35 protein-coding genes and 1 tRNA gene (1 of these 36 running past the window's edge) are annotated in these 57671 nt (G+C 67.0%); 10 read left to right on the top strand and 26 right to left on the bottom strand.

All coding sequences use genetic code 11. The features are described 5' to 3' along the window. A protein-coding gene (locus tag AB3347_RS22770; RefSeq protein WP_369093998.1) for a DUF3828 domain-containing protein crosses the window boundary here: on the top strand, positions 1-147 show its 3' end. It extends 369 nt beyond the left edge of the window; only the last 147 of its 516 coding nucleotides appear in the window; the start codon falls outside the window, past its left edge; it ends in the stop codon at positions 145-147. Positions 148-325: 178 nt separating this feature from the next. Here AB3347_RS22770 and AB3347_RS22765 read toward each other — a convergent pair whose 3' ends face one another. From AB3347_RS22765 to AB3347_RS22755, 3 genes are all read right to left on the bottom strand, one after another. After that, positions 326-1192: an outer membrane beta-barrel protein gene (locus AB3347_RS22765; protein WP_369093997.1), complete on the bottom strand. Its 867-nt coding sequence runs from the start codon at positions 1190-1192 to the stop codon at positions 326-328. Further along, on the bottom strand, positions 1189-9375 hold the full coding sequence (locus AB3347_RS22760) for a glucoamylase family protein (protein WP_369093996.1): 8187 nt from the start codon (positions 9373-9375) through the stop codon (positions 1189-1191). Before AB3347_RS22760 ends, AB3347_RS22765 begins: the two co-directional genes overlap by 4 nt. 180 nt (positions 9376-9555) lie before the next feature. Beyond that, complete coding sequence (locus AB3347_RS22755) at positions 9556-11532, bottom strand: aminotransferase class V-fold PLP-dependent enzyme (RefSeq protein WP_369093995.1); 1977 nt, start codon at positions 11530-11532, stop codon at positions 9556-9558. 151 nt (positions 11533-11683) lie between these two features. Here AB3347_RS22755 and AB3347_RS22750 point away from each other — a divergent pair, with 151 nt between their 5' ends. From AB3347_RS22750 to AB3347_RS22740, 3 genes are all read left to right on the top strand, one after another. Then, the gene (locus AB3347_RS22750; RefSeq protein ID WP_369093994.1) at positions 11684-12169 is read left to right on the top strand and encodes an Lrp/AsnC family transcriptional regulator; all 486 of its coding nucleotides are present in this window, start codon (positions 11684-11686) and stop codon (positions 12167-12169) included. An 86-nt stretch (positions 12170-12255) separates the two neighbouring features. Further along, entirely contained in the window at positions 12256-13380 is a 1125-nt protein-coding gene (locus AB3347_RS22745; RefSeq protein WP_369093993.1) for a branched-chain amino acid ABC transporter substrate-binding protein, read from the top strand. Between the two features lie 16 nt (positions 13381-13396). Next, the gene (locus tag AB3347_RS22740; protein ID WP_369093992.1) at positions 13397-15202 is read left to right on the top strand and encodes a DUF885 family protein; all 1806 of its coding nucleotides are present in this window, start codon (positions 13397-13399) and stop codon (positions 15200-15202) included. Positions 15203-15262: 60 nt separating this feature from the next. On the opposite strand, the gene AB3347_RS22735 is transcribed toward AB3347_RS22740, so the two are convergent. The 3 genes from AB3347_RS22735 to AB3347_RS22725 form a co-directional block, all read right to left on the bottom strand. Next, a complete protein-coding gene (locus AB3347_RS22735) occupies positions 15263-16921 on the bottom strand; it encodes a response regulator (protein ID WP_369093991.1) in 1659 nt (552 codons plus the stop codon). After that, positions 16918-19827, bottom strand: coding sequence for a PAS domain S-box protein (locus tag AB3347_RS22730; RefSeq protein ID WP_369093990.1), 2910 nt, complete (start codon positions 19825-19827; stop codon positions 16918-16920). Before AB3347_RS22730 ends, AB3347_RS22735 begins: the two co-directional genes overlap by 4 nt. 96 nt (positions 19828-19923) lie before the next feature. Next, positions 19924-20304 (bottom strand): response regulator, encoded by a 381-nt coding sequence (locus AB3347_RS22725; RefSeq protein ID WP_369093989.1) that lies wholly within the window; start codon positions 20302-20304, stop codon positions 19924-19926. Between the two features lie 512 nt (positions 20305-20816). Here AB3347_RS22725 and AB3347_RS22720 point away from each other — a divergent pair. Both AB3347_RS22720 and AB3347_RS22715 read left to right on the top strand, forming a co-directional pair. Then, entirely contained in the window at positions 20817-21449 is a 633-nt protein-coding gene (locus AB3347_RS22720; RefSeq protein ID WP_369093988.1) for a response regulator, read from the top strand. Positions 21450-21611: 162 nt separating this feature from the next. Next, positions 21612-23210, top strand: coding sequence for a response regulator (locus AB3347_RS22715; protein ID WP_369093987.1), 1599 nt, complete (start codon positions 21612-21614; stop codon positions 23208-23210). A 7-nt stretch (positions 23211-23217) separates the two neighbouring features. On the opposite strand, the gene AB3347_RS22710 is transcribed toward AB3347_RS22715, so the two are convergent. Genes AB3347_RS22710 through AB3347_RS22695 form a run of 4 tightly spaced genes read right to left on the bottom strand, consistent with a single transcriptional unit; the run spans position 23218 to position 28086 of the window. Then, the gene (locus AB3347_RS22710) at positions 23218-24906 is read right to left on the bottom strand and encodes a M14 family zinc carboxypeptidase (RefSeq protein ID WP_369093986.1); all 1689 of its coding nucleotides are present in this window, start codon (positions 24904-24906) and stop codon (positions 23218-23220) included. 30 nt (positions 24907-24936) lie between these two features. Further along, entirely contained in the window at positions 24937-26436 is a 1500-nt protein-coding gene (locus AB3347_RS22705; RefSeq protein ID WP_369093985.1) for an ATP-binding protein, read from the bottom strand. After that, the gene (locus AB3347_RS22700) at positions 26433-27428 is read right to left on the bottom strand and encodes a hypothetical protein (protein WP_369093984.1); all 996 of its coding nucleotides are present in this window, start codon (positions 27426-27428) and stop codon (positions 26433-26435) included. The genes AB3347_RS22705 and AB3347_RS22700 overlap by 4 nt, the downstream gene beginning before the upstream one ends. 7 nt (positions 27429-27435) lie before the next feature. Beyond that, entirely contained in the window at positions 27436-28086 is a 651-nt protein-coding gene (locus AB3347_RS22695) for a response regulator (RefSeq protein WP_369093983.1), read from the bottom strand. 335 nt (positions 28087-28421) lie between these two features. Here AB3347_RS22695 and AB3347_RS22690 point away from each other — a divergent pair, with 335 nt between their 5' ends. The 3 genes from AB3347_RS22690 (at position 28422) to AB3347_RS22680 (ending at position 33216) form a co-directional block, all read left to right on the top strand. Next, positions 28422-29087 (top strand): energy transducer TonB, encoded by a 666-nt coding sequence (locus tag AB3347_RS22690; RefSeq protein ID WP_369093982.1) that lies wholly within the window; start codon positions 28422-28424, stop codon positions 29085-29087. A gap of 124 nt (positions 29088-29211) precedes the next feature. Further along, on the top strand, positions 29212-31509 hold the full coding sequence (locus tag AB3347_RS22685; protein ID WP_369093981.1) for a M28 family peptidase: 2298 nt from the start codon (positions 29212-29214) through the stop codon (positions 31507-31509). 66 nt (positions 31510-31575) lie between these two features. Next, the gene (locus AB3347_RS22680) at positions 31576-33216 is read left to right on the top strand and encodes a M28 family peptidase (protein ID WP_369093980.1); all 1641 of its coding nucleotides are present in this window, start codon (positions 31576-31578) and stop codon (positions 33214-33216) included. A gap of 49 nt (positions 33217-33265) precedes the next feature. Here the strand turns inward: AB3347_RS22680 and AB3347_RS22675 are convergent, their stop codons facing one another. Together AB3347_RS22675 and AB3347_RS22670 are read right to left on the bottom strand one after the other, a co-directional pair. Beyond that, the gene (locus tag AB3347_RS22675) at positions 33266-34774 is read right to left on the bottom strand and encodes an acetyl-CoA hydrolase/transferase family protein (RefSeq protein WP_369093979.1); all 1509 of its coding nucleotides are present in this window, start codon (positions 34772-34774) and stop codon (positions 33266-33268) included. Between the two features lie 40 nt (positions 34775-34814). Continuing rightward, complete coding sequence (locus AB3347_RS22670; RefSeq protein WP_369093978.1) at positions 34815-35768, bottom strand: bestrophin family protein; 954 nt, start codon at positions 35766-35768, stop codon at positions 34815-34817. Between the two features lie 126 nt (positions 35769-35894). On the opposite strand from AB3347_RS22670, the gene hpaR reads away from it, so the two are divergent. After that, a complete protein-coding gene (hpaR, locus tag AB3347_RS22665; RefSeq protein WP_369093977.1) occupies positions 35895-36383 on the top strand; it encodes a homoprotocatechuate degradation operon regulator HpaR in 489 nt (162 codons plus the stop codon). Between the two features lie 209 nt (positions 36384-36592). Here the strand turns inward: hpaR and sodC are convergent, their stop codons facing one another. The 14 genes from sodC to AB3347_RS22595 form a co-directional block, all read right to left on the bottom strand. After that, positions 36593-37114, bottom strand: a complete 522-nt coding sequence (gene sodC, locus AB3347_RS22660) for a superoxide dismutase [Cu-Zn] SodC (RefSeq protein ID WP_369093976.1) — start codon at positions 37112-37114, stop codon at positions 36593-36595. A gap of 98 nt (positions 37115-37212) precedes the next feature. Next, a complete protein-coding gene (locus tag AB3347_RS22655) occupies positions 37213-38202 on the bottom strand; it encodes a helix-turn-helix transcriptional regulator (protein WP_369093975.1) in 990 nt (329 codons plus the stop codon). A gap of 71 nt (positions 38203-38273) precedes the next feature. Further along, entirely contained in the window at positions 38274-40985 is a 2712-nt protein-coding gene (locus tag AB3347_RS22650) for an ATP-binding protein (RefSeq protein ID WP_369093974.1), read from the bottom strand. A 257-nt stretch (positions 40986-41242) separates the two neighbouring features. Beyond that, positions 41243-44242 carry a carboxypeptidase regulatory-like domain-containing protein gene (locus AB3347_RS22645; RefSeq protein ID WP_369093973.1) on the bottom strand — a complete coding sequence of 1000 codons (3000 nt, stop codon included), beginning with the start codon at positions 44240-44242 and terminating at the stop codon, positions 41243-41245. Positions 44243-44850: 608 nt separating this feature from the next. Beyond that, entirely contained in the window at positions 44851-49101 is a 4251-nt protein-coding gene (gene rpoC, locus AB3347_RS22640) for a DNA-directed RNA polymerase subunit beta' (protein ID WP_369093972.1), read from the bottom strand. A gap of 225 nt (positions 49102-49326) precedes the next feature. Continuing rightward, the gene (gene rpoB, locus AB3347_RS22635) at positions 49327-53436 is read right to left on the bottom strand and encodes a DNA-directed RNA polymerase subunit beta (protein WP_369093971.1); all 4110 of its coding nucleotides are present in this window, start codon (positions 53434-53436) and stop codon (positions 49327-49329) included. A 312-nt stretch (positions 53437-53748) separates the two neighbouring features. Continuing rightward, a complete protein-coding gene (rplL, locus tag AB3347_RS22630; RefSeq protein ID WP_027868024.1) occupies positions 53749-54126 on the bottom strand; it encodes a 50S ribosomal protein L7/L12 in 378 nt (125 codons plus the stop codon). Positions 54127-54195: 69 nt separating this feature from the next. After that, complete coding sequence (gene rplJ / locus AB3347_RS22625; protein WP_369093970.1) at positions 54196-54720, bottom strand: 50S ribosomal protein L10; 525 nt, start codon at positions 54718-54720, stop codon at positions 54196-54198. A 271-nt stretch (positions 54721-54991) separates the two neighbouring features. Beyond that, entirely contained in the window at positions 54992-55690 is a 699-nt protein-coding gene (rplA, locus tag AB3347_RS22620) for a 50S ribosomal protein L1 (RefSeq protein WP_369093969.1), read from the bottom strand. Then, entirely contained in the window at positions 55690-56121 is a 432-nt protein-coding gene (rplK, locus tag AB3347_RS22615) for a 50S ribosomal protein L11 (protein WP_020653552.1), read from the bottom strand. The genes rplA and rplK overlap by 1 nt, the downstream gene beginning before the upstream one ends. A 107-nt stretch (positions 56122-56228) precedes the next feature. Further along, the gene (gene nusG / locus AB3347_RS22610) at positions 56229-56852 is read right to left on the bottom strand and encodes a transcription termination/antitermination protein NusG (protein WP_369093968.1); all 624 of its coding nucleotides are present in this window, start codon (positions 56850-56852) and stop codon (positions 56229-56231) included. After that, entirely contained in the window at positions 56852-57241 is a 390-nt protein-coding gene (gene secE / locus AB3347_RS22605; protein ID WP_369093967.1) for a preprotein translocase subunit SecE, read from the bottom strand. The genes nusG and secE overlap by 1 nt, the downstream gene beginning before the upstream one ends. 36 nt (positions 57242-57277) lie before the next feature. Beyond that, a tRNA-Trp gene (locus AB3347_RS22600) sits at positions 57278-57353 on the bottom strand. Between the two features lie 103 nt (positions 57354-57456). Next, the coding region (locus AB3347_RS22595) for an elongation factor Tu (protein ID WP_369093966.1) at positions 57457-57671 on the bottom strand (215 nt) is incomplete at its 5' end.

The following is a 57671-nucleotide window of genomic DNA, read 5'->3' as shown; positions in this document are numbered from 1 at the left end:
GTTACTTTCAAGGACCCCACGAATGACGAGGCAACGAAGATCGAGTTCGTAGTTGCGCAAATAGCTGGAAAATGGAAAATTGCTGACATCATTTACAAGAGGGATGGATGGTCACTCAAGAAAGTTTTGTCGAATAAGATTCCGTAGTCGTGAGGAACGAAGTTGTACGCATATGCAGCCTCGCCCCCATGCTGGTTGCGTCAGAGCGCCATTGTGGGAGCGCCCGCCCTCAGAACATTGGCGATCGGAACCTGGAAGAGCTCGCGACCGCCAAGGGACCGGACCTGTAAGCCAGGACAGAATCCAGCCCGGCGACCGGAACTGATCAGAAATGGAAGTCCGCCCTTACCATCGGGGTACTGGCGCGCTGCCCTGCCCCGCCGGTGGTCTGGCGCGAATTGCCGAACTTGTTGTTCCAGAACTGGTAGCCGACGCCGACCCGGATCTTCTTCGGCGCGTAGCCGAAGCGCGGGCCGATGTCGACCATCAGGGCCATGTCGAGGTTGGTCTCGGCGCTGGTCGGGTTGCCGGTTTCGTCCAGGCCCTTGGCGGCGATGAAGTTCAGGAAGCCTTCGAAGGACCAGTGCTCGCTCACCGGGATGCCCCAGCTGGCGCCGAACATCGGGTGGGTGTCGTAGGTGTAGCGCCCGCGCACGTTCGAGATCGGCGGGAAGGCGCCGCTCGGCGCGTTCGATTCGCGCAGCCACAGGATGCTGGTGTTCAGGAAGCCCGGCACGTCCCACATCAGGGTGGGGCCTAGCACCAGCATGCGCTTGCGCGAGTTGTAGCCGACGTCTTCCTTGTGGTTGAGGTCGAAGCCGACCGTCAGGCCCATGCCCTTGACCTTGCCGAATCGGATTTCCTGGCCGCGCAGCGCGCCGATGTCGAGCGTGTGGCGGTACAGCAGGTAGGCTTCGCTTGCGCCGCTGCTGCTCCCCAGGGAGCGCGGGTCGGTGCTGTCGGATTTCAGTACGTCCAGGTTGAGGTAGTTGCTGCCGTACTTGTAGCCGCTGGCGTGGGTGAACGCCACGATGTGCTTCTTGATGTGCTCGGGGTTGAAGGGTTCGGCGAAGCGGGTGCCGTAGCGGTAGCTGACGGCGTTGTCGCTCCAGTCCATCGCCATGGCAGGCGCGGCGCAGCACAGCAAGATGGCGCAGGCTGCGCCGGTCCATCCTGTCGATCGTTTGTTCATGTTCTTGTCCCTGACTGGTTGTCGAGATGGCCGGCGAGCGCGTCCGCCGGCCTGCGTTCCACATAGTGTTCCACCCGGTGCTCGCGCCCGTCGTCGACGAGCTCGATGGTATTGCCCTGCTGTCCTGCCCCGTCGAGCACCAGCAGCTCGCCCACCGTGGCAGGCAGCACCGTGACCTGGTAGTCGGTCCGTCCATGGCGGTAGCGGAAGCGCAGGCTGTCCCAGCCGATGGGCAGGAGCGGCGCCAGCGCCAGGCGGTCGACCGCGCGCATGATACCGAGCAGCGCGTCGGTGAGCAACGCATAAATCCAGCCGGCCGCCGCGCCAGGGGGTGCAGGGTGCGCGCCGTCCATCATGAGGCAAGGCGCGGCGCCGCAGCGCACACCTGCTTCGCCGTCCCGGCGCAGCGGACTCAAGGAGCGGGCCAGTTCCCAGGCGCGGGTGCCGGCCCCGGCGCCGGCCAGGGCCAGCGCCACCCAGGCCGCGCTGCGCCCGTCGTGCATGGCGGCGCCATCGAGGGCCCCCAGCACCGCCCCCACCCGGTCCGGGTTGGCGCCGGCCATGGCGGCCCAGGCCTGGGTGGCGGGGTCGGGGCGGCTCATGCCATCGGCCCCGTAAGCGCTGCCGTCCCAGCCGTATTCTTCCGCCTGGGCCATGAGCGCCAGCGCGGCGCCGCGGCAGGTGGTGGCGAAGCCGAAATCGGCGCGGCGGTCGGCCACGTCGGCAAAGCGCTGCAGCACGGTGGCGAGCCGGAAGGCCAGGCCCACGTCCTCGCGCCGGGCGCCCGGTTCCTGTTCGTCCTCGTGCATGCGCGCATCCTGCAGCGGCAGGCCGTGCATGCCGAAGCGCAGGCAGCCGCGCAGGCCGTGCACGCAAACCTGGTACAGGTCGTCGTGCGCCAGGCGCGTGCCGCTCGACGGGCCGCCACCGGCCGGTTCGCGCAGGATGCCGTAGTCGCCGGTGGCGGCCACGTAGCGGCACAGCGCATAGGGCAGCCACAGGAAGTCGCCGACCGGCGCGCCGGCAACGCCGATGTCTTCGCGGGCCGCCCGCAGCAGCGCGGCGCGCAGGGTGGCCGGGCTGCCGTGCAGCGCGGCCATGGCGCCCTGCAGCTGCTCGGCCGGGGCGCCGCCCATGGCGCCGGCCACTGCCGTGTAGGGCAGCCAGCCGTTGGCGAACAGGTCGAACGCGGGCTCGGGCGTGGTCACGCGCACGGCGCCGAGCAAGCCGTCCCACCAGGCGTGCACCTGGCGCAGCGCGCGCGCCGCCGCCTTGGCGCCGCCGTGCTGCTGCACCGCGCGGCTGGCCGCCAGGTGGTCGGGGCCGGCCACGCCGAGCAGGAACACCAGTTCGGTCTCCATGCCCGGCTGCAGCTCCAGCACGGTTTGCAGGGCGGCGCAGGGGTCGAGGGCCGCGCCGAGCGTGCCGGCCAGGCCCTGTCGTTCCAGCGCGGCCGGGCGCGCCAGGCTGCGCTGGCGGCCGACGAATTCGCGCCGGTCGGCGGTGTAGGCGATCGGGGCGGACTGGGGCGCATCCAGGTGGAAGAAGCCGAGCTGCTCGGCGAAGCCGGCGCCGAAGGCGTTACGCGCCAGCAGCGCGCCGCTGGCCAGGTCGACGCTGGTCACCAGCTGCAGGCCGGGTGCGGCCTCGACCTCGTCCATCCACCATTGCACATAACCGGTCACGCTCAGGCGGCGCGGCGCGCTGGAGAGGTTGCGCAGCCGCAGCACGGCATACTTGAGCGGCGCATCGGGCGCCACGAAACAGCGCAGCTCGGAGCCGATGCCGTGCGCCTGGTGTTCGAACACGGTGTAGCCGAAGCCGTGGCGCGTGCGGTAGGGCTCGCCGGACGGCATCGGCCAGGGCGCCGGCGACCAGGCCGCGCCGCTGTCTTCGTCGCGCAGGTAGAAGGCTTCGCCCTGCGGCGCCGTCAGGCGCAGCTCGCGCCGCCCGCACCAGGTGCTGCCCGGGCCGTCGTGCGGCAGCAGCGCGCCGAACACGCCGTTCGCGAGCGGATGCAGCGGCGGCTGCCCGCCCTGGGCCGGCGAGGCGGCGCCGCTGCGGATCACCGCTTCGCGCCCATCCTGCGAGAAGCCGCCCATGCCATCGTCGTGCTGCAGGGCTTCCGCTTGCGCCGGCACGGCCTCCAGCGTCCATGCGGGCGGAGGCTCCTGCGCCACGAACGGCAGCGGCAGCGTGGCCTGGGGCGGCGCGGCGCGGCGCAGCTGGTCGGCCAGGCTGCCGCGCTCTTCGAGCAGCAGCACCCGCGCCGCCGCCAGCAGCAGGATGCGGTCTTCCTGCGGCAGTTCGGCCAGCAGGTGCACGTACATGCCGCGTGGCGCCTCCAGCGCTTCCGGCGCCAGCAGCAGCACCTGGTCGCGGATCTCGCGGTTCTCGCACAACACGACCAGGTCGGCATCCAGGCCGCGCGCCTGCCAGTAGGCATGCGCCTGCAGGACTTCGTGCGCCAGGCTGCTGTCCGGACCGGGCTGCAGCACCAGCAGCGGACGGCTGCCGTCCACGCCATAGGCGTGCAGGGCGGCGCGGCCGCGCACATTGCGTTCGATGATGCCGGGGTCGGCGCGCAGGCCCGGCCTGGGGTCGAGCAGGCAGGCGGCCAGGCGGTTGTAGCGCTGGGCCTGGGCGTCGCCCAGCCCGGCCGCACGCAGCGCGGCCTGGCCGTGCGTCCAGGCCGCCTCGATGGCCTGCTGCACCACCTGCGGATCGGCATGGCGCGCCGCCAGCTGGCGCGCGGCGGCCGGCGTGGCGGCGGCGCCCATGACCAGGTCGAGCGTGATTTCCTGCCGCGGCGCCAGCGTCAGGATGCGCCGGATCGCCAGCGCCGGCACGGCAGGCGCGGCTTCCAGCGGCGGCAGCGGCCCGGCCGGATCGGCGCAGGTGCTGCTGAACAGCGGCGCCTCCGCCGCGCCGCTGTTCAGCAGCGCCATCTGGCAGAACACCACCGGCGCGCCCGCCCCGAGCAGGCACAGGAGCGCCTGCGCAGCCTCGTCGGCGCGCACCGACACGCCCGGCGCCGTGGGCGCGTCCGGCGTGGCGGACTGCGCCGCCAGCAGCACGTGGCCGGTGATTTCCAGCGTGCGCGGCGCGTCATGGGTGTTGCGGATGCGGATGCGCCGCAGCTCGACGTCGTCCTCGGGCGCCACTGCCATCTCGGTGGCGATCGCCAGGCCGCGCTCCTCGCGCCGGAAGCTGGCGCGGCCCTCGGCGAAGACCGCCTCGTAGCGCGCCGGCTCGCCGGGCGCCGGCGCCAGCGTGGCCGACCACAGCTCGCCGGAGGATGGGTCGCGCAGCACGCAGGCCAGGCCGCCGCGCGCGCCGAGCGGATCGGGTTGCCAGCGGGTCAGCGGCACGCCGTTCCAGCGGCTACGGGCAGCGCCGTCGCTGTCCACCAGCACGTGGTAGCTGCCGTTGGACAGCAGCTGCACCTCCAGCGTGCCGGTGGCGGCGCCGGCGCGGTCGACCACCCGTCCCTGGGCCGGACCGGCGCGCTCCGCCGCATCCTGGTAGGCGGCCGGGGCCAGGGCGCCGCAGGCGGGCAGCGCCTCCTGCAGCAGCGGCTGCGCCGCGCGCAGTTCGGGGTCGCGGGCAAAGCGGCGCTGCATCGGCGCCTCGTGCAGCAGCTGCAGCAGGGCCAGCAGGCCCATCCCCTGGTGGCGGGCGCAAGCCAGGCGCAGCACCTGGCGCTGCTCGCCGTGCGGCAGCCGCGCCGGCGTATGGTCGACCGCATCGACGAAGCCGTAGTCGCCGCCCAGCCCTTCCTGCATCATGCGTTCCAGGTTGGCCAGCGCGGGCCCGGTGAGCACCGGCAGGGCCAGCAGCGCCGCGTAGGGCGCCGCCACCAGTTCGGCGTCGCTGCCGCGCCCGAGGCTGGCCGCGGGGACGCCGAAGCGCCGGAACTGGAAGCGCAGCTGGGCGTCGACCGCGTTGCAGGCCGATTCCGAAAAACCCCAGGGCATGGCGTGGCGCGCCCCATGGGCCGCCTGCGCGCGCACGGCTGCGCGGCCGGCATGCTCGAGCAGGGTCTCGCGCCAGGACGGCATCAGCAGCTGCGGCGCCAGGATGTCGGACAGCGCACCGCTGCGCGACAGCAGCAGCTGCTCGGCGCTGGCAATGCGCATCGGACGCCCGAGCGCCCACCAATGTTGCTGGCCGAGCTGGCCCTCGGCCACGGCCAGGTAGGCGGCCATGCGCGCTTCCGAGGCCAGCAGGTCGCAGCCGTCGGCGTCGAGGCGCCGCTCGCGCACCTGGTAGCCCGCCGCCAGCAGGCCGGTGCCGCGGTCGAGCAGCGCGCCGAAGTCCATGGCGCCGAAGCTGCGCGCCTGCCGCGCCAGCCGGCCGGCTTCGGCCAGCAGCCCTTGCGCATGCTGGCTGCCGTCGCGCACCATCCGCGCCAGCTGGTGCTGGGCGCCGTCCGGGGCGGCCAGCACCGCCAGTTCGCGCAGGGTCGGGATGCGGGTCAGCCTGGCGTCGAGCACGTATTCCTGCGCGGCGCGCATCCAGGGCGCCAGCGCCAGCAGGCCGTCCTGCAGCGCATGGCATTGCGCGGCCAGCTGCGCCACCCAGTCGTGCAGGGCGGGATCGGCCTGCTCCGGCAGGCCGGCCGCCAGCGCGTCGGCCGCTGCGCCGGCGTGCTGCAGGCATTCGGCCAGGCCCGGCAAGGTATGGGCGGCGCGGCAGCGTTGCGGATCGAGCGCGGCCCACACGGCCACCACCAGGGCGCGCACGTCGGACGACTGGTGCCGGGCCAGCTCGTCCACCACCTGCAGCGCTGCCCGGATGCCGTCCAGGTCTTGCGGTCCGGCGATCGGCGCATCGGGCAGTTCGTCCAGCCCGGCCGCCAGCACGCGCATGCCGAGCGCCATCCAGCCGCTGTCGGCGGTGGACACGACGGCCGGCTCGATCGGGGCCAGCGTGGCGTTGTCGTAGGCCGACAGGAAGTGGCCGTTCCAGCGTTCCAGCAGCGCCATCGAGGCCAGCGCGCCGTCCAGGCGGCGCAGCAGCTCGCCCGGTCCCAGGTAACCGAAGTCGCGCGCCGCCAGCGTGGACAGCAGGCAGATGGCGATGCCGGACGGCGTGCTGCGGGCGTCCGCCAGCGGATGCGGGTGCTCCTGCACGCTTTCCGGCGGCAGCCAGTTGTTGGCCGGGCCGGCATGGTCTTCGAAGAAGCGCCAGCTGCGGCGCGCCAGCCGCGCCAGCAGGGCCTGGCGCGCCGCCGACAGCCGCGGCGCCTGTGCACGGACCGGCAGGCTGGTCCACCAGGCCAGCAGCGGCGACAGGAACCACACCAGCAAGACCGGCGCGGCGGTAAACAGCGAATACGGATTGGCAAAGGTCAGCAGCAGCGCCGTCGCCACCGCCAGGCCCGGCGCGAACCACATGGTCAGCCAGTTGTTCTCCACCACGCGCGCGGGACGCGCCAGCGCCAGCGGACGCCACTCGAGCCGGCGCCGGCCCGAGACCCGGCTGCGCCACAGCGCGCGCACCAGCGCATCGAGCTGGTACCAGGCGGCATGCGGCAGGAAGCTGGTCGCCAGCGCGGCGCGCACCAGCGGCACGCGCGCACCGCGCGCCCAGCTGTCGAGGTGCTGGCGCCAGGGCGCGTCGTGGGGACGGTCCACCAGCGCCACCAGGCTTCCCAGCAGGGCCGGCAGGAAGAACACCGACAGCACGGCGGCGGTCCAGAAGGCGGGCGCCGTCAGCGCGCTCCAGCACAGCACCAGCAGCGCCAACAGCGCCGGCGCCGCCAGGCTGTCGCGCAGGGTATCGAACAGCCGCCAGCGGGCGGCGGGCGTCATCGGATTGGCTTCCTGGAGAGCGGCGCCGCGTGCGCCGCCGGCCGCCTTGATCCGCGGCCGCACCCAGCCTGCGGCCTGCCAGGCCGCGCGCAGCGCGCGGTGGCGGCGCAGCGCATGTTCGCCATGGCTGCCGGGAAGCGCTTCTTCGAGCCGGACCTCGCCGTCGGCGGCCGCATGCAGGCAGCCCTCCTCGACCGTTCCGGGCGCCGGCAGCGCGTCGTCCGGCAGGCGCCCGGCCAGCACCCGCTCGTAGGCGTCGATATCGTAGATGGCGGCCCAGCCGAAGCTGTCGCGGGTGTCGCAGGCGTGCCCGCCCAGGCGCGCGGCCCAGGTGCCGCGGCCCTCGCCCAACAGGCGCTGGTAGCGGCAGGCATGCGGGCCGGGCAGCGCGCCGCCGACATCCGGGCGCAGCATGGCATGGCCTTCGGCGACGCGGGTGCCGCCGGCGTCCAGGGCCGGCTGGTTGAGTGGGTGCGCCATGGCGCCGGCCAGCAGGCGCGCGGCGTCGCGCGGCAGGCCGGTGGCGGCATCCAGGGCGATCACGTAGCGCATCTCCGCCAGCCCGGCGGTATTGCCGGCGACGGCGGCGAAGCGTTCGCGCGCCACTCCGGCCAGCATGGCATTCAGGTCGGCCAGCTGGCCGCGGCGGCGCCCGCGCCCGATCCAGGCCTGCTCGCCCTCGTTCCAGACGCGCGGGCGCAGCAGCAGCACGAAGGGCTCGACGCGCCGGCGTTGCGTGACGGGCTGGCCGTCCTCGTCGAGCGCGGCGAAGGCGTGCTCGCGCGCATGGCGCCGGTTGAGGGCCTCGATGGCTTCCACCGCATGCGCCACCAGCGCCGCGTCGCCCGGCAGGTTTTCGGCCGGCGCATCGTGCAGGTCGGCGAGCAGGCAGAAACGCAACCGCGGATCGCGGTTCGCCAGGTAGCGCAGCTCCAGGTCGCGGCACAGGGCGTCGACCTGGGCGCGCTCGGCCAGGCGCGCCGACACGGCCACCAGGGTTTGCGCGTCGGCCGGAATGCCGTCGCCGAAATCCATGCGCGGCGTGCGCGCCGGCGGCGCCAGCCAGCCCGCCATCATGCCGGCCAGGGCGCGCGCCAGGCTGCTGCCGCCGAGCAGGGCGAGCACGCCGATGCAGAGCTGCAGCAGCAGCCCCGCGCCCTGCTGGCGCGCGCACAGCACGGCCGCCGCCGCAAACAGCAGGGCGAGCAGCGCCGATGCGGCGATGTCGGCCGCCAGCGGCGCATGGCGCAGGCGGCGCCTGAGCCGGGCCGCGAGACCGGAGCGCGGCTGCAGGCGCGCTTCCAGGGCCTGCAGGCCGGGGCCGGCCAGGTAGTAGCCGATGTGGCGGCGGCGCGTATCGAGGCCGCCTTCGGCCGGGGCCCGGTGCACGCCCGCCAGCGCCAGCGCCTCTTGCGCCACCTCGGCCTCGGGCCGGCCGCTGCGCCGGGCCAGCCGTTCAACCGCGTCGCGGTACAGGTCGCGGGTGGGGCCGTCCATGCGCGCATAGCTGCCGTCCGGGTCGGCGCGCAGCACGGGTTCGACGCTGCCGGCCTCCTCGGCCAGCGCGCGCCAGTCGATGCCGCCGAGCAGGCGCAGGCTGGCCAGGATGTTCGCCGCCAGGGTGCCGTCGGCCGCCATCGTGTCGCGCTCGCGCTGCACCTCCGGGCCGATGCCGGAGCCCTGGTCGAGCAGGCGCGCGTCGATCCAGGCCAGGGCCTGCGCCACCGCGCCGCCCTGCCCCTGCAGCCGGCGCGCCAGCTCGGCCACGAAGCTGCTGCCCAGCGGTTCCACTTGGCGCGCCAGGTCGGCCACCAGCAGGACCAGGTCGCCGGAGCGCTGGGCGGCGGTGTCGAGCATCCGGTCGGCCCAGCCGGCGGCGAGGATGCGTTCTTCGCAGGCGCGGGCGCTGCGCACGGCGATGTGGCGCAGGGCGTCGAGCAGGGCCACGCGCAGCGCCGCCGGGAACAGGCGCAGCTCGGCCAGCCGCAGCGGGTCTTCCTCCTGGCGGCCGGCCAGCAGGCGCGCCAGGGCGGCGCGTTCGATGCGCCCTTCGTCCAGGGCGGCGGCTTCGCGCGCCAGCACCAGGATGCGGGCGTCGCCGTGCGGCGCCTGCAGCGGCAGCACGCCGCGGTCGTGCAGCAGCTGGCCGCGCGCCTGGCGCAGCTGGGTGTCGAGCAGCGGGGTATGGTCGAGGATGGCCCCGGCGGCGGGCGGAAGCTCGCTGCCGCGCCGGCGTGCGCCGTCGAGCGCGTCGCAGGCGGCGTCGAGCGCGCCGTCCAGTTCGGCCAGCAGCGCCCGCAGGCCGGGGGCGCCGTCGGCAGCAGCACTTGCGCCGGATTCAGCCTTCGGGTTCTTCTTTTGCTTCAACAGGGACCTCGACACAGAGGCGCGCGCTGTCGACCGCCGGCGCGTCAAGCGCCCGAAGCAGGTCGATGGGAAGGGAAACGCAGGGCGCGCACGGCCACCGCCATGCTAGAAGAAGCCAGCGCTAGCCACTGTGCGGTGGCGTACACAGGCGCCAGATGCGCGCCCGTGTTGCCAGGATGCTCAGCCGGCCAGCGCCAGCCCGCCGGCAACGTGCCAGGCCTGTGCGTGGCCGAGGCGGCGCAGCAGGCGTGCGGCACGCGCGCTGCGGTTGCCGCTGCGGCAGACGAACACCAGCGGGCGCGGCTCGCGCAGCCATTGCGCGGCCTGGCCGGCCAGCTGCGACAGCGGCACGGGCTGCGCCATCCGCCCGCGCACTTGCGCGGCGCCGGCTGCATGCTCGTGCGGCTCGCGCACGTCGACCAGCAGGGCGTCCGGGTGAGCCGACAGGTAGGCGGCGGCCGAGGTCGCATCGAGGTCGATGCCCTCGTCCGGCAGCGGATCGGCGCCGGGACGCGACACGGCGGGTTCGCCGATGCGGTGGCAGCACAGGGCGCCCTCCAGGGCGGCGTCCGGCGCCGCTGCGCCGAACACGAAGCGCACCGCCTCCCCGGCCAGCACGCCGTTTTCGGGGCGGCCCAGCAGGTAGGCGTCGCCGGACCGCGCCAGCACGTCCTGGCCGAGCGCGAGCGCGTCGACCGTATCGACCGTTTCGCCGCCGCCCAGCCGTACCCGTTGCGCTCCGCCCGGCCAGCCCGGCGTGACGCCGACGATGCCGCCCAGGGCATCGGCGCCGCCGTGGCCGTGGCCGGTATCGAAGCAGGCCAGCAGGCGGGCGCCGCGCGCATGCAGGTCGGCGGCGATGCGCGGCGCCAGCGCCGCCGGCGGATCGATCGCGATAAAGTAAGCTCCCGCCTCGTCGGACAGCAGCCAGCCGCTGGCGCCGCCGGATTCGAGCTGCTGCAGTCGCGCCAGCGGCCGCGTTTGCGCCAGTGCGCGGCCGCAGTGCTGGATGCGCGCGCAGGCCGCGTCGACGAAGGCGTCGTCGGCCAGCGGGCCGAACGACAGGCGCACCGCCGATGCGCTGCGCTCGGGCGGCACGCCCATCGCATCCAGCACATAGCTCGGCGCCGCCTTGGCGGCCGAGCAGGCCGAGCCGGCGCTGACGCGCACGCCGGCGGCGTCGAACAGGTCGAGCATTTCCTTGCTGCTGACGCCCGGCACCGAGAAGTTCAGCGTGGTCGGCAGCGCATGCTCGAGCGGGACGTTGAACACCAGGCCCGGGAAAGCCTCGCGCAGGGCCGCGGCGATGCGCTCGCGGCTGGCGCGCAGCTGGGCGTGGGTGCGGAAGGTGCCGCCCTCTTCCAGCGCGCCGAGCACCGCCCCGAGGGCGGCGATGCCGGCCATGTTCTCGGTGCCGGAACGCTGCCCGGCTTCCTGGCCGCCGCCGCACATCAGGGGCGTATAGGGAGCGCCTTCGCGCACGTACAGCAGGCCGATCCCCTTCGGCGCATACAGCTTGTGGCCGGAGAAGGGCGCGTAGTCGATGCGGGTGGAGGCCAGGCCCAGCGGCAGCTTGCCGAGCGCCTGCACGCAGTCGACCATCCACAGCGCCGGGCTGCCCGACTCCGCCAGCACGCGCGCGATGCCGTCCAGGTCGGAGACGACCCCGGTTTCGTTGTTCGCCGCCATGGTGCAGACGAAGGCGGCGCGCGGCGCCAGCTCGCGCAGCAGGTCGAGCCGGTGGCGGCCGTCGGCGTCGACCGGCAGCATGCGCAGTTCCAGGTTGGTGCCCAGCAGGCGGTTCCAGTGCGTCAGGCTTTCCGGCACCGCCTTGTGTTCGGTGGCGCCGACCAGCAGCAACTCGCCGCAGGCTTCGCCGCGCCGGCGCCGCTCGCGCACCGCGCACAGCGCCGACAGCACGGCGGTCTGGATGCCTTCGGTGGCGCCGCTGGTGAACAATACCCGTCCGGCGCCGGCGCCCAGCACGCGGCGCGCGCGCGCCCGCGTCTCTTCCAGCAGGGTCTTGGCGCGCAGGCCGCAGGCATGGCTGCTGCTTGGGTTGCCGAAGCAGGCCTGCATGGCCGCCATGGCCGCCTCGGCGGCGGCCGGCAACACGGGCGACGTTGCATTGGCGTCAAGGTAAAGTTCGCTGTTCATCATCATTAATTACAAAAAGGTAATTACTTTGTTCGGATCGTGTTATTGTTGATGAGTATGTTACGGAGTCACTCCGGTGAAGACATCCCAATTTTTGCGCTTTATCGTGCATCAATAGCATATTCATTCTCGATATATCGATATAGTGAAAATGAACTCACTCGACAAGTTTGATTGCGCTATCCTTGCTGCATTGCAGGCAGATGCCACCCTGTCCATTTCCGGCCTCAGCGAAAAGGTCGGCTTGTCCAGTACCCCTTGCTGGAAACGCGTCAAGCGCCTCGAGGAAGAGGGCTATATCGAAAGCCGGGTCAGCATCGTCAACCGCGACAAGGTCGGCTTGCCGGTGACCGTGTTCGTCAGCGTGCGCACCAGCGAGCACGACGAAAAATGGCTGGCGCGCTTCGCTTCGGCCGTGGTGGCGCTGCCGGAAGTGCTCGAATTCCACCGCATGAGCGGCGACGTCGACTACCTGCTCAAGGTCGTCACCACCGACATCGCCGGCTACGACCGCTTCTACAAGAAGCTGATCAAGGCCGCGCGCCTCACCGGGGTCTCGTCGGCCTTCTCGATGGAGCAGATCAAGTGCACCACCGCCCTGCCGCTGGAGTTGATTTCGCACGGCTTGCCGGCCTGACCCTGCAGGTACATCCAGCGCGCTTAACCGGCGGCTGGTTTCATGTCATGATGGCGTCCGTTTCGAACATAACGGAGACCCAGGGAATGCCATCCAAACTGCACCTCGCGCCGCTCGCGCTGGCACTGTTCGCCATCCACGCCGACGCCGCCGAACAAGTCGTCAAGATCGGCGTCAGCGGCCCGCTGTCCGGTTCCAACGCCTTTGCCGGCAAGGACAACGAGAACGGCGTGCGCCTCGCCGTCGAAGAACTCAACGCCCAGAAGATCCAGGTCGGCGGCAATCTGCTGCGCTTCGAGCTGCAGTCCGAAGACGACCAGGGCGACCCGAAACAGGGCGTCAACGTGGCGCAGAAGTTTGCCGACGCCAAGGTGAAGTTCGTGCTCGGCCCCTACAACTCGGGCGTGGCGATTCCCGCTTCGCGCGTCTACAACGACAACGGCATCCTGATGTCGACCGTCGGCACCAATCCCAAGATCACCCAGTCCGGCTACCCGACCGTGTTCCGCATCGTCGCCAGCGACACCCAGGTGGGCGGCTCGGTGGCGGCCTATGCGGCCAAGGAACTGAAGGTGAAGAACGTCGGCGTGATCGACGACCGCACCGCCTTCGGCCAGGGCATCGCGATGGAATTCAAGCGCCAGGCGCAGGCCAACGGCATGAAGGTCGCGGGCCACGAATACACCACCGACAAGGCGACCGATTTCGCCGCCATCCTCACCGCCCTGAAAGCCAAGCGCGTGGACGCCGTGTTCTTCGGCGGCTATGCGCCGCAGGCCGCGCCGATGGCGCGCCAGATGAAGGCGCTCGGCCTGAACGTGCCGCTGCTGGGCGGCGACACCCTGTGCAGCCCCGAGATGGCCAAGCTCGGCGGCCCGGCGGTCGGCGAGAACGTGCGCTGCGCCCAGGCCGGCGCGATCGTCGCCAAGCAACCGGGCGGCCCGGCCTTCATCGACGCCTACAAGGCGCGCTTCAAGCGCGACCCGGACGTGTATGCGCCCTCGTTCTACGACCAGACCAAGTTCATCGCGCAAGCCATGCAGTCGGCCAACTCGGTCGATGCCGCCAAGGTGGGCGCGGCCATGCACGCGATCAGCTACCAGGGCGTGGTCGGCACCTACGGCTATGACCCGAAGGGCAACCTGAAGAAAACGACCGTCACCGTCTACACCTTCAAGAACGGCGCCTTGACCCCGCTCGCCAGCTACTGATTCACGAGGAAACACCATGAAAGCATGCTTCAAGCTTGCGGCCCTGGCCGCGGCTGCGCTGCTGGCCTGCGGGCCGGCCGCCGCCGCGCAGCTGGACACACCCAATCCCGCCTCCGCCGCCGCCACCCAGGAAAGCCGCCAGATCAATGCCCTGGCCGACGAATACTACGAAGCGCTGGCGCGCTTCGAGCCGGTGTGGGCCACCGAGAACGGCGACAGCCGCTTCAACGACAAGCTCGGCCTGTCGATCTCGCCGAAGCTGCGCGAGCAGCAGTTCGCCCTGTACCGCAGCTACCTGCAGCGCTTGTCCAGCATCCCGCGCGAGCGCCTGGGCGGACGCGACCAGACCAGCTACGACATCCTGAAATTCGAGCTGAACAGCGCGCTGCGCCTGGCCGCCTTCCCGGAACACCTGATCCCGATCGACCAGATGGTCAGCATGCCGGTGATCCTGGCGAACTACGCCGGCGGCCAGGGCGCCCAGCCGCTGGCGACCCCGCGCGACTACCGCGCCTACCTGAGCCGCCTGGCCCAGCTGGTGCCGCACATCGACCAGTCGATCGCCAACATGCGCGAAGGCGTCAAGCGCGGCGTGGTGCAGCCGCGCGAGCCGATGCAGTCCGCCCTGCCCCAGTTCAAGCAGCTGGTGGCGCAGAAAACCGAGGACAGCATCTTCTACACGCCGATCCGGAACATGCCGGCGAAGTTCACGGCAAGCGAGAAGCGCAGCCTGCAGCAGGCCTACCGCAAGACGATCGCCAACAAGCTCAATCCGGCGCTCAAGCGCCTGGCGACCTACCTCGAAAAGGATTACCTGCCGAAGACCCGCGCCAGCGCCGGCTGGACCGCCCTGCCGAACGGCGCCGCCTGGTACGCCGCGCGCGTGGCGGCGATGACCACGACCGACCTGACGCCGGAGCAGATCCACGAGATCGGCCTGAAGGAAGTGGCGCGCATCCAGGGCGAATACGCCGTGACCGGCCCGAAGATGGGCTACAACGGCCCCGCCGCCGGCCTGCCGCGCTGGGTGGCGGAGCAGCCGAAGTACAAGCCGTTTACGACGGACCAGCAGGTGATCGACGTCTTCCGAGAGCTCGACGCCAAGGTGCGCGCCAAGCTGCCGGCCCTGTTTACCTTGCGCCCGAAGGCGCCGCTCGACCTGCGCCTGGAGCCGGAACTCACGCGCGCCTCGGCCTCGGACCACTACACCCCGCCGGCCGCGGACGGCTCGCGCCCGGGCGTGTTCTGGTCGGTGGTGAACGACCCGAAGCAGTACGGCAGCACCGGCATGGTCACGCTCTACCTGCATGAGGGCCAGCCGGGCCACCACTTCCACATCGCGCTGGTGCAGGAACTGGGCCTGCCGAACTTCCGCAAGTTCGGCGGCAACAACGCCTTCACCGAAGGCTGGGCGCTGTATGCCGAGACCCTGGGCAAGGAGATGGGCCTGTTCGAGAAGCCGGAAGATTATTTCGGCCACCTGAACGACGAGATGCTGCGCGCCGCGCGCCTGGTGGTGGACACCGGCCTGCACGCCAAGGGCTGGAGCCGCGACCAGGCCATCAAGTATTTCCAGGACACGCTGGGCTACTCCGAGCACGAAGCGCGCGCGCAGATCGAGCGCTACATGGTGTGGCCGGGCCAGGCGCTCGGCTACAAGATCGGTTCGCTCAAGATCATGGAGCTGCGCAAGCGCGCGCAGGACGCGCTGGGCATTAAATTCAGCCTGCCGAAATTCCACGCCATCGTGCTGGGCGAAGGCACCCTGCCGCTGGCGGTGCTGGAGGCGAAAGTGGACAAGTGGATTGCCGAGACGAAGTGAAGGCTGCGTAGGCTGCGATCGAACCGGGGTGCACGCACCCCGTTTTTTTTGCGCGCTACCTTACCGGTAAGCCAGCCTGCGCCGGATGGCCACGATGCTTCCCCGGCCAGGCCGTCCGTAGATGTGAATGCTGGCACGGATGCTGGCGGCGCGCTCGCGCATGCCTTTCAGGCCGAGCGAGGCCGGATCGTGCAGGCGTGCCCGCGGGATGCCGCTGCCGTTGTCGCATATCCTGACGAGCAGGGAGGCGTTGCGCATCGCCACCTGGATGATGACCCGGGTGGCGCCGGCGTGGCGCAGGACGTTGGTCAGGGCTTCCTGGCACATCCGCAGCAGCTCCCCTGCCACGAAGGGGTGCTGCTCGACATAACCGGCCGGGTCATGCAGCACGGTGCAGTCGATCCCGGTGCGGCGCCGCAGCTCCGCGGCCTGCCAGCGCAGCGCCGCCACCAGCCCGCCTTCCTCGAGTTCGGGCGGCCGCAGCAGCGCAGCGATGTCCTGCACGGCAGCAATTGCCAGGTCAACGCTCGACAAGACCGCCTTCAGCTCTGCCGCCATCTCCGCTGCAGGCGGCAGCGTGTCCGGTTGCGCCACGCGATCCTGCAGCAGGCGCAGGTCGATCTTGGCCGCGGTGAGGATCTGGCCGAGCTGGTCGTGCACCTCGCGCGCCAGCATGCGCCGCTCGTCGTCGCGTACCCGCTGGACCGTGTCGAGCAGGGTGCGCAGTTCCTGTTGCGACTGGCGCAGGCGCAGCAGCTCGCCCTGGCGCCATACCGCATCGCGGCGCAGCCGCACCAGGCGGACGTTGGCCTCGATCCGCGCCACCAGGTCTTTCGCGCTGAACGGCTTGACCACGAAATCGTCGGCCCCTTCGCCCAGCGCCGCGACCCGCGCGGCCTCGTCGGCCTGGCCGGACAGCATGATGACCGGGACAGTGCTGAGCAGTTCGTTCCGGCGCATCATGCGCAACAGCTTGATGCCGTCCAGGTCCGGCATGACCTTGTCGATCAGGATCACGTCGGGCTGGATCGAGGTCGCCAGGTCGAAGCCTTCGCGCGCGCTTTGCGCCGCATAGAATGCGAAGCCGGCCCGTTCCAGGATGCGCCTGACGTGGGCCAGCAGGAGCTCCTCGTCGTCGATGAGCAGCACGCGGATCTTGCCGGCCCCGGCGCCGCCCTGACCCTGACCCTGACCCTGACCCTGGGCCGTCGCCACGTCGCGCACGAGCGCCTGGGAGAGCTCGTGCGCGGCCAGCTCCAGCAGCGCCGCAAGCGAGGGAACATGATCGGCCTGGCGCAGCATGAACAGCGCCAGGCCGCGCAGGCCTGGCGCACTGCCGCCGCCGAACGGCACCGCCGCCAGCGTGGACGGGCGCTCGCCGATCCAGGCCGGGCGCGCCGGCCCGATCTCGACGATGCGCGTTTCTCCGCCGTGGCCGGCCGGCCCGTCCGGCGCCAGGCCGCAGACCTGCCGCACATCGGGCGCGTGCGCCGGCGGCGGCTGGTGGCAGCCGGCGTGCAGCAGCAGGTCGAGGCTTGCGTCTTCCCGGACCAGGTAGACGGCCAGTGCCTCGACGTCGTCGCGCATCGACGCCAGCATCTCGTTGCCCAGTGCGGCAAGCTCGTTCGGCACGGCGAGGTGCTCGACCACGCTGGCGAACGCCAGCATCCTGCGGCTCACGAGCTCGTGTTCGCGCTTGCCCTCCGCCGCCGAGCTCATGGCGCTGCCCCGGCGCCGTCCAGCGCGTCCGACAGCGCCTGCGCGAGGACGGTCTTCCCATAGGGTTTGTTCAGGAACCGGACTTCCGCCCCCAGCTCGTCCTGGTGCTGCATGGCTTCGAAGGTATAGCCCGAGCTGAGCAAGATACGCAAGCCGGGCCGCATGGCGCGCGCGCGCCGGGCCAGCTCGATGCCGGACACACCGGGCATGACGACATCCGTGAACAGCAGGTCGAAAGCTTGGCCGTCGGCCAGCCGCGCCAGCGCCTCCTCGGCCCTGGAGGCCTCGGTGACCTCGCATCCCAGCTCGCGCAACAGGGCGAAGATATGGGCCCGGACGATCGGGTCGTCCTCGACCAGGAGCACCGCGCATCCGTTCGGGGGCCGCGCACCGGCGGCAGCCGTGGGCGCGGGGCGCGCCTCGGGTTCGCTGTGCGCACGCGGCAGGTAGAGTTTTACCTGGGTGCCGCGCCCCGGCTCCGAGTAGATCGTGACGTCGCCGTTCGACTGCTTGACGAAGCCGTACACCATGCTCAGGCCGAGCCCGCTGCCGGACACCTCGTCCTTGGTCGTGAAGAAGGGTTCGAACACATGGTCCATTACGTCCTGGGCAATGCCATGGCCGTTGTCCGCGACCGCGATCACGACATACTCGCCGGGCGGCAGCGGCTTGCCCAGCTCGGTCTTCTGCTCTTCGATCTCGGCCAGCAGCAGCTGGATGGTCAGCTTCCCACCGTCGGGCATGGCGTCGCGTGCATTGATGCAGAGGTTGACGATGGCGGCCTCGAGCTGGGCACGGTCGGCGTATACGCACCAGTTGCGTTCCATCTCCAGCAGCTGCAGGTCGATATTCTCGGGCAGGCTGCGCGCAATCAGCGGACGGATCGACGCGATCGCTTCGCCGACCGCCAGGATCTGCGGCGTCAGCGGCTGCCTGCGTCCGAACGCCAGCAGGCGGCGCGTCAGCTCGGCCCCGCGCTCGCCGGCCATCTGGATCATGTGGGCGATGTCGCGCAGCTCGGGCTGCGCGTCGAGCGCCTCCATCAGTTCTTCGGCGCTGCCGAGGATCACGGTCAGCCAGTTGTTGAAGTCGTGCGCCAGGCCGCCGGTCAGGCGGCCGAGCGATTCGAGCTTCTGGATCTGCAGCAGGCGCTGTTCCAGCGCGATGCGCTCGCTCAGGTCGGTCACCACCGACAGGATGGCGCGCGGCGTGCCGTCCTGGCGGCGCACCAGGATCCAGTGCACATGGACGACGAACTTGCGGCCATCGGCCGCCGAGTGGACCATCCGGCCCGAGTAGTCGCCGTGCCGCATCAGCACCTGCATCGCATGCTGGAAATCGGAAGGCGCGCACCGGGCATACAGGGTCTCGCTGACCGGGCGGCCGATGATCTCGTCGCTGTTCCAGCCGTAGCGCGCGGCGGCCGCCTGGTTCCAGTACAGCACCCGGTTGTCGAGGTCGCGCACCAGGATGGCGTCGGTGGCGTAGTCGAGCATTTCGGCCTGCAGGCGCAGGCGCACTTCCTGGCGCTTCTGCTCGGTCAGGTCGGCGATGCTGCCGACCATCCGTTGCGGCTGCCCCTGTTCGTCGATGACCGTGAAGCAGCGATGCAGCACGTGGCGCTCGACGTCGCCGGGCAGGCGGAGCCGGTATTCGGCGGCCCAGTTCTCGCGTTTCGCCGCCACGCTCGCATGCAGGCTCGCCCAGACCCGCTCGCGATCCTCGGGATGGATGCAGGCTTCCCAGTCGGCCAGGCGGGTCGAGCGCGCCAGCACGCTGCCGAGCGGTTCCAGCGCGCTGCGGCTGCACCACAGGGCGTCGTCCGCCATGTTCCAGTCCCACACGACGTCGTTGGTGGCGCGCGTGACGTAACGCAGCCGCTGCTCGCTCTGCGCCAGGGAGTCGGCCATGCGCTTGAGTTCATACGAGCGCAGCACGATCTCGGCTTCGAGCCGGGTGGTCTTGCGCTGGGAGGCGCCGGCGCCGGACGGCCGGTGCGCGAGCACGTAATCGGTCACGTCTTCCACGCGGTGGATGATGAACATGACACGTCCGTCGGCGTCGAGCACCGGGGAGTTGATCGGGCTCCAGTAGCGCAGCTCGAAGCCGCCGCCCGGCCGGCGGATCGGATAGCGCTGCACCGCCATCACGTCGGGCACCCGGGTCTGCCGCACACGCTGCAGCGACGCATTCAGCGCCGCGACGCCGCTGTCGTCGTCGTCTTCCGGATCGTCCGGGAACACATCGAATATGGCGCGGCCGATGATCTGCTCGCGCGTGACCATGGTCGCCTCGAGATAGGCATTGCTGGCCGCGACGATCCGGAAGGAGTCGGGCACCAGCACCAGATAGAGTCCCGGAGCAGACTCGAACAGCAGACGGAACTGTTCCTGCGCCTGCGCGACATCGCTGCGCGGGGCGGCGTCGATGGCGCCGGCCGGGCGGAATCCGAACATTGCCTCGTCGTGGCTTGCACCGCCGGCGCTCGCGCCCGCACGGCGCGATGCGGCGGCCACGAGCAGGTCGGCAACCAGGCCCAGCCCGCAGTCGACGCCCGGATCGCGCGTGCGGCCGGCGGCGACGGCCAGCACGCAGCTGCCTTCTCCGGTTCCGTACGGAAAATTGCGGCGCACCGCCCGATAGCTGCGCAGGCCGGCGCGTTGCGCCAGCTCGCGGCAGGCGACGGGCAAGGAAGCCACGCTCAGGTCGGGGAGATCGCACTCCTCGGCGCTGACCTGCGCTTCGAGCGCTTCGAGCGCCGCGCCGGCATCCGCGCAGTCCGCCGTGCACAGGCGTTGCGGAGCCGCACCGTCGGGCAGGTGCAGGCTGACCATCGCCCAGTCGTCCCCGGACGCGATCAGCGCCAACCGAGCGGCTTTTTCCATGCTGGCAGCGTCGTTCGCCATACTCCCTAGCCTTCCTGGACGCTTTGCGTAAATGTCAACTAATAATAATTCCAAGATAGCACAAGGTGCGGCGCTTGCCTGTCCCGCCACGCACGCTCACGCGCGGACGCTTGCCAGGACCGCGAGCAGCACGTCGGCACTGACGGGTTTGGTGAGATGGAAGTCCATGCCTGCCTCCGCCGTGGAGCACGGGAGCTCATCGTCGCCGCATGCCGTCAAGGCCGCGATGCAGGCCTGCCGGCCCCAGGGCCGCGCGCGCATGCGACGCGCGGTTTCGCAGCCATCCATGTGCGGCATCGCGATGTCGAGGATCACCAACTGCGGACGATGCTGGTCGCCCAGCGCGAGCGCCTCGCTGCCCGAATAGGCGACCTGCACCGTGCAGTCGAAAAGGGTCAGCAAGGCTGCCAGGCTGTCGGCGGCGTCGGCATTGTCGTCGGCGACCAGGACGCGGCGTGCCGGCGCTGGCAGGGTCATGTTGTCCAAGATGGTGTATGGCCGGAACGCAGCCCGAGAGAAAGGACCGTGCAGCTTACCGGGATAGCGGCCAAGGGCGAAGTCGCATGGATTGCGACCGCCTGTCACGAAAGCAGCGTGCGTTGCCGCCGGTGCCGACCTGCGCGCCGGGGGCCGCATATGGCAACAGGCTTGGCGCAAGGCATCGCATCCTGCCCGGCGGCCCGGCCGGGCGCGGCGCCGCCGATGAGGCATCGTCCTACACAGTGTCATACGGATGACGTCATGCTGTCACGGCTTTGCTCATCGCGCGGCGTACTAAAAGTCACTATCATCGCGCACAGCCGCACTGCCCGACTCTTCCGTTTCCACTGCTCAAGCCGATTCAGGCGCCCGCCGCCGACGACCGTCCGACTACCCTGCATTCGTACCGCCGCGCGAACCGGGCGGCACATACTTCCATTCAAAATTATGATGAGCCCATGCTTGCCAATACCGTCCAACACGACACTTTTTTTAGGCGTGATTCAGCCATGATCCGCGTTGTCATCGCCGACGATCACCAGTTGGTGCGTGAAGGCGTCAAGAAGGTCCTGTCTGTCGCCCCGGACATCGTCCTGGTGGGCGAGGCTGCGGACCTGGCTTCGACGCTCGAGGTGCTGGAAGACCTGGAAGTCGACCTGCTGCTGCTCGACCTGACCCTCAGCCCCACCCACGAACTGGATGCGCTGCGCACGGTCGTCGAGCGCTTTCCGGGCCTGCGCGTGCTGGTGCTGAGTTCACATAGCGAAGAGCGGTTCGGCATTCCCGTGTTGAAACTTGGCGCCGCCGGCTATATTCCGAAATCGCTGACCGTCGATGTCGTGCTGAAGGCCATCCATAAGGTGCATGCGGGCGGACGCTACCTCAGCGAGAGCCTGGCCGACATCCTGGCCCACGAAGTATCGTCGCCCCATCCCCGCTACGCCTACGAGCGCCTGACCGACCGGGAACTGCAGGTTACGCGCCTGCTGGCGCTGGGCCATCCGGTCAAGCAGGTGGCGGCCAAGCTCGATATCAGCGTCAGCTCCGTCAACACCTATCGCAGCCGCATCTTCGACAAGCTGGCGCTCAAGAGTAATGCCGAACTGATCCGGTACGCGATCCACCACGGGCTGGTCGACTGAGCGCAGCAGTTCCGGCATGCGGTCCGCAGCAACCCTGCTTGTCATGGAAATCATGACCTGCCGGTCGGTTTTTTTGCGATTAGCAACCCGGCGCCGAAGCGCTAAGATCGCTGATCGCGCTTTTTGCAATGAGCCTCATCTTAACCATTCCTCGGCTGTTGCATGACCGAACACACCCACCACCCTTCCATCCTGCTCATCGACGATGAGTCCTTCTCCAAAGAAATAGTTTCCCATGGCTTGAAGGCCTGCGGGGCGCATACCTTTCGTTTCACGCATGAGCCGGCGCGGGCGGTTGATCTGGCGAAGGAAATTGCAGCCACCGTCGTGCTGGTCGACATGCGCATGCCGGCAATGGATGGCTTCGAGGTGGTACGCCGGCTATGCGCCGACAAGCAGACCGAACACGTTGCGGTGATCATCCTGTCTTCGGACGACAATCCGGACAGCAAGGCGCACGCCTTCGCGGTCGGCGCCAGCGACTACCTCGTCAAATGGCCGGATCCACGCGAGCTGATCGCGCGGGTTCGCTACCACAGCAATTCCTGCGTGACGCGGCGCCAGCTCGATGCGGCCTTTGCTTCGCTCCACCAAAGCCAGGAGGATCTGGCGGCGAGTCAGTCGGCTTTGCTGCAGTCGCAGAAAATGGAAGCCATCGGCCAGTTGACCGGCGGGGTGGCCCATGATTTCAACAATGTCTTGCAAATTATTGGCGGCAATTTACAGCTGTTGAAGCTGAGCGGCGGCTTGCACGACGTCGGCATCGTGCGCGTGGACACCGCACTGACCGGCGTCAGGCGCGGCGCCCAGCTGGCCTCGCACCTGCTGGCATTTGCCCGCCAGCAACCGCTGCAGGCTGTGGTCACGAATCCGGCGCATCTGTTGCGTGAAATGGATGACATGACCCGCCGCATGTTCGGTCCCACGCCAACTGTTGCCACGGAAATTGCGCCCGGCTTGGGCAATATTCTGGTCGACCCGAACCAGCTCCACAATGTCTTGCTGAACCTGGCGATCAATGCCCGCGACGCCATGGCCGGCCGCGGCACCTTGACCATCCGGGCCGCCAACGTGGAGCCGCAGGATGCCGTGCCGTCGAACGTGCCGGCCGGACATTGGGTGATGATCGAAGTGGTGGACAATGGCAAGGGGATGACGGCGGACGTGATGGCGCGTGTCTTCGAGCCCTTCTTCACGACCAAGCCGACCGGGCAGGGAACCGGCCTGGGCCTGTCGATGGCATATGGCTTCGTCAAGCAATCGGGTGGGGAAATCGTGATGTCCAGCGTGCCCGGACAGGGAACGAGCGTCAGGATCTACCTGCCGCGCAGCGATGCCGAGGCCGTCGCCCATGAACAGCCCGTCACGGCCTGGTTCGAAGGCGGCCCGGAAACCATCCTGGTGGTCGAGGACGAGGAGAGCGTCTGCAAGTCGACCTGCGCGAGCTTGTCGATCCTCGGCTACCAGGTGCTGCAAGCGTCCAGCGCGGCGGCGGCGGCCGACATGATCAGGAGCGGCCAGGAAATCGACCTGGTGTTCACCGACGTCATCATGCCGGGGCCCGTCACCAGCCTGCAACTGGGCGAGGTGGTGCGCGCGCATCTGCCGCACGCACGGATCCTGTACACCTCGGGCTATGCGGAAGGCGTGCTTACCCACGAGGGCAGGCTGCAGGAAAACGTCAATCTCCTGCCGAAACCCTATGATTTCGGCACCCTCAGCGCCCGCATCCGCCACCTGCTCAACTCGCGGAAGAGCTGAGCAGGTCTCAGCCGAGCATGAACACCGGATAGCGCCGCCACTCCGGCTCGCGATAGCGCTCGCAATTGGCGAAGATGAAGTCCAGCACCGCTTCCTGCTTGGACAGCAGCGCGGGATTGGCCTGCTTCCAGGCCGCGAACTTCGCGGCCAGCGCCGGCTCGGCGTTCAGCAATTCGAGCGCGTGGTCCTCGAACACGTAGTCCGAATACGCCTCTTTCTTCTCCAGCACGCTGTTGAAGAAGCCCCAGCGGAAGAAGCTGTCGTGGCCCAGCGGCTCGAGCGTCTCGACCGCATAGCGCGCACGGTCCTGGTCGAGCGGCACGATGAAGTCGCCGGCGCGCAGCTGGACCTGGCCGCGGCGCCGTTCCAGCACCACGTCGTCGTGGAACATGTGGCCCTCGTAGGCGTTCGGGCGCGCGCTCACCGACACGATGTGGTAGTAGTCCACCTCTTGCATGCGGTCGGCGTCGACGCGCTCCATGCGCACCCCGTTCCACTGCAGGCGCTCGATCGCTTCCGCCCACTGCTGCGGCACCACGTAGGCGCGCGGCGCCGGCACGTGGATGTCGGCCGGGAAGCGGTTGTACCAGGCGATGTCGCGCTCCCATGGCTTGCTGCGGTCGTACCACAGGCGCGAATAGTTACCCAGCACGCTCGGCTTGTAGCCGGCCTGGTAGCCCTTGAAGCGGAAGGTGTCCGGATTCGCTTCGTCCATCGCCCAGTGCACCGGCCACTCGGCGCGGCTGCCGCTGGCCTGGCGGGCGGCGCGGCGCAGCGCCTGGATGGTGTCCGCGTTGTGCACCGTGAACTCCAGCGCCGTCTCGACCAGCGCGCGCATCGACGCGTAGCGGTCCTTGAAGGGCTTGAGCATGTGGGTCTCGGGCATGAAGCCGATGGTGTGGTGCAGCGCCGCGTAGCCGGTCGAGAAGCGCGCGGTCTCGAGGAAGTCGGCGATGCCGTGGTCCGGGCTGTCCTTGACCGGGTTCACGTAGGGGCAGGTCGGCCAGCCGCGCGCTTCCATGCCGGCGTACATGGCCGGCAGCATGGTCGCGCGCAGGAACTCGCCCAGCTCGCCGCCCAGCTTGTCGGGCTGGGTGTGGATCAGGGTCATGGTGTAGCTGTAATCGGCGCCGTTGGAGGTGTGGGTGTCGACCATCACGTCCGGGTCCCAGGTCGTGAAGAACTGGTTGAAGACCCGCGCCGTGCGGCTGTCGCACTTGATGAAGTCGCGGTTCAGGTCGAGGTGGCGGCTCATGCCGCGGAAGCCGAACTGCTCGGGGCCGTCCTGGTTCACGCGCGAGGTGTCGGCGCGGTTCAGGCTGCCGTCCACGTTGTACAGCGGGATGAACAGGAACACGGTATTGCCCAGCGCGGCCAGGCGCGCGGGCTCGGTGCAGAAGTCGCGCACCAGCGCCATGCAGGCGTCCACGCCTTCCGGCTCGCCCGGGTGGATGCCGTTGTTGTTGAAGAACACCGGGCGCCCGGCAGCCTTGATCGCATCGCGCTCGAACACGCCGTCGCTGCTCACCACGCCCGCGTGGATCGGCACTCCGGCATCCGACACGCCGACCTGCCCGAAGCGCAGCACGGCCGGATAGTCGCGCGCGAGCGCTTCGTACCAGGCGATGCATTCGGCGTGGGTGGTGGTCTGGTTCAGGTTGCCCTTCTCGTAGGGCGTCAAGCGTTGGTCGGCCATGTTTGCTTTATGTAGGGTTCAATTCAGGATTCAGGAGACTGTTGCCGGCGCATGCAGCGGCAGCGTGATCGCCACCACGGTGCCGCCGCCGACGCTGGAGCGCACGTCCATCACGCCGTGCACGGCGTACACGCGCTCGCGCATGCCGATGATGCCGATGCCTTCCGAGGCGCTGGCCGGGTCGAAGCCGTTGCCGTCGTCGGCGACCACGATGCGCAGCGTCTGCGCGGCCTCGTCCAGCACCAGGCGCACCTGGGCCGAGGTGGCGTGGGCGTGCTTCATGACGTTCGACAGCGCTTCCTGCACGATGCGGTAGGCGGAAATCGCCAGTTCGTTCGACAGGCGCGAAAAATCGCCTTCGCCGTGGAATTCGAAACTGCAGCCCGCGCTGCCGTCGTAGTGGCGCACCATCTCTTCCACCGCGCCGTGCAGGCCCAGCATGTCGAGCACCTCGGGACGCAGGCGGCGCACCAGGCGGCGGCCGTTGGCGTACAGGTCGAGCGCGAGCTTGGTGATGGCCTGCGACTTGCGCTGGATCTCGTCGACTTCCGGGGTCGGCGGCGCCTTGGCGGCCAGCGCGCCGATCGCCTGCGCCTCGAGGCGGGCGGCGATCAGGGAGGCGTTCAGTTCGTCGTGGATCTCGACCGCGATGCTCTTGCGCTCGTCCTCGATGATCGAATTCACCTTCTGGATCAGCTTGCGCTTGTCGGCGTCGGCGCGCAGCGCCTCGTTGCGCGAGGCGAGCAGGTCGCGGGTGCGCTCGGCCACCTTGTTTTCCAGGTCGCGCTTGGATTCGTCCAGCGCCAGCGACATCTCGCCGATCGAGGACTGCAGCTCGCCCACCTCGCCGCCCGAGTTGACCGGCAGCTGCACGCGGAAGTCGCCGTTGCGGATCCGGCTCAAGGCGCCGATCGCCTCGCGCAGCGGCACCGTGAGCGAGCGCGCCAGTACCCAGGCCAGCACGCCGCTGACCACCAGCGCCAGCGCCGCCATGCCTACCTCGAAGCGGAAGCGGCGGGTCTGCTTGGCCATCATGTTCGAGGGCGACATCGTCACCCTCACCCAGCCGACGATCTCGGTGGTGAGCGTGGGCGGGCGCAGGTCGCTCGATGCCGAAACGTGCGGGGTGCCGTTGTCGGTGAACAGGTTGATCCACACCACCTGCTTCTTGATCGGCGCCTCGTAGTGGTGCGGCTGGGCGTCGATGGCCGACTCGGAATTGACGCGCACCGCCTGGGCGCCGTCCACGCCCACCACCTCGATGCGATAGATGCTGCTGTCGGACTGCACCAGGCCGTTGATGGTCAGGCGCAGGTCGGACAGGTTGCCCGAGATGACGTTGTATTCGCTGGTCTCGGCCAGCGCGCGCGCCAGGGTGCGTCCGCGCTCGGCCAGTTCCTCGGCCACCTGGGCCCGGTGCGAATAATACGAGTACCACACGAAGGAGGTGAACAGGAAGGTCACCGGCAGCATCGTGATGAAGGTCATGCGCCGGCCGATGCTCCAGCCGCGCCAGAATCGCAGCTTCATGGCGTGGGCGGCATCGGAGCCGGCGGGGGCGCGGCCACGCGCGCCGGCGGCGCGGGCTGGCGTGCCGGAGGCGCCGGTGGCCGCGCCGGCAGGCGCGCGAAGTTGCGGGCGTCGTTGGTCACCCGCAGGTCGAGCGAGCGGGCCACGCCTTCGTTGACCACGGTGCGGAAGTAATGCGGGAATTGCGGCGGCGCCAGCTCGCCGATGGCCACGTAGTTGGCCGCGATCTCGGCCACCTGGGTGTTGATGTCCTCGATCTCGGAATAGGTCGTGGCGAGCGCCCCCACCTTCACCATGTCGGCCGAGAAGCCGATCACGCCCTGCTTGCGGCGGTAGGTCGAGAGCAGGATGTTACGCACGTTTTCCGGGTTGTACACGTCGCCGTCGGGCAGCGCCAGCAGCACCTCGGCGCGCGTCATCTGGTTGAGCGTGTGGTTGATGTCGTCGCCGGGCGCGAAGGACTGCACGTCGATGCCGGCGTCCAGGGCCGGCCGCAGGAAGGCCGTCTCGCGGCCCAGGATGGCGCCGACCCGCACCGGCCGGCCGTACAGCAACGCGGCCAGGCGCAGCTGGTCGGCCGGCGCCGGCTCGGCATACACGGCGGTGTGGCGCGCGGCGCGCGCCGGCGGCAGCTTCGAGGTCAGCGAGCGCCACACCTGGCTCGAGGTAAAGGCCGAGATGACCACGCAGTCGCAGCGGCGCGACATGGCGTCGCGCAGCGCCGCGGGGCCGATCGCAACGTACAGCAAGCGGTGGCGCTGGGCCAGCTCGGTGCGGAAGGCCGCGAAGGTCGGCAGCAGGCGCTTGTACAGGTCTTCGGCGATGCGCCGCGTGACCTCGCTGTCGTCCCCGGTGATGATCTGGGAACGGAAGCCGGTCACCTCGTCATCCTTGTTCGCCGGGGACGGCGCCTGGGCCTGGGCCGCCGCGCCGAAGGACAGCCCGAGCGCGAGCGCGGCCACGGCCGCGCGCAGGGTCCGCGGATAGCTCATGGATGCTTCAGGGCTCGATCAGGCCGTGCTTCACGGCCAGCAGGGTGATATTGGCCTGGCGGTGCACGCCGAGTTTTTCCTTGATCGACTGGCTGATGTTGCTGATGGTCTTGGTCGACAGGTCGAGCTTCTCGGCGATCTCGGCGTTGGTCAGGCCCTCGGCCATCAGCTTGAAGATCTCCAGCCCGCGCTCGTCGAGCTGCGACTGCGGCGTCACGTCGCCGCGCACCGCCATGCTGGCCAGGCGCGAAGCGATCTGCGGCAGGAAATACAGCTTGCCGTCGTGCGCGTGGCGCACAGCGGTCACCAGGTCGGACGGATCGCAGTCCTTGGTGACGAAGGCGTGCGCGCCCATGCGGTAGGTTTCCTTGATCAGGCTGTCCTGGTCAAACTGGCTCAGGAAGATGATCTTGGCGCGCGGGTCGTCCTTCAGGATGCTCTGCGCGGCATCCAGGCCGGTCAGCTCGGTCCCGAAGCGCATGTCGAGGATCACGACATCGGGCTGTTGCGCCGCATACAGCGCCACCGCCTCGCTCGGCGTCTTGGCCTGCCCCACCACCTGCATGCCGGCCGCTTCGAGCGACATGGCGAACCCGGTCATGACGATCGGGTGGTCGTCCGCAAGCATTACGCGGATCGGTTTTTTCTGTTCGGACACCAGTTTCACTCCTGTAGATCACCCGCCTACCAGATGCTTCCTCGACATATTGACGTTCGCTTGCCAATCGCTGGCAGCACGGTATGCCAAACGGCAGAAAGCATGCGGGTTATACGGGGATTATTTCATACAACGGGCCATGACGCGAGTACCCATCCATTCTCGGCTTTTCGGCCACCAAGGCTGACGAGAGGAAGCAAAATTACCAAGAAAGCGCTTTACACATTGCTAGGCTCTAGCATATATTGATTCCATCAGCTGATCGATGCACATCTTTCCTTAAGTAAAAAGTTCTGCGACCCCGTCGCCGGACCTCACAAGAAGAGGAGATCGCCATGCACTTCACGCAACTCAACGATGGGACCGGCGGCAAGGCCGGGAAGTTCGCAGTCGTCGCCGGCCTGCACGCGCTGGTGGCCATGGGCGTCGTCAACATGATGAACACCAAGAGCATCGTCCTGCCGAAGCTGATCGAGGACGCCACGGTCTGGATCCAGCCGAAAGTCACGCCGCCCCCTCCTCCGCCCCAGCCGCCGCAGCCCCAGCAGCGGGTGGCCCCGCCGAAGATCGTGGTGCCGCAGATCGAGGTCGAGCTGCCGCCGCCCCCGCTCGAAAATCCGGTGCAGGCCAGCACCGAGCCGCAACCGGTGCCGGAACAGGCCCTGCCCGCCACGCCCGAGGCGCCACCCACGCCGCCCACCAGGAACAGCAGCCCGGGCCAGATGCGCAGCGCGGTACTGGCCAATGCCGACGGCTGCGTCACCCCGGCCTATCCGGTGAGCGCGGCGCGCAACGGCGACAGCGGCACCGTCACGCTGGCGCTGCTGGTCGGCGCCGACGGCCGGGTGCAGGACGCGCGGGTCCAGAGGTCGAGCGGCCACCGCGAACTGGACCGCGCCGCACTGAACGCCCTGAGCCTGTGCCAGTTCAAGCCAGCCATGAACAACGGCGTCACCGAAGCCGGATGGGGGCAGATCGCCTACGTCTGGACGCTCGAATAAGGTTTTTCCGTTCCCTTCTTCGCCCGCTGTGCACCGCGGGCTTTTTTTCGCCCGTACCAGGAGATCCGGAACAGCAAGCGGCAGCGCCGCCAACGACAACACGAAGAAACGAGGAGAGAGGAACATGTTTACTGCTGACATACCGGCAGCGCCGCCGCGCACGCCCCGGCTGGCGGCGCAGGCGGCCGGCCTGCTGGCCCTGGCCGTGCTGGCGGTCCTGGCCTGGACCGCCACCCGCGTCACCGTACCGACGGCGCCGGCCGCGCTGCCCGCCCTCGACCGGATGCTGGGACACGTGGTCGTGCTGGCCGCCGCACCGCGGCCGATCGCCACCCGGGCCAATGCGCAGGCGCGCGACTACATCCTCGCCCAGCTGCGCGGCATGGGCCTGGCGCCGGCGGTCCAGAAAACCACGGTGCAGAAAGCCACCATCCGCTACTGGGGCGGCACCGACCTGACGCTCGGCGTGGTGCACAACATCGTGGTGCGCCTGCCCGGCAGCGGCCCCGGCCACCTGCAGCGCCCGGCCCTGCTGCTCGCAGCCCACTACGACAGCGGCAGAAATACGCTGGGCGCGGCGCGCGGGGCGGCGCAGGTGGCGGCCATGCTGGAAACCGCCAGGGCGCTGCGGGCCGGGCCGGCGCATGCGAACGACATCGTGCTGCTGTTCCTGGACGGCGAAGACGTCGGCGCGCTGGGCGCCAAGGGTTTCGCCGAACAGCATCCGCTGGCGCGGCGGATCGGGCTGACGCTGAAGTTCGACGCCGCCGGCAGCGCCGGGCCGCTGGCGCTCTACGAGGCCACCAACGCCGACGGCAGCGCCCTGCGCGGCTGGACGCAGGCGCTGCCCGGCGTGGGCGGCTCGTCGCTGCTGGCGCGGCTGGTCAAGCTGATGCCGGACATGCCGCGCATCGGCCCGCTGGCCGGCATCGACGCTCCCGCCCTGCTGTTCGTGAACAGCGGCAGGCGCTTCGATGGCGCGCGTACCCTGGACAACGTGGAGCGGCTCGATCCGGCCATGCTGGCCCACCTGGGCGCGAGCATGCTGCGCCTGGCGCGCCACCATGGCGACACGCCGCTGGCGCGCGGCGGCCACCAGCCGCACGCCTGGTTCCAGCTGCCGCTGGTCGGCAGCGTCCAGCACCCGGCCATCCTGTCCTGGGGCTTGGCGGCCCTGTGCTGCCTGATGCTGGTGCGCGGCTACCGCCAGGCGACCGAGCGCGCCGGCGCCACCGTGGCGCCGCTGGTGCAGGGCTTCTTCGGCGTGGCCCTGCTCCTGCTGGCCGCGCGGATGCTGCTGTGGGAGCGGCGCGACGAACTGGCCGCGCTGACGCAACTGCAGGACACCGGGCCGGCCATCGTGTTCCTGGTCGTCGGCGGCTGCCTGTTCGTGGCCGCCTTGTACCTGCTGCGCCGGCTGGCCGGCGCGGTGTCGGTGTTCCTGGGCGCGATGGCGTGGCTGGCCGTGGCGCTGGTCCTGGTGCTGCTGGCGGCGCCGCCGGCCGCCTACCTGCTGGCCTGGCCGCTGGCGGCGGCGCTGGCCGCCTTCAGCGCGCTGCAGGCGCCGCGCAGCCCGCCCGTGCGCCTGCTGGTCCTCGCCGCCGGCATCGCGCCGGCGCCGCTGCTGCTGGCGCCGGCGCTGCGCGATGCCTGGATGGCGCTCGCCCCGCAGGGGCTGTATGTGGTGGCGGTCGTGATCGCGCTCATGCTGCTGTGCTTTGCCAGCCTGTTCCTGCTGCTGCCGCTCGGGCGCCTGGTCGGCGCCGCGCTGGCGCTGCTGCTTGCCGCCTGCGTGCTGCTGCCGGAACCTGCACCCGGGCCGCGCGCGCTGGAACGGCCCCGCGTCGAGCCGAACCGCCTGGTCTACTTCAAGGACATGAACAGCTGGCGCGCCTACTGGCTGTTGCCCCCGCAGCCGCTCGACGCCTGGTCGAAGCAGCTGTTTCCCAACCTGGACAAGCCGGCGATCCACGTCGACGTGTTCGGCTGGCACAGCCCGCGCCAGTGGTATGCGATCGCGCCGCGCGAGGACGGCATCGCCTTCCCGGAAGCGTATATGCTGCGCAATCCGCGGCTGGCCAATCCTTCGCCGCATCCCAGGCTGCGCCAGGTGGCGTTCACGCTGCGCTCGAATAACCGCGCGCCGCACATCCGGATGTGGGTGGCCGGCACCAAGCCGCACCGCTCCACCCTCAACGGGCGCGTCCTGAACGCGACCGAGATCCCGTGGTCGCTGTCGCTGTACGGGATGGAAGACCAGCTGCTGCGCTTCACGATCGACGCGCCGGACGAGGACCCGTTGGCGGTGATCGTCGAGGAACGCATGCCCGGCCTGCCGGAACACCTGCTGCCGCCGGGCGCGCCGCCGCGCATGCCGGGAACGGGCATGACGGTCTCGGCGGATGTGTTGCGGTTTTACTGAGCAGTTGGCATACAATGCCTGGCGCACATCGTGCGCCATTCATTCAAACCATCGCAGCAGGAAGCCATGCACAAGATCGTCTCCTCCGTTGTCCTTACCGCCCTCGCAAGCAGCCTGGCGCTGGCCTACCCGGCCCACGCCGCCGGCAAGCAAACCGCGCAAGCCGCAACCGTCAAGGAAGCGCCGTTGCGCGCCCACCTCGCCTTCCTGGCGTCCGACGCCCTCGAAGGACGCGGCACCGGCCAGCGCGGCGGCGAACTGACCGTCACCTACCTCGAAACCCAGGCCGCCGCGATCGGCCTGCAGCCGGTTAACAACGGCAGCTTCCGCCAGCCGGTCAAGATCGCCGGCGTGCGCTCGCTGCCGCAGAAGAGCAGCATCGGCATCGTCGCCGGCGGCCAGCAGCTGCCGCTGCAGTTCGGTTCGGACTGGGTCTGGGGTCCGGGCGACGCCCAGGCCGACCACACGCTCGACGCCGAGCTGGTCTTCGTCGGCTACGGCATCGATGCGCCGGAAGAAGGCTGGAGCGACTTCAAGGACCAGGATCTCAAGGGCAAGGTGCTGGTCATGATGGTCAACGACCCGAAGCCGACCGCCGCCGAGCCGAAGCGCTTCAACGGCGAGGGCCTGACCTACTACGGCCGCTGGACCTATAAACTCGAAGAAGCGGCGCGCCAGGGCGCGGCCGGCGTCCTGCTGATCCACACCGATGCCTCGGCCTCCTATGGCTGGAGCGTGGTGCAGAACAGCTGGGCCAATGCCGAGCGCTTCCAGCTGGCCGAGGGCAAGCTGGGCACCGGCCTGCAGGGCTGGATGACCGACGCCACCGCGCGCAAGCTGTTCGCCGCCGGCGGCCAGGACCTCGACAAGCTGCGCGCCGCCGCGGAAGACAAGAACTTCAAGCCGGTCGTGCTGAACGCCCGCGTGAAGGGCGAGGCGCGCGCCGAAGTGCGCACCCTGAACGAATTCAACGTGGCCGGCGTGGTGCCGGGTACCGATCCGAAGCTGAAGGACGAAGTCGTCATCTACAGCGCGCACTGGGACCACATGGGCAAGCAGGGAACCGAGGGCGACACCATCTTCAACGGCGCCGTCGACAACGCCTCGGGCACCGCCGCCCTGCTGGCGATGGCGCAGGAAGCCGTGCGCAACCCGGCCAAGCGCAGCCAGATGTTCCTGTGGGTCGCGGCCGAAGAGCAGGGCCTGCTGGGCAGCGCCGCCTATGCGACCAAGCCGCTGTGGCCGATCGAGAAGACGGTCGCCAACCTGAACCTGGACAGCCTGAACTTCGTGGGCCTGGTGAAGGACGTGAGCACCCCGGGCAGCGAACGCACCGACCTGGGCGCGATGGCGGCCGCCACCGCCAGGAACATGGGCATGACGATCGCCCCGGCCCGGCCCGACCTGGCGGGCGGCTACTTCCGCAGCGACCACTTCAGCTTCGCCAAGGCCGGCGTGCCGGCGTTCTCGGTGGGCGCGGGCAGCAGCTGGGTGAAGGATGTGGAAGCAAGCGCCGCCAAGCGCAAGGCCTACGGCCCGCGCTACCACCAGGCCAACGACGAATACGATCCGAGCTGGGACCTGTCGGGCATGGTGCAGCAGGCGCAGTTCACGCTGAACCTGGGACGCATGGTGGCGGACTCGCCGAAGGCGCCGCAGTGGAAGGCGGGCGATCCGTTTGGCAAGGCGCGTACGGCTGCCAAATAAACGGTAGCAGCTTTTCGTAGGGTGGGCGGCTATGCCCCCCACCCTACGTTCATTCCAGCATCGACCCCGTCTCGCGATACCGCACGTGCCACGAGAATGCCTTCTCCAGCACGTGCGGCGTCTGCCCGCCTCCGCGGTTGGCTTCTTCCACATACTCCCGCAGCATTCCCTTGTAGGGCTCGGCCACGCAGTTGTCGATGATGCGCTGCGCGCGCTCGCGCGGCGCCAGGCCGCGCAGGTCGGCCAGGCCGACTTCGGTGACGACGATGTCGACGTCGTGCTCGTTGTGGTCCACGTGCGAGACCATCGGCACGATGCTCGAGATCTTGCCGCCCTTGGCCACCGACTTGGTGGCGAACACCGACAGGTAGGCGTTGCGCGCGAAGTCGCCCGAGCCGCCGATCCCGTTCATCATGTGCGTGCCCGACACGTGGGTCGAGTTGACGTTGCCGTAGATGTCGAACTCCAGCGCCGTGTTGATGGCGATGATGCCGAGCCGGCGGATGACTTCCGGATGGTTGCTCACCTCCTGCGGGCGCAGCACCAGCCGGTCCTTGTAGCGTTCGATGTTGCCGAACACTTCGCGCCCCTTGGCCTCGGACAGGGTGATCGAGGAGCCCGAGGCGAAATCGAGCTTGCCGGCGTCGAACAGCTCGAAGGTCGAATCCTGCAGCACCTCCGAATACATCGTCAGGTGCTGGAAGGGGCCGTCGATCAGCCCCGACACCACGGCGTTGGCGATCGTGCCGATGCCGGCCTGGATCGGCATCAGGCGCTCGGTGAGCCGGCCCTGGGCGATCTCGTCGACGAAGAACCCGGTCAGGTGGCCGGCGATGGCGGCGGTCTCGGCATCCGGCGGCAGGATGGTCGAGGCGCTGTCGTGCTTTTCGGTGATGACGATGGCGACGATCTTTTCCGGCGGGATGTCGATGGTCGTGGAGCCGATGCGGTCGCTCACGTTCATGAGCGGCATCGGCTGGCGCTGCGGGCGGTGCTTGGGGATGAAGATGTCGTGCAGGCCTTCCAGCGCCGGCGACTGGCTCAGGTTGATCTCGACGATCACCTTGTCGGCCAGGATCGCGAAGCTGGCGCTGTTGCCCACCGAGGTGGTCGGGATGATGGCGCCGGTCTCGGTGATCGCCACCGCCTCGATCACCGCGACGTCGACCGGGGCGATCTGGCGCGTGCGCAGCAGCTCGACGGTCTCGGACAGGTGCTGGTCGACGAACATGATCTCGCCGCGGTTGATCGCCGCGCGCAGCGCCGGGTCGGCCTGGAAGGGCATGCGGCGCGCCAGCGCGCCGGACTCGGCAAGGGTCTTGTCGATGTCGCTGCCGAGCGAGGCGCCGGTGATCAGCGTGATCTTCAGGGGCTCGCGCCGGGCGCGCTCGGCAAGCGCCAGCGGCACCGCCTTGGCGTCGCCGGCGCGGGTGAAGCCGCTCATTCCGACGGTCATGCCGTCGCGGATCCATTCGGCCGCCTTGTCGGCGCTGGTGACGCGCTCGCGCAGGAGCGGCAGGCGGATGCGGTCGTACTGGACGTGTTCATCGTGGTGCATAGGTTCCTCGGGTGCTCAGGTACTCGGGTACAAGGGAAGGCTAGGTCAGGCAGAAATCCGCCGGCAGCAGCGGCGGGGGGATGTCCTGGTCGCCCAGCGCGGTGCGCAGGTCGATCTCGATGGCGCGGCAGATGGCGTCGAGCGGCAGGTCGTTGGGTTCCATGCCGAACGGCTCCTCGAGCTCGTCGCCGAGCGCGTCGAGGCCGAAGAAGGTGTAGGCCACGATCGCCACCACCACCGGCGTCATGAAGCCGATCGTGTCGACCAGGCCGAAGGGCAGCAGGAAGCAGTACATGTAGGCGGTGCGGTGCAGCAGCACCGAGTACGAGAACGGGATCGGCGTGGTCTTGATCCGCTCGCACGAGGCGGCGGCGGCCGTCATCGCGGACAGGGTGTGGTCGATGTTGGCGGCCAGGCAGGGATCGATGCGCCCTTCCCTGACGCACTGGCCGAGATCCAGGCCCATTTGCCGCATCAGGTAGTCGGGCTTGTTGTGCTGGCCCTCCAGCTGGGCGCATTCCTGCGGCTGCAGCAAGCCGGCGAGCTGGGGGCCGCTCGGGAGGTTGCGCAGCAGGTCGCGCAGGGCGCAGCTGAAGGCGATGGCGCGCATGACCATGCGCACCCGCACGTCCTGCAGGCCGTTGCGGGCCAGCGCCGCGCCCTGGCCGAATTCGCCGCCGTCGATCAGGCTGGCGCACTGGCGCGCCAGGTTGCGGCTGCGCAGCAGCAGCTCGCCCCACAGCTTGCGCCCTTCCCAGAAACGGTCGTAGGCCGAGTTGTTGCGAAAACCGAGGAAGATCGCGATCGGCAGGCCGATCAGGGTGAAGGGAATGGTGGTGAGCGTGATCTTGATGTCCCACAGGTCGCCATGCGACCATGTGACCAGGATGGCGATCGCCACGTTGATGGCCAGCGTGGGCAAAATCCGCAACAGGACCGAACCGCGCAGCAAAAGGAACAGCTTGAGGCCGGAGGGCCTGTCTCGGATAATCACAATCTTTGCCGCACAGTTGAGCAATGCCGAACACCGGCCAGCGCCGATATTCGCTAATATGTTCGTAAGTTAATCACTAATATGTTAGCCAGTCAAGCTCATCGATCACAGAATGGAGTAGCCGCCTTGTCCAGCCCCCGCCACCGCCGCATGACCAACCGCGACCTGCCGCAGCAGCTGTTGAAGGCGCGCGACGCCTTGATGTCGCATTTTCGCCCGGTACTGAACCACTTCGGCGTGACCGAGCAGCAGTGGCGCATCCTGCGCGCGCTGGACGAGCACGAACAGCTCGAGCCGCGCGAGCTGTGCGAGCTGTGCCAGATGCTGAGCCCGAGCATGGCGGGCGTGCTGGCGCGCATGGAAGAGTTGGGGCTGGTGCGGCGCGCGCGCATGGCGGATGCACGCCGCGTGATGGTGAGCCTGGCGCCGCAGGGCGATGCGCTGTTCGACGAGATCGCCCCGCTGATCGAGCGCCAGTACCGGCTGATGGAAAAGGCATGGGGCAAGCAGGTGCTGGACGACCTGTCGGCCGCGCTGGCCGGGTTCATCGCGGCCCAGCAGACGCCGGTGCCGCAGGTGGAGCTGCCACCGGGCGGCCGGCCGGCGGCGGAATAAGGCCGTTTCGTCCGGCGCCGGCATGGCGGTGGCGTCGGCTCAGTCCAGCCAGGACAATGCCGGCCAGGGGAACACGCCGTAGCCCAGCAGCGCCACGCCTGCGCGCCGCCAGGCGGCGCTGATCAGGGAGTGAAATTTCATTTCAATTTATCCTTATTTTTGAAATTTTATTTCATTCCCAACAGCGCTGCCGAGACGCCGGGGATGGCTTACTGGATCACGCCGCAGGCGATCCGTGCGCCCCCGCCGCCCAGCGGGGCCGGGTGGTCGGCGTGGTTGTCGCCGCCGGCGTGGACCATCAGGGCCTTGCCCTTGACGTCCGCCAGCTTCAGGCGCGGCGCCAGTACCGGGTTGGTGGCGGCGCCTTTCTCGTCGACGCTCAGGGCCGGCAGGTCGCCGAGGTGGCCCTCGCCCCAGGGCTGGCCGTGCTTGCCGGTCTTGGCCGGGTCGAGGTGGCCGCCGGCGGCGCCCGCGGGCACCGTCTTGCCATCTTTCTGGTTGGGGCCGCAGCTGCCGTTTTCGTGCACGTGGAAACCGTGCAGGCCGGGCGGCAGGCCGGTCAGGGCCGGCGTGAACACGAGGCCGTAACGCGTTTCGCTGACGGTCACGGTGCCGACGTCCTTGCCCTCTCCCTTGTCGCTCGCCATCTTCATGGTGACCTTCATGTCGGCAGCGTTGGCCAGGGCACAGGTGGCGCCCAGCAGGACAGCGCCCATCCATCGAATGTTCATGGCAAAACCTCCTTCGAGATCCGGTTGAAAGGATAAACAGCCAGCAAAGTGTAGTCCATCCCCTTGGGTGGGGGGTGTTCCGTAGCCGGCAGGCCGGCTTACATGCGCGAGATGGCCGGACGCAGGATCGCCAGCAGCCCCGCTTCGGAGGTGCAGCCGAATTTTTCGTAGACCGCCTTCACGCAGTCGCGCAGCACGGCGTCGCTGACGTCCATGCGGCTCCTGGCGGCTTCGCGTCCGCCGCCCAGGCCCATCCAGAACGCCACTTCCATCTGCTGCGGCGACAGCTCGACGCTGCCCAGCGCGCGCCAGATCCGCAGCGGCATCGGCACCACGAATTTCAGGAAGATGCCGACCGTGCGGCTGTGGATGGCGTCGTAGGCGCCGGCGCTCATCCACTGCGCGCGCGCCTCCAGCACGCCGCCGGCCAGTTCCAGGCTGCCCGCCGGCAGGCGCCAGGGATAGCGCTCGCCGTACACCACCGATTCCACCAGGCGCAGGCAGAACGGCGGCAGGGTGCGGCGGTCGAACACCTGCTGCTCCTGCGAGGCCAGCTGGTCGAGCAGCGCGCCGGCCGAGTCGCTCAGGAACAGGATGTCGCCGTTGACGGTCGCCAGCAGCATGGCTTCGTCCTCGATCACGCCCGCCAGGCCGTTGCCGGCCGTGGCGGCGTTGCGCAAGGCATGTTCGAAGTAGTTGGCCACGCGGCCCAGGTCTTCTTCGTCGTCGGCGTCGAACGGCGGGCCGTCGTCGCGCAGCAGGGTGAGCGTGCCGAGCGGGTTGGCGGCCGGGCCCAGGCGCGTCTCGAGCACCTGCGCCGCGCGCGCCCGCGCTTGCGCGGGCGGCACGCCGAAGTCCCTGGCGTCGCCATAGAAGTAACCGTTCGGCGGCGGCAGCACGCCCAGCACGTTCGCCTCGTGCATGTCTTCCGGCGCGCGTTCGGCCCCCAGGAACAGCTGGGACGCGCTGTTGGGGATCAGCTCGCGCACCAGCTCCAGCGCATCGGGGATGAGCGTCATCAGGTGCAGGCCGCCGGAACACAGGATTCGCAGGCGCGCCCACTGGCGGCTGTTCTTTTTACGGGACACGGACTGGATCGGATGATGTCGGGGATTTAACAATATTGCTGATTAATGGCAATAAAGTCAAGGCGACCACATCAGCTTACACCGGCGATGTCCGGTTCCTGCGCCACCGCCGGCGGCGCCGCGGCCCCGGCCGGCCGGCACTGCGGCAGCCGCGCCAGGATGTCCGCCAGCGCCCGGAATTCGACCGGCTTGACCAGGTGGTGGTCGAAGCCGGCCTGCTTCGACAGGTCGCGGTCGCGCGCCTGGCCGTAGCCAGTGAGCGCGATGAAGCTGGCCTGCGGGTGGTCGCGGCGCAGGCGGCGCGCCAGTTCGTAGCCGGTCATGTCGGGCAGGCCGATGTCGAGGATGAAGGCGTGCGTGCCCGCGGTCTCGCTGGAGGCGAGCGTACGCAAGGCGCCGTCGAAGACGTGCACGGTATGCCCCTGCTCGCGCAGCAGCACCGCCAGCGACTGCGCCGCATCGACGTTGTCGTCGACGATGGTGAGCACGCACGGCGCCACCGGCAGCCTGGCCGCCGGCTGCGCGCGCCGCCCCTCGGCCGCGGCCGGACCGCCGGCCCCGCACGCCCCCGCGGCCAGGGGCAGCAGCACCGATACCGAGGACCCGAGATTGGGCCCGTCGCTGTGCGCCTCGACCTGGCCGCCGTGCATCTGCACGATGGTCTTCACCAGCGCCAGGCCGATCCCGAGGCCGCCCTGCGAGCGGTCCGGCGTGCGCTCGGCCTGGGTGAACAGGTCGAACACGTGCGGCAGCAGCCTGGCGTCGATGCCGCTGCCGTTGTCGATGACGGTCATGCGCGCCTGCTCGGGACCGGCCTCCAGGCGCAATACGATGCGCCCGCCGGACGGCGTGTACTTGGCAGCGTTGTTCAGCAGGTTGGCCAGCACCTGCACCAGGCGCGTGCGGTCGCCCGCCACCATTACCTGCCGGGCCGGCGCCTCCACCGCCAGCGCATGGTTGCGCGCCTCGATGTGCGGGCGTGCCTGCTCGACCGCGGAGCGCAGCACCTCGTTCAGTTCCAGGGTCTCGGTTTCGAGCTTGACCAGCCCACGCGTGACGCGCGAGACGTCCAGCAGGTCGTCCACCAGTTCGGTCATGTGGCGCACCTGGCGCGAGATGATGTTGCCGGCCTTGAGGCGCAGGCTCTCGTCCACCGTGGGCATGCGCAGCAGCTGCGCGGCGTTGGTGATCGGCGCCAGCGGATTGCGCAGCTCGTGCGCCAGCATGGCCAGGAACTCGTCCTTCATCTTGCTGTGGCGTTCGGCCTCGGCGCGGGCGGCGCGCTCGCTGGCCAGGATGCCCTCGCGCTCCCTGGCGGCGCGCTGCGCCAGCTCGTACAGGCGCGCGTTGTCGATCGCCACCGCGGCCTGCGCCACGAAGCCGGAAATGAGCTGCTCGGTGCGCTCGTCGAACATCGTCGGCTGCGAATGACCGAACATCAGGCAGCCCAGCACCTCGCCCGAGCGCGAGCTGACCGAGGCCGCCAGGTAGCTGCGCACCGGCAGGTGCCCTTGCGGCATGCCGAAGTGCGGACCCATGCGGCCGTAGCGCGGGTCCTTGGTGATGTCGTCGCTGCGCAGCGGTGGCCCGCCTTCGAACGTGGGGCTGAAGATGGCGGTGGGACGCGGATGGCCGAGCTTCTCGAAGGCCTCGCGCGGCGCGCCGCTGAGGGTGTAGAGCAGGTAGGCGTCGCCGTTGGCGTCCTTGCCGTTGTAGAAGAAGGCGCCGAATTCGGCCCCGGTCAGTTCGGTGGCGGCGTCGGTGACCGACTGCAGCAGCGTGTCGATGTCGAGGGTGGAGGCGAGCACGCTGCCGGCGCGGTTGAGCAGCTCGAGGATGCGGGTTTCTTCGCGCAGCGCTTCTTCGGCGCGGATGCGGCGCAGCGCCTCCCAGGTGCGGCGCGCCAGGTCTTCGGCCAGCGTGCGCTCGTCGTCGGTCCAGCGGTAGGCATGGTCCTTGTACAGGAAACCGGCGCCGTGCAGTCGGTCGCCGTCCTTGAGCGGAATCACCACCACCGAATGGACGCCCAGCATCACGCAGGGCCTGGCGACGGCCGCGCATTCGGGGTCGGTCGAGACGTCGTCGATGCAGATGGTGGTGCCGGCGCGCAGCTGGCCGAGCTGGGCGGGCGACAGCATGTCGACCGGCAGCGTGCCCTGGGCGCCGCCGGTTTCGACGCCGTCCTTCCATTCTTCCTTGACCGTGAAGGTGCGCTTCTGTTCGTCGATCTCGACGTAGGCGACGTTGGAATTGGTGAAGTATTCGCTGGTGAGGCGGATGGTGGCCTTGAGCAGCGGCCCGAATTCGGTCTCGCGGCGCAGGGCGTCGGCCAGCTTGACCTGGTAGGCGCGCCGGCGTTCGCCCAGCACCGCCTTGGTGATCTCGGCGAAGGTCACCAGCACGCCCTCGACCTCGCCCGAGTCGCCGTAGATCGGGCTGTGCGAATGGCTGAAGTAACAGGTCTCGTAGTAGCCGTAGCGCTTGATGGTGAGCGGCAGCGCGTCGGAACCGAGCGACTGACCCTGGCGCACCTGGGTCCACATCGGGCCGATGGTTGGCCAGATCTCGGCCCAGGTGACGCGCGAATCGTTGCCGAGGGCGTCCTGCTTCTTGTCGCCCAGGATCGGGACATAGGCGTCGTTGTAGAACTGGACGCAGGCATCGCCCCACGCGAGGTAGGCCGGCAGGCGCAGGTCGAGCACGGTGCGCACCGCGCTTTTCAGGCTCTGCGGCCATCCGGCGACCGGGCCGACGGCGGTGGTCTCCCAGGGAAAGGCGCGCATCTGGCGCTCCATTTCCGTGATGTGGGCGGATCCGCCCGATGCGTCCGACGTCGCGTCAAATGGCCAAGGCATATTGCTCAGTAGGCAGAAATGTGAAAAGTTCGATAACTCAGCAGTGAATCATAGCAGTCATTACGGCGGATGGGCGTACGGATGAGTTAAGCACTTCACATTCGCGCCCCACCCTCGCTTGCGCGGCAGGACGAAAAAAAACCGGCCCCTTGCGGGGCCGGTTTCATGCACGGAAGATCGCTCGATCAGAACGAGTAGCGTGCGCCGACGTACAGGCGGCGTGGCTCGACGAAGGCGTTCGATTCGCCGAACTTGTACACGCCGTTGCCGGCGGTCAGGGCCATTGCGCTCGTGCCCGACTGCTTGTCGAGGACGTTGAAGACGTCGAGGAAGAACTCGACCTTCTGGCTGCCCGCCAGCTTGTAGGTGTACTTCAGGCGCATGTCGAAGGTGTAGTACGACGGGCCCACTTCGGCACCGATGGAGCCCGGCTTGATCCAGGTATCCAGGGTGTTGCCGACCACGTAAGCATCGTCCATCTCCGGCAGGTAACGACCGGAAATCAGCTGCGCGCGGGTGTAACGCAGGCCGCTGTTCCAGTTGAACACGCCGCTCAGCTCGATGCCGTTGTTGAAGTAGTAGGTGCCATAACCCTTGAACTGGTGCTTGATGTCGCCAGGCTGCGGGCCGTAGGCGTTCGGAGCACGCGGATCGAGTGCCAGCCAGTCGCCCTGGAAGTCAGCGTTACTATCCGAGTTGGTGTTGCCCTTGGCCTGGTTCCAGGTATAGGACACCGAACCCATCCAGTTGTCGCGCTTGGCCTTGGTCAGGTTGACTTCGACGCCCTGGTAGTCACGCTTGCCGCCGGCCAGCGTGCCCAGCACGTAGTTCGAGTTCGGCTTCGACGAATAGCCGAAGTACGAGTACGGCAGGTACAGGAAGGTGCCCGGTGCGGCGTGGCCTTCGACGTCAGGCGTGTTGGCCGGATCCGAGTACAGCGACAGGTCGTAATCTTCCAGGATGTCGCGGGTGCGGCGCTTGGTGTAGGCGATCGACGCGGTCCAGTCGCGGCCCAGGTTGGTCGCGTAGCCGATCATGAACTCGTCGGTGAACGGCGTCTTGGTCGACGGTGCGAACACGGCATCCGGGGTCTTTTCGCCGCCGCGGGTACGGAAGGTCAGCCAGCGGTCGCCCAGGCGAACTTGCTCGTCCTGCACCGGACCGGTCAGGTTACCGGCGAAGTCGGACATGTTGGTGCGGATCGGATCGTAGTAGCGGCCCAGGAAGGCCCAGACCTTGCTACGGCCTTCGCCGGTCGGGTCATACACGACGTTCAGGCGCGGCGCCAGCTTCCAATCGAACTTGGCAGCCTGGTTGCCCTTCGAATCCTTGTGCACCCACTCTTCGGCACGCACGCCGGCGCCGATGGTCAGGCGGTCCTTGGTCCAGGTATCCTGCAGGAAGAAGGCCTTGCCGGTGGCTTCCACGGTATATGGCGCCGCTTGGGCCTCGACGATGCGGTACTGGTTGACCTGGCCGCCCGGGTTGCCGGCGGTGGTGTTGAAGCGCACGGCACGGACTTCCGGATCGCTGATCACGCCGTCGCGGTTGGTGTCGATCAGGTTGAGGAAGTAAGCCTTGTCCGCGGCGGAAGCACCGTTGATGGCGGTGATCACACGCGGAATGTCGGCTGCGGCCATGGCGCGCGAGCCGGTCCAGCCGCTGCCGACGAACTCGGCGAAGCTGACGCCGCTGTTGGCGGCGGCGATCGAGGTATACAGCGCCTTCTCGGTACCAGTGTAGCGTGCATCTTCGAAGTACTCGTTCTTCGAGACCAGGAAGCCGGACTTGATGGTGTGGGTGCCGGCGTTGGCGGTTTCCCAGAAGTATTCTGCGTTGATGCCGACTTCGTCACGGTTACGTTCCGAGATCGTGTCGGTGCCGAAGCCGCCCAGGTTACGCTGCTCCAGGGTCGCGCCCGGATTGTTGCGGAAGGCAACGTTGTTGCGCGGCGACTGGTCTGCCGCGAAGTCCGAGACTTCGCCATTGTGGCGGAACGCATACGCAGTCAGGCGCAGGTTTTCCATGTCGCGCGAGTACTGGATGCTGTAGTTGTCGCCACCCTGCTTGCGACGGGTATCGCGGTTGTTCAGCGTGGTCGCGGTCGTGGTGCCGCTGATCTCGGTCGGGTCGTTGAAGAACGATGCCACCAGGCGGTCGTTCTCGGTCATCTGCCAGGTGATCTTGCCGAAGCCCAGCTTTTCGTCACGGTTCACGGTACGCATGAACGCGCCGGTGCCGGCGTTGACCACGTCGGTTTCGCGGGCCTTCTTCTGGAACGAGCCGAAGAACCACAGCTTGTCCTTGATGATCGGGCCGCCCAGGGTGACGGCCGTATCGTAGGTCGAGAAGCCCGAAGCGGTATTGTGCTTGTTCTTGGCGACCAGGCTGTCGTTCTGGAAGTAGTAGTTGACCGAGCCGTGGTATTCGTTGCTACCCGACTTGGTGATGACTTTCGAGACCAGGCCCGAACCACCAGCGAACTCGGCCGGGATGCCACCGGTCAGGATCTGCTGTTCCTGGATGATCTCGGAGTTGATGTTCGAACCGAAGGTACCCGTGTTCGAGTCGGTGACGTCGATGCCGTCCAGGATGTAGACGTTGTCCGACGAGGTGCCGGTGGCGCCGCCGATGTCCGAATAGTTCACGCCCGACTTCGACGACGGGTTGCCGCCGGACGAAGGCTTGACGCCCGGGACCAGCTGCAGGTAGCTCTGGTAGCTACGCGCGGTCGGGAGCGACTCCACCACGCCCAGGTTCAGCACGGTGCCGACGGTGGCCGAGGTGGTGTCGACGCGCACCAGGCGCGAACCGGTCACGACCACCTGCTGCGCACCCGGAGTGGCAACGTCGCCGCCGATCGAGTAGGTCAGGCTTGGATTCTGGTTGGAGACCACGGCGACGTCGGTCGCGGTGTAACTCGTGTAGCCAGGAGCGACCACTTCGATCTTGTAGTCCGTTGCCGGGTCCAGGCCGGCGACGCGAACGGTGCCGTCCGCTTCGGTAACTGCCGTCTTGGTAACCAGGCTGCTTGGCGAGCTGATACGAACCGTCGCGCCGGCGACAGGCTTGCCGCCGTTACCGGTAATGGCGATACGCAGGCCACCGGTTTCTGCAGCCAAAGCCGCGCCCATGAAGCACATGCCGATTGCCACGGAAATGGCGGAACGGCGCAGCGTGGTCACTTTGGACTTTTGTTTAACTGTATGCAACATAAATCTCCCGATTAAATCTATTAATTGAATTATTTTGAATCAGAGCAGTGCAACAACGAGACAGCAGTACGTCGGCTGGGTCAGCTAACGGACGAGAGTTTCAATGGATAAAATTCACCCTTTCTCACATTTGCATCGGTCAAAGTTCAGCGTTTCTGACTTTCCTGTCAGGAAAACTTGGCCTTCATCAGAACATTCCGAACAGCATTGTGTCAATCGCAAGATTTCCTTGAAGTAGCATGCATACAACACACCTGCGCGTCGGTTCGCAGTAGGGAATTGCCTGCGTGCATGCATGGCGGGTAGCGAGCGATAGGGGCTCTTCACTAAGGACGAGGTGGGTGGAGGGACGTTAACGGGAAGGCAAATGTATGCACGCATCAGATACATTTGATCAAACGTAATTTGCCGAAAACCGCCTGTTACGGATTAATATATGGTCCGTAATGTTTGTAAACACCGCATCTTGTATATACCTCTTGAGGCGGAGATGTTTGGATAAAAACCTGGTTGATGAGGCAAAAAAAAACGGCACCCTTTCGGGTGCCGTTCTCATTTTCAGCTAGCAGCTAGGACGATTACTCGTCGTCGCCATGATGCTGCTCGACCGAAGCCGCAGCATTCTGCTGGTCTTCCATCGCCTGCAGTTCGGCGGCCATGTTGGCCTTCTCCTGCTGCAGCAGTGCCTGGCGCTCTTCCGCCTCCCACACTTCCTTCTCCTTGCGGGCGCGGTGGAATGCCAGACCGGTACCGCCAGGGATCAGGCGGCCGACGATGACGTTTTCCTTCAGGCCGCGCAGACCGTCGCGCTTGCCCATGATCGCCGCTTCGGTCAGGACGCGGGTGGTTTCCTGGAACGATGCAGCCGAGATGAACGAGTCGGTCGACAGCGATGCCTTGGTAATACCCAGCAGCACGTTTTCGTAGGTTGCCGGCAGTTTGCCTGCAGCCGTGACCTTGTCGTTTTCTTCCAGCAGCTCCGAACGCTCCACCTGCTCGCCGACGATGTAGTCGGTGTCGCCGGCTTCGACGATCTGGACGCGACGCAGCATCTGGCGAACGATCACCTCGATGTGCTTGTCGTTGATCTTCACGCCCTGCAGACGGTACACGTCCTGGACTTCATCGACGATGTAACGTGCCAGCGCTTCGATACCCAGCAGGCGCAGGATGTCCTGCGGATCGGCCGGACCGTCGACGATCATCTCGCCCTTGTTCACCACCTGGCCGTCGTGCACCAGCACTTGCTTGTCCTTGGTGATCAGGAACTCGTGCTTGTTGCCGTCCATGTCGGTGATTTCCAGGCGCTGCTTGCCCTTGGTCTCTTTACCGAACGCGACGGTACCGGTGACTTCGGCCAGCATGCCCGCGTCTTTCGGCGAACGTGCTTCGAACAGTTCGGCAACGCGCGGCAGACCACCGGTAATGTCACGGGTCTTCTGCGATTCGGTCGGGATACGTGCCAGCACTTCACCCACCGAGACTTGCTGGCCGTCCTTGACCATGATCAGCGCGCCGACCTGGAAGCCGATCGTCACGGCGTGTTCGGTGCCGGCGATCTTCACTTCCTGGCCTTCTTCGTTCAGCAGCTTGACCTGCGGACGCAGGACCTTGCCCGAACCGCGGCGCTTCGGATCGATCGCGACCAGGGTCGACAGGCCGGTCACTTCGTCGACCTGGCGAGCGACGGTGACGCCCTCTTCCACGTTTTCGAAGCGGATCGTACCTGCGTACTCGGTAATGATCGGACGGGTCAGCGGATCCCAGGTCGACAGCGCGGTGCCGGCCTTGACCACCTGGCCGTCCTTGACGATCAGGGTCGCGCCGTACGGCACCTTGTGACGCTCGCGCTCACGGCCGTGGTCGTCGGTGATCAGGACTTCGCCCGAACGCGAGATGACGATCTGCGCGCCCTTGCCGTTGGTGACGTAACGCATGGTCGCGGTGAAGCGGACCGTGCCGTTCGACTTGGCTTCGACCGAGGATGCCACTGCTGCACGCGATGCCGCACCACCGATGTGGAAGGTACGCATGGTCAGCTGGGTACCCGGCTCACCGATCGACTGTGCTGCAACGACACCGACTGCTTCGCCGGCGTTCACCAGCATGCCGCGGCCGAGGTCACGGCCGTAGCACTTGGCGCACAGGCCATAGCGGGTGTCGCAGTTCAGCGGGGTGCGGACCTTCACTTCGTCGATGCCGACGCGTTCGATCTCTTCCACCATGTCTTCGTCCAGCAGGGTGCCGGCTTCGAACAGGGTTTCCTGGGTTTCCGGATTGACGACGTCGGTACCGGTCACGCGGCCGAGGATACGGTCGCGCAGCGGCTCGATGACTTCACCGCCTTCGACCATCGCCTTCATGTGCGTGCCGTTGGTGGTGCCGCAATCGTCCTCGATGACCACCAGATCCTGGGTCACGTCGACCAGGCGGCGGGTCAGGTAACCCGAGTTCGCGGTCTTCAGTGCCGTATCCGCCAGACCCTTACGGGCGCCGTGGGTCGAGATGAAGTACTGCAGAACGTTCAGGCCTTCGCGGAAGTTCGCGGTAATCGGCGTTTCGATAATCGAACCGTCCGGCTTGGCCATCAGGCCTCGCATACCGGCCAGCTGGCGGATCTGGGCTGCCGAACCACGGGCGCCCGAGTCGGCCATCATGTAAATCGCGTTGAACGATTCCTGGGTGCCTTCGGTGCCGTCACGCTTGGTGACCGGTTCCACTTTCAGCTGGTCCATCATCGCCTTGCCGACTTCGTCCGAGGTCTTGCCCCAGATGTCGACCACCTTGTTGTAACGCTCGCCGGCGGTGACCAGACCCGAGGCGTACTGCTGCTCGATCTGCTTCACTTCGGCTTCGGCGGTGGCGATCATGCCCTTCTTGACGTCCGGGATCAGCATGTCGTCGACGGCGATCGAAATGCCGGCGCGGGTCGCCAGGCGGAAGCCCGACTGCATCAGCTTGTCCGCGAAGACGACGGTCGCACGCAGGCCGCACTTGCGGAACGACGTGTTGATCAGCTTCGAGATTTCCTTCTTCTTCAGGGCGCGGTTCAGCACCGAGAACGGCAGGCCTTTCGGCAGGATCTCGGACAGGATCGCACGGCCGACGGTGGTCTCGTAGCGGGTCACGGTGCGCTCGAACTCGTCGCTGCCGGCCACGCGTGGATATTCCACGATACGCACGGTGATGCGGGTCGCCAGTTCGACTTCCTTGTTGTCGTACGCGCGGATGACTTCCGACACGTCCGGGAACAGCATGCCCTCGCCCTTGGCGTTGATCGCTTCGCGGGTCGCGTAGTACAGACCCAGCACGATATCCTGCGACGGCACGATCGACGGTTCGCCGTTCGACGGGAACAGGATGTTGTTCGACGCCAGCATCAGGGTACGCGCTTCCATCTGCGCTTCGATCGACAGCGGCACGTGGACCGCCATCTGGTCACCGTCGAAGTCGGCGTTGAACGCCGCGCAGACCAGCGGGTGCAGCTGGATTGCCTTGCCTTCGATCAGGACCGGCTCGAACGCCTGGATACCGAGACGGTGCAGGGTCGGCGCACGGTTCAGCATGACCGGGTGCTCTTTGATGACCTCTTCCAGGATGTCCCAGACCACCGGCTCTTGGATCTCGACCAGCTTCTTGGCGGCCTTGATGGTGGTCGCGAGACCCATCAGTTCCAGCTTGTTGAAGATGAACGGCTTGAACAGTTCCAGGGCCATCAGCTTCGGCAGGCCGCACTGGTGCAGTTTCAGCTGCGGACCCACCACGATGACCGAACGGCCCGAGTAGTCGACGCGCTTGCCCAGCAGGTTCTGACGGAAGCGGCCGCCCTTACCCTTGATCATTTCGGCCAGCGACTTCAGCGGACGCTTGTTGGCGCCGGTCATCGCTTTGCCGCGACGGCCGTTGTCCAGCAGCGAGTCCACTGCTTCCTGCAGCATGCGCTTCTCGTTACGCGTAATGATTTCCGGCGCGCGCAGTTCCATCAGGCGCTTCAGGCGGTTATTACGGTTGATGACGCGGCGATACAGGTCGTTCAGGTCGGAGGTCGCGAAACGGCCGCCGTCCAGCGGGACGAGCGGACGCAGCTCCGGCGGCAGGACCGGGAGCACTTCCATGATCATCCACTCAGGCTTGATGCCCGAGCGCTGGAACGCCTCGAGCACTTTCAGGCGCTTGGCGTATTTCTTGATCTTGGCTTCGGATTTCGACTCTTTCAGCTCGACGCGCAGGGCTTCGGCATCGCGGTGGATGTCGATCGAGCGCAGCAGTTCACGGATGCCTTCGGCGCCCATGAATGCGGTGAAGTCGTCGCCGTACTCTTCGTACTTGGCGGCGTAGTCGTCTTCCGACATGATCTGGCACTTCTTCAGCGGGGTCATGCCAGGATCGGTCACGACGTATGCTTCGAAGTACAGCACGCGTTCGATGTCGCGCAGGGTCATGTCCAGGACCATGCCCAGACGCGACGGCAGCGACTTCAGGAACCAGATGTGGGCGGTCGGCGAGGCCAGCTCGATGTGGCCCATGCGCTCGCGGCGCACCTTGGCCAGCGTGACTTCGACGCCGCACTTCTCGCAGATCACGCCGCGGTGCTTCAGGCGCTTGTACTTGCCGCACAGGCATTCGTAGTCCTTGATCGGGCCAAAGATCTTGGCGCAGAACAGGCCGTCGCGCTCAGGCTTGAAGGTGCGGTAGTTGATGGTTTCCGGCTTCTTGACTTCGCCGTAGGACCACGAACGGATTTTCTCGGGCGACGCCAGGCCAATCTTGATGGCGTCGAAGCTTTCGTTCGTTTGAACTTGCTTGAATAGATCGAGCAGTGCTTTCATGTATCACTCCAGGTGATTGAATTCTTTACTGAGTACTACTGCCGCCGCTTCTCACCGATTTTCGCCGGTGCTTGCTGAACCCACTACCCTTGAAAGCGTCATCCCGGCGCAGGCCGGGATCCAGTTTCTACGGCTGTTTCACCGTAGTGGGCCCCGGCCTGCGCCGGGGCGACGTTTCAAAGGCAGCAGGCCGAGCCCGAAGGCTGGCGGCCATGCTGGCCCTGCTTAGTTGCGCTCGAGATCGATGTCGATACCCAGCGAACGGATTTCCTTCACCAGCACGTTGAACGATTCCGGCATGCCGGCATCGATCACGTGATCGCCCTTGACCAGGTTCTCGTACACCTTGGTACGGCCGTTCACGTCGTCCGACTTCACGGTCAGCATTTCCTGCAGCACGTACGATGCACCGTACGCTTCCAGTGCCCACACCTCCATCTCACCGAAGCGCTGGCCACCGAACTGGGCTTTACCGCCCAGCGGCTGCTGCGTCACCAGCGAGTACGGGCCGGTCGAGCGGGCGTGCATCTTGTCGTCGACCAGGTGGTGCAGCTTCAGCATGTGCATGAAGCCGACGGTGACCTTGCGCTCGAATGCTTCGCCGGTGCGGCCGTCGAACATGGTGACCTGGTTCTTGGACGGGGTCATGCCCAGGTGGGCAGCGATGTCGTCCGGGAAGGCCAGGTCCAGCATGCGGCGGATGTCGTCTTCGTGGGCGCCGTCGAACACCGGGGTCGCGAACGGCACGCCGTTCCTGAGGTTGTGCGCCAGGCTCAGGATTTCTTCATCGCTGAAGCTGTCCAGGTCTTCCTTGCGGCCGGTTTCGTTGTAGATCTTGCCCAGGAAGGTGCGCAGTTCTGCCGCCTTCGCTTGCGCCTGCAGCATTTCGCCGATGCGCCAGCCCAGACCTTTTGCAGCCCAACCGAGGTGGGTTTCCAAGATCTGACCGACGTTCATACGCGACGGAACGCCCAGCGGGTTCAGCACGACGTCGGCCGGACGGCCGTCCGCCATGAACGGCATGTCTTCCACCGGAACGATACGCGAGACCACACCCTTGTTACCGTGGCGGCCTGCCATCTTGTCGCCCGACTGCAGGCGGCGCTTGACGGCCAGGTAGACCTTGACCATCTTCTGCACGCCAGGCTGCAGCTCGTCGCCTTGCGTCAGCTTCTTGCGCTTCTCTTCGAAGGCCAGGTCGAACTGGTGGCGCTTCTCGTTGATCGACTCCTTGATCGCTTCCAGTGCGTTGGCGGTCTCGTCGTCGGCCGGACGGATGTCGAACCAGTGGAACTTGTCCAGGTCGGCCAGGTAGTCGGCGGTGATCGCGGCACCCTTCGCCAGCTTCTTCGGACCGCCGTTGACGATCTTACCGATCAGCATGCGCTCCAGACGCTGGAAGGCGTCGCCTTCCACGATACGCATCTGGTCGTTCAGGTCCAGGCGGTAGCGCTTCAGCTCGTCGTCGATGATCTGCTGGGCGCGCTTGTCGCGCTGGATGCCTTCGCGGGTGAACACTTGCACGTCGATGACGGTGCCGACCATGCCCGACGGCACGCGCAGCGAGGTATCTTTTACATCCGACGCTTTCTCACCGAAGATGGCGCGCAGCAGCTTCTCTTCCGGGGTCAGCTGGGTCTCGCCCTTCGGGGTGACCTTACCGACCAGCACGTCGCCGGCTTGCACTTCGGCGCCGATGTAGACGATGCCCGACTCGTCCAGGCGAGCCAGCTGGTTCTCGGCCAGGTTCGAGATGTCGCGGGTGATTTCTTCCGCGCCCAGCTTGGTGTCACGTGCGACCACCGACAGTTCCTCGATGTGGATCGAGGTGTAGCGGTCGTCCTTGACCACGTTTTCCGAGATCAGGATCGAATCTTCGAAGTTCAGGCCGTTCCACGGCATGAACGCCACCAGCATGTTCTGGCCCAGTGCCAGTTCGCCCAGGTCGGTCGAGGCGCCGTCGGCGATGACGTCGCCGCGTGCCACGCGATCGCCCACTTGCACGATCGGACGCTGGTTGATGTTGGTGTTCTGGTTCGAACGGGTGTACTTGATCAGGTTGTAGATGTCCACGCCGACTTCGCCGGCTTGCGCCTCGTCGTCGTTCACGCGGATGACCACACGGCCCGCATCGATGTAGTCGACCACGCCGCCGCGCAGGGCTTGCACGGTGGTGCCCGAGTCGACCGCCACGGTGCGCTCGATGCCGGTACCGACCACGGCCTTCTCAGGACGCAGGCAAGGCACGGCCTGGCGCTGCATGTTGGCGCCCATCAGTGCACGGTTCGCGTCATCGTGCTCGAGGAACGGAATCAGCGAGGCTGCGACCGACACGATCTGGCCCGGGGCCACGTCCATGTACTGGATGCGCTCTGGCGAGACCAGGATGGTTTCGCCGGCTTCACGTGCCGACACCAGTTCGTCGACCAGCTGGCCTTCTTCATTGATCGCGGCGTTCGCCTGCGCAATGATGTAGCGGCCTTCTTCGATCGCCGACAGGTATTCGATCTTGTCGGTGACTTTCGAATCCTCGACCTTGCGGTATGGGGTTTCCAGGAAGCCGTATTCGTTCAGGCGGGCGTACAGTGCCAGCGAGTTGATCAGGCCGATGTTCGGGCCTTCAGGCGTTTCGATCGGGCACACGCGGCCGTAGTGGGTCGGGTGCACGTCGCGCACCTCGAAGCCGGCACGTTCGCGGGTCAGGCCGCCCGGGCCAAGGGCCGAGACGCGGCGCTTGTGGGTGACTTCCGACAGCGGGTTGGTCTGGTCCATGAACTGCGACAGCTGCGACGAACCGAAGAACTCGCGGATAGCTGCCGAGATCGGCTTGCTGTTGATCAGGTCGTGCGGCATCAGGTTGTCCGCTTCGGCCTGGCCGAGGCGTTCCTTGACGGCGCGTTCCACGCGCACCAGGCCGGCACGGAACTGGTTTTCGGCCAGTTCGCCGACGCAACGCACGCGGCGGTTGCCCAGGTGATCGATGTCGTCGACTTCGCCGCGGCCATTGCGCAGCTCGACCAGGATCTTGATCACGGCCAGGATGTCTTCGTTCGACAGGGTCATGTCGCCCACGAGTTCGTCACGGCCGATGCGGCGGTTGAACTTCATGCGGCCGACAGCCGACAGGTCGTAGCGTTCCGGGCTGTAGAACAGGCCGTTGAACAGGGCTTCCACCGATTCTTCGGTCGGCGGTTCGCCAGGACGCATCATGCGGTAGATCGCCACGCGAGCGGCGGTCTGGTCGGCGGTGTCGTCGGTGCGCAGGGTCTGCGAGATGTAGCCGCCCTGGTCCAGGTCGTTGGTGTACAGCGTCTGGATGTCGGTCACGCTGGCGTCGCGCAGCTTGCCCAGCAGTTCTTCGGTCAGCTCGTCGTTGGCGACGGCGATGACTTCGCCGGTGTCCTGGTCGACGATGTTCTTGGCCAGCACGCGGCCCAGCAGGTAGTCTTCCGGCACCGAAATGCTCTTGATGCCGGCGGCTTCGATGTCACGGACGTGCTTGGCGTTGATACGCTTGTCCTTGGTGACGATGGTCTTGCCCGACTTCGGATCGACGATGTCGAAGCGCGCGACTTCGCCGCGCAGGCGTTCGGACACGAACTCCAGCTCGCCGCCTTCCTGGCGCAGAGTGAAATTGTCGAAGACGAAGAAGTTCGCCAGGATCTGCTCCGGCGTCATGCCGATGGCCTTCAGCAGGATCGTGACCGGCATCTTGCGGCGGCGGTCGACGCGGAAGAACAGGATGTCCTTCGGGTCGAATTCGAAGTCCAGCCACGAGCCGCGGTAAGGAATGATACGGGCCGAGAACAGCAGCTTGCCCGACGAGTGCGTCTTGCCGCGGTCGTGTTCGAAGAACACGCCCGGCGAGCGGTGCAGCTGCGAGACGATGACGCGCTCGGTACCGTTGATGACGAACGAACCGTTCGTGGTCATCAGCGGCAGTTCGCCCATGTACACTTCCTGCTCTTTCATTTCCTTCACGACCGGCTTGGTCGGCGATTCCTTGTCCAGGATCACCAGACGCACCTTGGCGCGCAGCGGTGACGCGAAGGTCAGGCCACGCTGCTGGCACTCTTTCACGTCAAACGCGGGGTCGCCCAGCACATAGGACAGGAACTCGAGACGCGCAAAACCGTTGTGCGACACGATGGGGAAGATGGAGCTGAAAGCCGACTGCAGGCCTTCGTTCTTACGGACGGACGGAGCGGCGTCGGCCTGCAAGAAATTCTCGTAGGATTCGAGCTGGGTAGCCAGAAGATAGGGAACGTTGTGAACGTTGGCGCGCTTCGCGAACGACTTGCGAATGCGCTTCTTCTCAGTAAATGAGTAGTGCATGGACACTCCGTGAGTGACAGAAAGGATGAGAATTCAGGAATTGCCAGTGGTGGTCGCACCACACGCAAGGCCTGAAGCCTCTGCTTTCCCGCCAGATGATTAAGACAGCCGTACTGCTGTGTTACGATTGTTTCTGAAGCCGGTGCTGCTGGTGTGCTGCCTGGTGCTGCTTTTTACTGCTGTGTTGCCGGGTGTCGCTCGTGTTTGCCGCAGGGACGACAAAAGAGCCAAAGCCGCATCCCCTCCCTTTCGGCAGGTTCCGCAAGCTTTGACTCCCGCGCTGGGCGCCGTGAAGCGCCCAATGCATATGTATTACTTCAGCTCGGCCTTGGCGCCAGCTTCTTCCAGCTTCTTCTTGGCGGCTTCAGCGTCAGCTTTCGGCAGGGCTTCTTTCACGGTCTTCGGTGCGCCGTCGACGACGTCTTTGGCTTCCTTCAGGCCCAGGCCGGTGATTTCGCGGACGGCCTTGATGACGCCGACCTTGTTCGCGCCGACTTCGGTCAGCACGACGTTGAATTCGGTCTGCTCTTCAGCAGCAGCTGCGCCGCCAGCGGCGCCGCCAGCTGCCGGTGCTGCCATTGCAGCTGCCGACACGCCGAACTTCTCTTCGAAAGCCTTGACCAGGTCGTTCAGTTCCATGACCGACATTGCGCCAACTGCGTCCAGGAACTCTTCTTTGCTAATTGCCATTTGAAACTCCAAATATTGTGTGTGTGTAGTACAGGTTTGGTTCTACTTGAACAAAAAGTCGCGAAGCGATTACGCTTCGGTGGCTTCCGCTGCCGGAGCAGCGGCGCCTTCGCCTTTTTGTGCTGCGACTGCAGCCAGAACTCGTGCAAAGCCAGACACCGGTGCCTGCATGACGCCCAGCAGCTGGGCGATGAGGACTTCGCGGCTCGGGATGCTTGCCAGCGCGGTCACGCCAGCCACGTCGAGCTGCTTGCCAGCGTAGTTACCGGCTTTCACGACCAGCTTGTCGTTGGTTTTGGCGAAGTCGTTGATGACTTTCGCTGCAGCAACGGCGTCGTCCGAGATCGAGTAGATCAGCGGGCCGGTCATGGAATCGGCAAGCGCGGCAAACTGGGTGCCTTCCACAGAGCGACGTGCCAGCGTGTTCTTCAGAACACGCAGGTACACGCCCTGGGCGCGTGCGGTTGCACGGAGTTTGGTCAAGTGAGCAACCTGGATGCCACGGTACTCAGCCACGACGATGGTTTGCGCGGTTGCAACTTTAGCGCTTACCTCTTCGACGACGGCCTTTTTGTCATTCAGATTAAGACCCACGGTCAATCTCCTTAAATGATGCAGACAACATGTTTGCATCGGTTCGAACACGGCGTCCGAAGTTAAGAAGTCAATCTAACGCGGATGAACTCACGCAGCGTGGACTACAAAACTTGTTCGGGTACACCATCTGCGTTGGGTGGTTTATTAACCTCGGGCTCAACCTCCGCCTTCGGCCCAACGGTCTTTGATTGCCTGCCGGAGCGGTGTTTTGCTCCGACAGCCCAAAGATGCGCCTCGCGTTATTCAGCGAGGACTTGATTCAGTGCTATTAAGCAGCAGCGATCGAAGCGTGATCGACACGGACGCCGGCGCCCATGGTCGACGACAGCGCGACGCGGCGCAGGTACACGCCCTTCGAGGTTGCCGGCTTGGCCTTGTTCAGGGCTTCGATCAGCGCGACCAGGTTGGTCTTCAGCTGTTCGTCCGAGAACGACTTGCGGCCGATGGTAGCGTGGACGATACCAGCCTTGTCGGTACGGTACTGGACCTGACCGGCCTTGGCGTTCTTGACGGCGCCAGCCACGTCCGGGGTCACGGTGCCGACCTTCGGGTTCGGCATCAGGCCGCGCGGGCCCAGGATCTGACCCAGGGTACCGACGATACGCATGGTATCCGGCGAGGCGATCACGATGTCGAACGGCATGTCGCCGGCCTTGACGCGCTCGGCCAGGTCTTCCATACCGACGATGTCGGCGCCTGCAGCTTTAGCGGCTTCGGCCTTGTCGCCCGAGGCGAACACGGCGACGCGCACGGTCTTGCCGGTGCCTGCTGGCAGGACGACCGAACCGCGGACCACTTGGTCCGACTTCTTCGGGTCCACGCCCAGCTGGACGGCGACGTCGATCGATTCGTTGAACTTGGCGGTGGCGAATTCTTTTACGAGAGCCACGGCGTTGTCGAACGCGTAGACCTTGTTACGGTCCACTTTTGCCTTGATTGCTTTAACGCGCTTGGACAGCTTAGCCATTACACACCCTCCACCGTGATGCCCATCGAACGTGCCGAGCCGGCGATGATACGCACTGCGGCGTCCATGTCGGCGGCGGTCAGGTCCGGCTGCTTGGTTTTTGCGATTTCTTCAGCCTGGGCACGGGTCAGCGTACCGACTTTGTCGGTATGCGGCTTCGGCGAACCCTTGGTGATGCCAGCGGCTTTCTTGATCAGGTAGGTTGCCGGCGGGGTCTTCATCACGAAGGTGAAGGACTTGTCGGCGAACGCGGTGATCACGACAGGAATCGGCATGCCCGGCTCGAAACCCTGGGTCTGGGCGTTGAACGCCTTGCAGAATTCCATGATGTTCAGGCCGCGCTGACCCAGTGCTGGGCCGATCGGTGGGGATGGGTTTGCTTTACCAGCTGCGACTTGCAGCTTGATAAAACCAATAATCTTCTTGGCCATGATGGCTCCTTGATTGGTTTGAGTAGTAGCGCCCCACCACTACCACTCCGGCGGGGCTCCTCTTACCGGATTCCGCCTTGCTGCTGCGACGCTCCGATTAAAGCGCTTTACACCTTTTCTACCTGCCCGAACTCCAGCTCCACCGGAGTCGCGCGGCCGAAGATGGTGACAGAGACACGCACCTTCGATTTTTCGTAGTTGACTTCTTCGACGTTGCCGTTGAAGTCGGTGAACGGGCCTTCCTTGATGCGGACCTGCTCGCCCACTTCGTACAGGACCTTGGGACGCGGCTTCTCGACGCCTTCCTGGACCTGCTGCATGATCTTGTCGATCTCGCGCGCCGGGATCGGCGTCGGCTTGTTCGACTTGCCACCGATGAAGCCGGTGACCTTGCTGGTGTTCTTGACCAGGTGCCAGGTCTCGTCGGTCATTTCCATCTCGACCAGGACATAGCCCGGGAAGAAACGACGCTCGGAGACGGCCTTGGTGCCGTTACGCATTTCGACGACTTCCTCGGTCGGGACCAGGATGCGGCCGAACTGTTCCTGCATGCCCGCACGCTCGATGCGCTCGGTGAGAGCGCGCATGACGCTCTTTTCCATGCCGGAGTACACATGTACGACGTACCAGCGCTTGTTGCTGACCGGGACGCTCAGCGGCGCACCAGCGTCTTGTGCCGGAACGCCGGCCGCCGGGACTTCACCCGGCACGTTGTCAGCGTTATCGCTCATTAGTTTTTCCACCCAAGAACTACGTCGTACAACAGGAATTCGAGAACCTTATCCGTGCCCCACAGGAAAATCGCCGTCACGACCACAAAGGCAAACACGATGCCGGTGATCTGGGTGGCTTCCCGACGGGTCGGCCAAACAACCTTCTTGGTCTCACGCACCGACTCTTTGGCGAAATTCAGGAAATCGCGACCGGTTGCGGAGGTCCACAAAAGCAGGACAGCAAAAACTAAACCAGCCACAAGGGCGCCGGCGGCGACCAAGGCTGGTTTGTTCTGGCCTTTCAGGTAAAAGAACCCGACAACGCCTGCAATCGTGGCAACTACCGCCAGTGCGACCTTGAACTTGTCATTCGAGGTGCTGACAGTTTGCACGGATTGATTAGACATCTTCTTTACTTTCGGTGCCTTGGCACCAGGATTCGGTGGCAGGGGCGGAGGGAATCGAACCCGCGACCTTCGGTTTTGGAGACCGACGCTCTGCCAATTGAGCTACACCCCTACGAAAACTTCTCGCTGAATCCAGCATTATACGGCATGGAGACCCATGCTGACAATGCTGTTTGAGGGAAACGGAGAACTCCGTCTCCCTCTTGCATCACTTATTAGGCGATGATCTTGGCAACCACGCCGGCGCCGACGGTACGGCCGCCTTCGCGGATTGCGAAGCGCAGACCTTCTTCCATCGCGATCGGAGCGATCAGCTTGACGGTGATCGACACGTTGTCGCCTGGCATGACCATTTCTTTGTCGGCCGGCAGCACGATCGAACCGGTCACGTCAGTCGTACGGAAGTAGAACTGCGGACGGTAGTTGTTGA

The organism is Massilia sp. X63 (assembly GCF_041023745.1).
GTDB lineage: Bacteria > Pseudomonadota > Gammaproteobacteria > Burkholderiales > Burkholderiaceae_D > Telluria.
The sequence above is the reverse complement of the archived record's forward strand: the minus strand, read 5'-3'. Positions and strand labels throughout refer to the sequence as shown.

Bases quoted from the DNA above. Each gene is read 5' to 3' on its own strand.
- AB3347_RS22765 (WP_369093997.1), bottom strand. From the start codon at position 1,192: ATGAACAAACGATCGACAGGATGGACCGGCGCAGCCTGCGCCATCTTG.
- AB3347_RS22755 (WP_369093995.1), bottom strand. From the start codon at position 11,532: ATGAACAGCGAACTTTACCTTGACGCCAATGCAACGTCGCCCGTGTTG.
- AB3347_RS22750 (WP_369093994.1), top strand. From the start codon at position 11,684: ATGAACTCACTCGACAAGTTTGATTGCGCTATCCTTGCTGCATTGCAG.
- AB3347_RS22745 (WP_369093993.1), top strand. From the start codon at position 12,256: ATGCCATCCAAACTGCACCTCGCGCCGCTCGCGCTGGCACTGTTCGCC.
- AB3347_RS22740 (WP_369093992.1), top strand. From the start codon at position 13,397: ATGAAAGCATGCTTCAAGCTTGCGGCCCTGGCCGCGGCTGCGCTGCTG.
- AB3347_RS22735 (WP_369093991.1), bottom strand. From the start codon at position 16,921: ATGAGCTCGGCGGCGGAGGGCAAGCGCGAACACGAGCTCGTGAGCCGC.
- AB3347_RS22730 (WP_369093990.1), bottom strand. From the start codon at position 19,827: ATGGCGAACGACGCTGCCAGCATGGAAAAAGCCGCTCGGTTGGCGCTG.
- AB3347_RS22725 (WP_369093989.1), bottom strand. From the start codon at position 20,304: ATGACCCTGCCAGCGCCGGCACGCCGCGTCCTGGTCGCCGACGACAAT.
- AB3347_RS22720 (WP_369093988.1), top strand. From the start codon at position 20,817: ATGATCCGCGTTGTCATCGCCGACGATCACCAGTTGGTGCGTGAAGGC.
- AB3347_RS22715 (WP_369093987.1), top strand. From the start codon at position 21,612: ATGACCGAACACACCCACCACCCTTCCATCCTGCTCATCGACGATGAG.
- AB3347_RS22710 (WP_369093986.1), bottom strand. From the start codon at position 24,906: ATGGCCGACCAACGCTTGACGCCCTACGAGAAGGGCAACCTGAACCAG.
- AB3347_RS22705 (WP_369093985.1), bottom strand. From the start codon at position 26,436: ATGAAGCTGCGATTCTGGCGCGGCTGGAGCATCGGCCGGCGCATGACC.
- AB3347_RS22700 (WP_369093984.1), bottom strand. From the start codon at position 27,428: ATGAGCTATCCGCGGACCCTGCGCGCGGCCGTGGCCGCGCTCGCGCTC.
- AB3347_RS22690 (WP_369093982.1), top strand. From the start codon at position 28,422: ATGCACTTCACGCAACTCAACGATGGGACCGGCGGCAAGGCCGGGAAG.
- AB3347_RS22685 (WP_369093981.1), top strand. From the start codon at position 29,212: ATGTTTACTGCTGACATACCGGCAGCGCCGCCGCGCACGCCCCGGCTG.
- AB3347_RS22680 (WP_369093980.1), top strand. From the start codon at position 31,576: ATGCACAAGATCGTCTCCTCCGTTGTCCTTACCGCCCTCGCAAGCAGC.
- AB3347_RS22675 (WP_369093979.1), bottom strand. From the start codon at position 34,774: ATGCACCACGATGAACACGTCCAGTACGACCGCATCCGCCTGCCGCTC.
- sodC (WP_369093976.1), bottom strand. From the start codon at position 37,114: ATGAACATTCGATGGATGGGCGCTGTCCTGCTGGGCGCCACCTGTGCC.
- AB3347_RS22650 (WP_369093974.1), bottom strand. From the start codon at position 40,985: ATGCGCGCCTTTCCCTGGGAGACCACCGCCGTCGGCCCGGTCGCCGGA.
- rpoC (WP_369093972.1), bottom strand. From the start codon at position 49,101: ATGAAAGCACTGCTCGATCTATTCAAGCAAGTTCAAACGAACGAAAGC.
- rpoB (WP_369093971.1), bottom strand. From the start codon at position 53,436: ATGCACTACTCATTTACTGAGAAGAAGCGCATTCGCAAGTCGTTCGCG.
- rplL (WP_027868024.1), bottom strand. From the start codon at position 54,126: ATGGCAATTAGCAAAGAAGAGTTCCTGGACGCAGTTGGCGCAATGTCG.
- rplA (WP_369093969.1), bottom strand. From the start codon at position 55,690: ATGGCTAAGCTGTCCAAGCGCGTTAAAGCAATCAAGGCAAAAGTGGAC.
- rplK (WP_020653552.1), bottom strand. From the start codon at position 56,121: ATGGCCAAGAAGATTATTGGTTTTATCAAGCTGCAAGTCGCAGCTGGT.
- nusG (WP_369093968.1), bottom strand. From the start codon at position 56,852: ATGAGCGATAACGCTGACAACGTGCCGGGTGAAGTCCCGGCGGCCGGC.
- secE (WP_369093967.1), bottom strand. From the start codon at position 57,241: ATGTCTAATCAATCCGTGCAAACTGTCAGCACCTCGAATGACAAGTTC.